The following is a 52,037-nucleotide window of genomic DNA, read 5'->3' as shown; positions in this document are numbered from 1 at the left end:
CGCGCAAACGGGATCCGGCGAAAACCCAGCCGATCCAGATCAATCCAATTCCACAAAAAAAACGCCACGGCGAACCGTGGCGTCTCGTCAATCGAACAGCAACCTCAAGCCAGCCGCTCTTCCGTCTGCGGATCGAACAACACGGCCTTCGACACATCGAACAGCAGCGTCATGTTCGACGTCGGCTGCGGATTCGACGCCGGGTGCACACGCGACACGATGCGCTTCCCGTTCACCTGCGCAAACACGAGCGTGTCCGGCCCGGTCGGCTCGATCACATCGACGCGCACGTCGACCGGTTGCAGGCTCGCATCCGACACATCGTGCGCGCTGCGCGAATCGGTGATGCGCTCGGGGCGCAGACCGAGGATCACGTCCTGACCGACCTTGCCACGCAGGCGGCCCGCGTCGAACGGCAGATTCAACACCTTCTGCGCGACGCCCGTATCGAGCTGCAAACCAACACCCGAGCCCGATTCGACGAGCTTGCCAGCGATGAAATTCATCGGCGGCGCGCCGATGAAGCCCGCGACGAACAGGTTGGAAGGCGAGTCGTAGATTTCCTGCGGCGCGCCGAACTGCTGCACGATGCCGTCTTTCATCACGGCGATGCGGTCGCCGAGCGTCATCGCTTCGATCTGGTCGTGCGTCACGTAGACGATCGTCGTGCCCAGGCGCTGATGCAGCAGCTTGATCTCGGAGCGCATCTCGATACGCAGCTTCGCATCGAGGTTCGAAAGCGGCTCGTCGAACAGGAACATCACGGGGTCGCGCGCGAGCGCACGGCCCATTGCAACGCGCTGGCGCTGACCGCCCGACAACTGCCCCGGCTTGCGATCGAGCAGATGACCGATCTGCAGCGTCTCCGAGACGCGATCGACGATCTTCTTCTGCTCGTCCTTCGGCACCTTGCGGATGTTCAGGCCGAACGAGATGTTGTCGCGCACGCTCATCGAAGGGTAGAGCGCGTAGGACTGGAACACCATCGCGATGTCGCGATCCTTCGGCGAGAGATTGTTGACCGTCTTGCCGTCGATCATGATGTCGCCGCGCGTCACGGTCTCGAGACCCGCGATCATGTTGAGCAAGGTCGATTTGCCGCAGCCCGAGCCGCCGACGAGGATCAGGAACTGACCGTCCTCGATGTCGATGTTGACGCCCTTGAGAACCGGCACCCCGTTCGGGTAGGTCTTGTACACGTCACGGATGGAAAGGCTTGCCATGTGAATCCTCTATATCTCTATCGAACGAAGTCGATTAACCCTTCACCGCGCCGGCCGTCAGCCCGCGCACGAAATAACGTCCCGCGATCATGTAGACGAGAATCGTCGGCAATGCGGCGATGATCGCGCCCGCCATGTCGACGTTGTATTCCTTCACGCCCGTCGACGTGTTCACGAGGTTGTTCAGCGCGACCGTGATCGGCATGGAATCCACACCCGAAAACACGATACCGAACAGGAAGTCGTTCCAGATCTGCGTGAACTGCCAGATCAGGCAGACCATGAAGATCGGCAGCGACACCGGCAGCAGGATCTTCGTGAAGATCGTGAAGAAGCCCGCGCCGTCGATGCGCGCCGCCTTCACGAGCTCGGCCGGAATGCTCACGTAGAAGTTGCGGAAGAACATCGTCGTGAACGCGATGCCGTAGATCACGTGAACCAGCACGAGGCCGGTCGTCGTGTTCGACAGGCCGAGAAAACCCTGCAGGCGCGCCATCGGCAGAAGAATTGCCTGGAAGGGGATGAAGCAGCCGACGAGCAGCATCGTGAAAAGGCCGTCCGCGCCGCGAAAGCGCCAGTGCGTGAGCACATAGCCATTGAACGCGCCGATGAACGACGAGATCAGCACGGCCGGAATCACCATGCGCACGGAGTTCATGAAGAACGGCTCCATGCCGTCGCAACGCACGCCGGTACACGCGCCCGACCACGCCTTGACCCACGGATCGAAGGTGAAGTGCGTGGGCGGCGTGAGCAGGTTGCCCGTGCGAAGCTGGTCGAGATCCTTGAAGGACGTCGACAGCATCACGTAGATCGGGAACAGGAAGTAGAGCGCGAAAAGTATGAGCACCGCGTAGATGACGGCGCGGCTCAGGGTCATCTTAGGCTGCATTGCGAGTGCTCCTCGATTCGAGATACATGAGCGGCACGAGCACCGCGACGACCGTGGCGAGCATCATCATCGACGACGCGGCGCCCACTCCGAGCTGACCACGGTTGAACGAGAACGTGTACATGAAGATCGCCGGCAGCGACGACGACGTGCCCGGCCCGCCCGCCGTCAACGCGACGACGAGGTCGAAGGTCTTGATCGTGATGTGGCAGAGAATCAGCAGCACGGAGAAGAACACCGGCCGCATGCTCGGAATCACGATCTTGCGATAGATGGTCGGCAAACCCGCGCCGTCCATCTGCGCCGCCTTGAAGATTTCACTATCGACGCCGCGCAGGCCGGCGAGGAAGAGCGCCATCACGAAGCCTGTCGATTGCCACACGGCCGCGATCACGACGCAGAAAATCGCCTTGTCCGGGTCGCCCAGCCAGTTGAACGAGAAGCTCGTCCAGCCCCAGTCGTGGAACACTTTCTCCAGACCGAGGCCCGGGTTCAGGATCCACTGCCAGGCGGTGCCCGTCACGATGAACGAGAGCGCCATCGGGTAGAGGAAGATCGCGCGCAATGCGCCTTCGTTGCGGATCTTCTGGTCGAGAAGGATCGCAAGGAAAAGGCCGAGGAACACGCAAATCGCAATGAAAGGAATGCCGAACCAGCCGAGATTGGCGGCGGAAGTCCACCAGACGTCGTTGGCGAAGAGCTGTCGATAGCGGTCCAAGCCCGCGAAATCGTAGCGCGGCATGAGCCGCGATTCGGAGAGTGACAGATACCCGGTGATGGCGATGAAGCCGTAGACGAAAACGAGCGCGATCACGACGCTGGGAGCGAGCACCAGCTTCGGAATCAGGCGATCGGCGAGCGCCGCCGTCGGTGAGACGCGACGGGGCGGATTTTGCGGCTTCTTGTCCGCGGTGATGGAGGCAGTCACGACTCGACTCCTGGAAGATGCGCCGGCGCTTGGGTGCGTTGAGGTGCGTTTAGGTGCACTGAAAGGCGCTTCTGTGGCGAATGCCTGCTGGCGCTGAAAGATGCGACGTTACAGATGCAGTCCTGCTGCGTCTTGCGCCGCCCGGCGCATGCATGGGCACACGCGCCGGGCGGAAACTGCCTTACTTCGTCTTGGCGGCGTTCGCGAGTGCGGCAACCGCGCTCTTCGAATCCTGCGACGAATTCATGAACTTCGTCACGACGTCGGTCATGGCGCCGGCGACTGCATCGCCCTGAGCCATGCCGTGCGCGAGCGACGGAACATAGCCGCCCGATTTGATCGCCGTCTGTTCATCAGAGTAGGACTTCTTCGCGCAGTCGTCGAACTTGTCCATCGGCACGCCGAGACGGACCGGGATCGATCCCTTGTTCAGGCTGAACTGCTCCTGGAACTCCGGCGTCATGATGGTCTTCGCGAGCGCGAGCTGACCCGGCGTCGCGGCCTTCTGGCCCTTCTGCTGGAAGAACACGAACGAGTCGACGTTGAACGTGTAGGCCTTTTCCGTGCCCGGCACCGGCGCGCAGATGTAGTCCGTGCCCGCCTTCTTGTTCGCGCCGGCGAATTCGCCCTTCGCCCAGTCGCCCATGAACTGCATGCCGGCCTTGCCGTTGATGACCATGGCCGTCGCGAGGTTCCAGTCACGGCCCGTGCGGCCGCTGTCGAAGTAGCCCTGAATCTTGCGGACCGTGTCGAACACCTGAACCATCTTGTCCGAGGTCAGCGTTTTCTGGTCGAGATCGACGATCGCCTTCTTGTAGAAGTCCGCGCCCTGCGAAAGCACGACGTCTTCCCACAGCGTCAGGTCCTGCCACGGCTGGCCGCCCATCGCGATCGGCATGATGCCCGCGGCCTTCATCTTGTCGGCGACCTGGAAGAACTCGTTCCAGTTGGTCGGCACCTTGCCGCCGGCCTTGTCCAGCGCGGCCTTGTTGATGTACAGCCAGTTCACGCGGTGCACGGAGAAGGGCGCCGCGACGTAGTGGCCGTCCGCGTGGATGATCTTGTCGATCTCAGGCGGCAGGTTCTTCTTCCAGTCGCCCGCGACGGAATCGATCGGCACGAGCACGCCCTGCTCGGCCCATTCCTGGATCAGCGGACCCTTGATCTGCGCCGCCGACGGCGCGTTGCCCGAGATCACCTGCGTCTTCAGTGCGGTCATCGCGGCCGCGCCCGCGCCGCCCGCGACAGCGAAGTCCTTCCAGGTGTAACCCTGCTTCGTCATGTCGTCCTTCAGCACGCCGACAGCCTTGGATTCGCCGCCGGACGTCCACCAGTGCAGCACGGAAACAGCCTCGGCAGCCTGAACCGCCGACGCCGTTGCGCCGCACAGAAGACCTGCGGCGCACAGCGCGCCCATGAGCTTACGGACTTTCATTGTTTATCTCCTCCAGACACCAGAACAAGAAACGATTGGCTCCCGATGCCGCCAGAAGCATGGGTAAGAAGCGTTGTCAAAAAAACGGCAAAACTGGATGGCCGGAAATCGGCGATGTCGGCGGGGAAGCGGCAGCGCGGGTCACCACGAACGCAGCGTGCCGGGCCGGCAGACCGATTTACGGCCGCACGGCTCTCAAGAGATGAGTGGGTTCAATCGCAACGGCTGTCTCCTCTTTTGATTTTTGCCGGGCCGTTCGAACTTGCCCCGAAAGGCGCGCTCGACGGCGAGGCGCGAGGCCGGGCGCACGGGAGCCGCAAGGGACGCTTCTCTGTGAAAAGCGGCGAGCCGCGGGCTCCGTTAACATGCGCACAGAACGTCTGACCGGAAAAAAGCCGTCACCAGATTTGACTGATTGACATGTCTTATTTTCCGTCGATGACATTTCCTCTTGATTTGGATTGTAGTTAAACTACAATTCAGTGTCAAAAAAAATTTTATCGGACTACGGCGTCATTCGTGGTCTCATTGGGCGGCACGCCCCGATTCGACTCACATCCAGTTCTGGAACCCTCGTTCAGACTCATGCAAAGCGACTCGAACTTCACCTTCGTACTCTTCGGCGGCACCGGCGATCTCTCCATGCGCAAGATTCTTCCCGCGCTCTTCGAGGCCCATCGCGCGGGCATGCTCAATCCGGCGGGCAGGATCGTTTCGGTCGCGCGCGAAGCGATGGAGCAAGCCGAATATCGCGCGTGGGTCGAGAGTCACGTGAAGCCGCACGTATCGAAGGATGGTCTCGACGACGCCGTATGGCGCAGCTTCGTCGATCGCTTCGAGTACGTCGGGCTCGACCTCGGACGCGCGGAAGATTTCGTCCTGCTGCGCGACGTGCTCGCACAGTTCGACGGCACGCGCGTCTTCTATCTCGCGACCGGCCCGAAGCTTTTCGTGCCGATCTGCCGCGCGCTCGCCGCTGTCGGGCTGAACCAGAACTCGCGCATCGTGCTCGAAAAGCCGCTCGGCTACGATCTGAAATCGTCGAACGCGATCAACGACGCCGTCGGCGAAATCTTCCAGGAAGAGCAGATCTACCGGATCGATCACTATCTCGGCAAGGAGCCGGTGCAGAACCTGCTCGCGCTGCGCTTCGGCAACGCGCTGTTCGAGCCGCTGTGGCGCCGCGAATGGGTCGAGAGCATCCAGATCACGATCGCGGAAGAGCTGGGCGTGGAAGCGCGCGGCGACTTCTACGACAATACGGGCGCGCTGCGCGACATGGTGCAGAACCATTTGCTGCAACTGCTCTCCATCGTGACGATGGAGCCGCCGCACTCGATGGATTCCGACTCCGTGCGCGACGAGAAATTGCGCGTGCTGCGGGCGCTCAAGCCCATCGACGAGCGCGACATCAGCCGCGTCGCGGTGCGCGGGCAATATCATGCGGGTGTCGTCCGGGGCACGGCGGTGCCGGCGTACGCGACCGAACCGGGCGTGCGTCCCGACAGCACGACGGAAACCTTCGTCGCGCTGAAAGTGGAGATCGAGAACTGGCGCTGGGCGGGCGTGCCGTTCTTCCTGCGCACGGGCAAGCGGCTTGCGGACCGTGTCGCGGAGATCGTCGTGAACTTCCGCGCGGTGCCGCATTCGGCGCTCGGCGCGAACGCATTGCGCGCGGGCTCGAACCGTCTCGTGATCCGGTTGCAGCCCAATGAGTCCATCCGGCTGTATTGCCTCGCGAAGCAGCCCGGCGAAGGCATGAATCTCGCGAGCGTGCATCTGGATCTCGCGTTCGATCAGTTCTTCAAGGAAGGACAGATGGAGGCGTATCAGCGCCTGCTGCTGGACGTGATTCACGGCCGCCTCGCGCTCTTCGTGCGGCGCGACGAGCAGGAAGCGGCGTGGCGCTGGGTCGAGCCGATCCTGAACGCGTGGGCATCGGGCACCAACAAGCCGAAGCCTTACGCGGCGGGCACGTGGGGGCCGGCGGCGTCGAGCGCGATGCTCGCTCAGGCGGGCACCTGCTGGCTCGAAGAAGAAAACTGATGGCGTGACGCCGACGCGGCCCCGAAGAGGTGCGCGGCGAGCATGGGGAATACAAGAGACCGCTTCGCCCGTCGTTGCGACGGCGCGGGCAGCAAGCGGATCGATAAACCAGAACAAGCAGGAGGAGCAATGATCGAGCTTCGCACTTTCGACGATCCGCGCGCCCACTCGGACGCGCTGGCGAAAGCCGTGAGCGACGCGCTCAAGGCGTCCCTCGCGGCGCGAGGCGCGGCATCGGCCGGCGCCACGGGACAAACCGCTCACGCCACGCTCGCGGTATCGGGCGGCACGAGCCCGAAGCCGTTCTTGCAGACGCTCTCGCGCGAGCCGCTCGACTGGGCGCACATCGACGTGACGCTCGTCGATGACCGCTGGGTGCCCGAGACCGATTCCGCGAGCAACGCACAGCTCGTGCGCGACACGCTCCTGCAGAACGCGGGCGCATCGGCGTACTTCCTGCCGCTCGTCGATACCGGCAAGCCGCTGGAAACGCACATCGCCGAACTGAACGCCGATCCGCGCCGCCGCCTGCCGGATGTCGCCGTGCTCGGCATGGGCGAAGACGGCCATACCGCCTCGATCTTCGCCGATGCGCCCGAATGGGATGTCGCGATCTCGACGCCCGAGCGCTTCATCGCCGTGCATCCGGGCGCGGCGCCGCACGCGCGCGTGAGCCTGTCGATGTCGGCGTTAAAGCAGATCGGACAGTTGTATCTCTTCATCGCCGGCCAGAAGAAACTCGACGTACTCAACGCGGCGCTCGCCGCCCCGCAAAAGAACGCCATCTCGACGCTGGCCCACGCTGAAGGAGTGAAGCTCGATGTCTACTGGTGTGCATAAGGCAGCGGCTCAGCACGCCGACGGACCGCGGCTTCTCGCCGACATCGGCGGCACGAACGCGCGCTTCGCGCTGGAGACCGCGCCTGGCGAAATCGGGCAGATCCGCGTATATCCGGGGGCCGATTACCCCGGCATCGCGGAGGTGATGCAGCAGTATCTGAAGGACACGAAGGTCGGACGCGTCAATCATGCGGCGATCGCGATCGCCAATCCGGTCGACGGCGATCACGTGAAGATGACCAATCACGACTGGAGCTTCTCGATCGAGGCGACGCGCCGCGCGCTCGGCTTCGACACATTGCTCGTCGTGAACGACTTCACCGCGCTCGCGATGGCGCTGCCCGGCCTGACCGACACGCAGCGCGAGCAGGTGGGCGGCGGCTCGCGCCGGCAGAACAGCGTGATCGGCCTGCTCGGACCGGGCACGGGCCTGGGCGTGTCGGGTCTGATTCCGGCGGATGACCGCTGGATCGCGCTCGGCAGCGAAGGCGGCCACGCCACGTTCTCGCCCTTCGACGAGCGCGAAGACCTCGTGACGCGCTATGCGCGCCGCAAGTTTCCGCACGTGTCGTTCGAGCGCGTGTGCGCGGGGCAGGGGCTCGAGCTGATCTATCGGGCGCTGGCCGAGCGCGACAACGTGACGGTCGCCGACGATTTCAACGCCGCCGACGTCACGAACCGCGCGCTGCAAGGCGAAGCGCTCGCGCTCGAAGTCGTGAATTGCTTCTGCGCGATCCTCGGCACGTTCGCGGGCAACATCGCGGTGACGCTGGGCGCGCTGGGCGGCATCTATATCGGCGGCGGCATCGTGCTGAAGCTGGGCGAGCTGTTCCACAAGTCGCCGTTTCGCGAGCGTTTCGAGGCGAAAGGGCGCTTTCAGCAATATCTGTCGGGCATTCCCACGTACATCATCACAGCGGAATATCCGGCGTTTCTCGGCGTCTCCGCGATTCTCTCCGAGCAGTTGTCGAATCGCGCGAACAGCGGTTCGTCGGCGGTGTTCGAGCGGATTCGCCAGATGCGCGATGCGCTGACGCCCGCCGAGAGGCGCGTCGCCGATCTCGCGCTCAATCATCCGCGCTCGATCATCAACGATCCGATCATCGACATCGCGCGCAAGGCCGACGTGAGCCAGCCGACCGTGATCCGCTTTTGCCGCTCGCTCGGATGCCAGGGTCTGTCCGACTTCAAGCTGAAGCTCGCGACCGGCCTGACGGGCACGATTCCGGTGAGCCACAGCCAGGTGCATCTCGGCGACACGGCCACCGATTTCGGCGCGAAGGTGCTGGACAACACGGTCTCCGCGATTCTTCAGTTGCGCGAGCATCTGAACTTCGAGAACGTCGAGCGCGCGATCGATATCCTCAACGGCGCGCGGCGCATCGAGTTCTACGGGCTCGGGAATTCGAACATCGTCGCGCAGGACGCGCACTACAAGTTCTTCCGCTTCGGCATTCCGACCATTGCCTACGGCGATCTGTACATGCAGGCGGCGTCGGCCGCGCTGCTCGGCAAGGGCGATGTGATCGTGGCCGTGTCGAAGTCGGGCAGGGCGCCGGAACTGCTGCGCGTGCTCGAAGTGGCGATGCAACAGGGCGCGACGGTCATCGCGATCACGTCGAGCAACACGCCGCTCGCCAAGCGCGCGACGGTGGCGCTGGAGACGGATCACATCGAAATCCGCGAGTCGCAGCTTTCGATGATCTCGCGCATCCTGCACCTCGTGATCATCGACATTCTCGCGGTCGGCGTGGCGATTCGCCGTGCCGCGCCGAAGCCGGGCGCGAAGATCAGCGAGACGGTCGCGAAGGCGCGTCAGTCGGGCGACGATGACGCCGCCGCCGTGCTCGACTGGCTGAGCCACGGCGCGTCGGGGATGGCGCGGGACTAGCCGTTTCATCGCGTCAACGCAAAAGGCCGCCGATGCAAACATCGGCGGCCTTTTTAATTGCGGCCCGGCGGCGAGGGTTCGTTCAGATCCGTCGATCAGAACGAATGCTGGATGCCTGCGTAGACGCCGCTCTGGCTGTGGCCGGCGAGCGGGTTATCCGTCGCGACCGAGGAGCCGAAACCATTGGCGTTCAGGCCGTAGTTCGCTGTCTTGCTATTGCGCGCCGTCGCGACCTGCAGATCGAGCAGGGTGCGCTTTGACAGGTTGTACGAGCCGCCGACGGTGTAGATGGTCGCGTTGCCCGCGCCGTTGTTGCCGTTGACGTGATAGACCGCGCCGATCAGCGCCGCGGCCGGCGTCATCTGCCACGTCACGCCGCCCCATTCGTGATCGAGCGTGGTCGGCTGGCCGGGCAACTGAGCCGTCATGCCCGACGTGCGGATCGCCTGATAGCCGCCTTGCAGCTTGAACTGACCGAGGAACACGTTGAGCATCGCGGTGTACTCGCGCGAAAACGCGTAAGCGCCATTGCTCGTGGCGTAGTCGCCGCCGAGCGTTCCGTTCGCCGGATTGCGGATTTCGTCGTAGATGCCGCGCACCTGGAAGAGCGGCGCCGTGTACGTGATCTGCGCGCCCGCCTGACGGCCTTGCGCGGTGGTGCCGTTGCCGTTCCAGTTGGTCGCGTTGGAGAGCGCGTACTGGCCGTAGAAGTCGAAGCCCGCGAACTTCGGCGACTGGTACGAAATGTTGTTGCTCGATTGCGGCCAGTTGCGGCCACGCACCAGCGACGCCGACGACCAGTTCGACTGGCCAAACGGATCGAAGTCCCACACGCCGTTCGCGATGAAGAGCTCCCGGCCCAGCAACACGGTGCCGAACTGGTTGTTCGCGATACCGACCGTCGCCCAGCGATTGAACAGGTTGCCTTGCAACTGGCCGTTCATCGCGTTGAAGCCGTTCTCCAGCTGGAACACGGCGCGGTTGCCGCCGCCCAGATCCTCGCTTCCCTTCATGCCCCACAAGCTCGTGCCCCAGTCGCCGCTTTCCGCCCTGAAGCGATGCGAAGTACCGGTGGCCGAGCCGTTCGGACCGGCGCCTGTCGGCACGCCGTTCATATACTCCAGTCCCGCGTCCAGGCGGCCATATAGCGTCACGCCGCTCTGAGCGTGCGACGCTGCGTTGAACGCCAAAAGTGCCGCTGCAGCGAGCAAAACCTTCTTCATCATCTCCTCCAAATCCCTGTCAAAAATTGAACCGATGGCTGCTGTCTGGCCCGATGCGGGTGCATCGAACCGAACATGGTTATCGAGGAAAGACACACGCGAACGTGCGCACGACGAAGCATCGCGACGACGCGATGATCGGGGGCATTCCTCGTTTTTTGGGGGATTTTGAAGCAGAACTACGTTTTATGAGGCGCGGTTCTGTAGTTAAGGTTGTCGATTTGACAAATGTCGTGCAGGGGCCAAAAGAGCTTCCGGATAGATGTTCGTCATGCTAAGCATGGCGCACCCGGCCAACCGCGCGCCCAAATAAAAAACGGTGCGATACCCTTTCGGGCACCGCACCGATACGCGCCTCTCGCAGCAGCGTGAAAACCTTCTAAAAAAGACTCTTTGGTCAGACTCGCCGATTAGAACGAGTGCTGGATACCTGCGTACACGCCCGTCTGGCTGTGGCCGGGGAACGGGTTGTCCGTCGAAGCAGCCGAACCGTAGTTGTTGGCGTTCAGGCCATAGTTCGCGGTCTTGCTGTTCTGCACCGTCGCGACCTGCAGATCGAGCAGGGTGCGCTTGGACAGGTTGTACGAACCGCCGACCGTGTAGATGGTCGCGTTGCCCGCACCGTTGTTGCCGTTCACGTGGTAGACCGCGGCGATCAGCGCTGCCGCCGGCGTCGCTTGCCACGTCACGCCGCCCCATTCGTGATCGAGCGCGGTCGGCTGGCCGGGCAACTGACCCGTCATGCCCGAGCTGCGGATTGCCTGGTAAGCGCCCTGAACCTTGAACTGGCCGAGGAACACGTTGAACATCGCCGTGTACTCACGCGAATACGCGTACGCGCCGTTGCCGCCCGAGCCGCCGTCGATCGGGTTGTACACGCCGCCCAGCGTACCGTTCGCCGGGTTGCGGATTTCGTCGTACATACCGCGGATCTGGAAGAGCGGCGTCGTGTAGGTGACATACGCGCCCGCTTCACGGCCTTGCGGCGTCGTGCCGTTACCGTTCCAGTTCGTTGCGTTGGAGAGCGAGTACTGACCGTAGAAGTCGAGGCCCGCGAACTTCGGCGACTGGTACGAAATGTTGTTGCTCGATTGCGGCCAGTTGCGGCCACGCACCAGCGATGCCGACGACCAGTTCGACTGGCCGAACGGATCGAAGTCCCACACGCCGTTCGCGATGAAGAGCTCACGACCCAGCAACAGGGTACCGAACTGGTTGTTCGCGATACCGACCGTCGCCCAGCGATTGAAGAGACCGCCGCCGCCCGGGCCTTGACCCGTCATGGTGTTGAAGCTGCCTTCCAACTGGAACACGGCGCGGTAGCCGCCGCCCAGATCTTCGACGCCCTTCAAACCCCACAAGCTCGTGCCCCAGTCGCCGCTTTCCGCCTTGAAGCGGTGCGACGAGCCAGTGGCAGGCGCGCCGGCCGGACCGGTCGGCACACCGTTCATATATTCGAGCCCCGCGTCCAGGCGGCCATACAGCGTCACGCTGCTCTGAGCGTGCGCGACCGCGCTGAACGTCAGCAGTGCTGCCGACGCGAGCAAAGCTTTCTTCATCATCTCCTCCAACCCTGTCAAGAAATAGAACCCAAGTGCTGCTGTGTGGTTCGATGCGAGCGCACCCAACCGAAAATTGTTTTCAGAGGAAGGACACGCGCGGGCTGTGGTGCTAGGCGATTCGCGCGTCGTGGGCGCGAACCTGACGCCGACCCGTCGATCGGTGTCGTTCCTCAGTTTCTTTTGGACTTTTGAAGTAAAACTACTTTTTGGGTACTTCGTTTTGGTACTTTGGTTACCAATTTAACAAAATACGGTATAAGCGCCAAAGAAATTTGACGTTATGCGACTGTCTGTGTCAAAAATGCAATGCCCATGTGGTAGACACACTACCCACAGGATGGGAAACACCCCGCAAAGCCTTATGCCATCAGGGCTTTAGCGGCATGTAAGTTTCAGAGTCAGGTTTGTCGCCTATTGACGCGCGGGCGTCGTGGCGCTAGGTCGGAGAAGAGCGCGAAAGAGGTCGATACAACTGCGCCCGGACGCAAAAAAAGCGCCTCTTGGGCGCCTTTTCTGGAGTGGAAGGTTGCGGAAGCCGGCGTGTGCCGGGTGCTTACTTGAGGCTACCCGACAGGAACTGTTTCAGGCGCTCGCTCTTCGTATTGCCGAACACCGCGTCGGGATGGCCTTGCTCCTCGATGCGCCCCTGATGCAGAAACACGACATGATTCGACACGTTGCGCGCGAACGCCATCTCGTGCGTCACGACGATCATCGTGCGGCCTTCCTCGGCGAGCGTCTGCATGACCTTGAGCACTTCGCCCACGAGTTCGGGGTCGAGCGCGGAAGTCGGTTCGTCGAAGAGCATGACGTCGGGATGCATCGCGAGCGCGCGCGCAATCGCAACGCGCTGCTGCTGTCCGCCCGACAGATGCGACGGATACTGCTTCTCCACGCGCGGCGCGAGCCCGACCTTCTCCAGATACGTGCGCGCGCGCTCCTCGGCTTCCTTCTTCGAGAGCCCGAGCACGTTGACGGGCGCTTCGGTCACGTTCTCCAGCACGTTCATGTGCGACCAGAGGTTGAAGTGCTGGAAGACCATCGACAACTTCGAGCGCACTTGCCTCAATTGTTTCTGGTCCGCCGCCTTCAGCGCGCCGGTCTTGTCCTTCATCGTGCGGACTTCGGTACCGTCGACGAAGATGCGCCCCTGGTTCGGCTGCTCCAGAAAATTGATACAGCGCAGCATCGTGCTCTTGCCCGAGCCCGACGAGCCGATGATGCTGATCACGTCGCCGGCCTTCGCCTTGAGCGAAACGCCCTTCAGGACTTCGTTGCTGCCGTACTGCTTGTGAATATCGTCGACGAAAAGCTTGTGCATCTGGGAATTCATGAAGGGTCCTTGGCTGACTCGATGGTCTTATTTGCCTTGCGGTCGCAGGTAAGCGAGCCAGCGATACTCGGCGCGGCGGAACAGCCACACGAGCGCGAACGAAATGCAGAGGTAGAGCAGGGCGGCGATGCCGAACGCCTCGAACGACTGATACGTCGCCGAATTGACGTCGCGCGCGATCTTGAGGATGTCCGGCACGGTCGCCGTGAATGCGACGGTGGTCGCGTGCAGCATCAGAATGACTTCGTTGCTGTAATACGGCAGCGCGCGTCGCAACGCGGACGGCAGAATCACCCGTCGATACAGCGTGAAACCCGACATGCCGTAGGCGCGCGCGGCTTCGATCTCGCCGTAGGGCGTCGCCTTGATCGCGCCCGCGAAAATCTCCGTCGTGTACGCGCAGGTGTTGAGCGTGAACGCGAGCAGCGTGCAGTTCATGCCGCTGCGGAAGAATTCGGCGAGCAGCATGTGGTCGCGCACGACCTGCAGACTGTAGAGACCCGTGTAGCAGAGCAGCAGCTGAACGTAGAGCGGCGTGCCGCGAAAGACGTAGGTATAGAGCCACACCGAGCGCGACAGCAGCTTGTTCTTCGACACCCGCGCGACCGCGAGCGGCACAGAAAGACAAAAGCCTAAGCCGATGGAGATGACGAGCAGCCACATCGTGATCGCGAGACCGGTGATGCGGTAGCCGTCGGTGAAGAGGTAGTTCTTCCAGTATTCCTGGATGATTTGGATCATGATCCCTGCCGCCCTTGAATGGACCGATTAGAGGTCGGCCTTGCGCACGCCGATGGAATAGCGCCGCTCCAGCCAGATCAGCACGAGATTCGAGATCGTGGTGATCGCGAGGTACACCGCGCCCGCGAGTAGCGTGAAGAAGAAGAAGCGCAGCGTGCCCTTGCCGGCATCCTGCGAGGCCTTGACGACATCCGCGAGACCGATGATCGACACGAGCGCCGTCGCCTTGACCATGACCTGCCAGTTATTGCCGATGCCCGGCAGCGCGAAACGCATCATCTGCGGAAACATGATGCGCGAGAAGGCCTGCCACGGCGTCATGCCGTAAGCCGCGCCCGCTTCGAGCTGGCCGCGCGGCACGGAGAGAAATGCGCCGCGGAAGGTTTCGGTGAAGTACGCGCCGTAGATGAAGCCGAGGACCAGGATGCCGGCGAGGAACGGATCGATGTCGATCTGATCCCAGCCCATCGCGTCCGTGAACAGGTTCAGCCAGATCTGGATGCTGTAGAACAGCAGCAGCATCAGCACGAGATCGGGCACGCCGCGGATGAGCGTCGTGTAGACGGTGCCGAATCCCGACGCCACGCGGTTTTTCGACAGCTTCGCCGCCGCGCCGATCAGGCCGATCACAAAGGCGAACACGAGCGACAGCACCGCCAGCTTGACGGTCTGCCAGGTGCCCGCGAGGATCAGCGGACCGTAGCCTTGCAACATGGTGATTCCTTAGTGAGGTGCCTAACGTGCACGGAGTGCGACGGGCGCGGCGCGCGATACGAATGTATTCATCTCTTTTCCCAACCGGCGGCGTACTTCCCGCGCGTTCGGCTGTCCTTCTCCGGCGCGCTCCTGCTTTGCGTCCAGCGGACGGTATTCTATGTGGTCAAAATTGCGGGGTGCCGTAATTGCGAACCGTGCCAACGCGCAATTGTTGCGCGGCGACGGGCTCGCGGCTGCCGGATTTCCGGCGCCCCGGCCGGTGACCGTCCGCCGCCGCCCCGAAAAGCGCGGTATTTTACCCGAAGCCGACGCGGGCGCGGAGGCGAAGCCGGACGAGTCTGATTACATGCATGGGTGGAACGATGTAGTGCCTGCGGGCGCGTTGTTTCGAAGCTCCGCCGCCCTTACATTCTCTCCATCGCAAAACAACGCCTTGGGCGGGAGCAAACATCATGTTCGAGATTCGCCGCAGCAATGAACGCGGTCACGCCAACCACGGCTGGCTCGACTCTTATCACAGCTTCTCCTTTGCCGATTACTACGATCCGGAGCACACGCACTTCGGCGCGCTGCGCGTGATCAACGAAGACCGTGTCGCGGGCGGCCAGGGGTTCGGCGCGCATGGCCATCGCGATATGGAAATCGTGAGCTACGTGCTCGACGGCGCGCTCGCGCACCGCGACAGCATGGGCAACGGCTCGACGATCCGTCCCGGCGACGTGCAGCGCATGAGCGCAGGCACCGGCGTGCGTCATAGCGAGTTCAACGGCTCGCCGACGGACACCGCGCATTTCCTGCAGATCTGGATCATTCCGGATGCGCCGGGCGGCGCGCCGGGCTACGAGGAAAAGCGCTTCGCGGACGATGAAAAGCGCGGCCGGCTGCGCGTGATCGCATCGCCCGAAGGTGTGGACGGTTCGGTCAGGATCGGCGCGGACGCGCGGATCTTCGCGGGCTTCTTCAATGGCGACGAACGCGCGGACTTCGACGTGCCTGCGGGCCGACGTGTGTATGTGCACGTGGCGCGCGGCGCGGTGACGCTGAATGGCGAGACGCTCGGCGCTGGCGACGCCGCGAAGCTCGAGGATGTGTCGAAGGTCACGCTCGAAAAGGGCGATAACGCCGAAGTGCTGTTGTTCGACCTCGCGTAAGTCCCGGTTCGCCGATGCAAAAAAGCCGCGGAGCGTCATGCTCCGCGGCTTTTGTTTTGCCGCACGCCGCTTACGGTTTCGCGGTAGCCGATGCGCCTGCCGCCGCACCCGGCGTGCCGTCCGGGCCGCCGCGCTTGCCCCAGCGCTCATGCATCTTGTGCTCGTGCTCGTGCATCTTCGCGAAGTGCTTCTTGAGCGCCGTGCTGACGGTGGTCTTCTGCTGGTCGTTCAGCGCGTTGTAGAAGTTCAGCCACGCGGTCGTGGTCTGCTCGCGCAGTTGCGCGTTCTGCGCCTCGATCTTCTGGTGCGCCGCGTGCATCGCGTTCAGGTCGAGGATCGGCTGGCTTTCCATCGACTTGAACTGATCGCGCATCTGCTTGTGGCTTTCGCGCATTGCCTGATGATTCTGCTTCATCGTCGTGAGCGCGGTCTGCCACAGCTTTTCCTGATCCGCGTTCAGCTTGAGCTGGCCGTGCAGTTCGTCCAGTTGCTTCTGCATGCGCATTTCCATGCGGTGGCCGCCGGGACCGCCGTGGCCGCCCATCATGGCCGGGCCGCCGGGGGGCGGCGCAGTCGGCGCGTCGCTGGTGGCCGCGTAGGCCGTGCCGAACGTCAGCGCGATTGCGGCAGCGGCGGCGGTGAGGATGCGATATTGCTTGGCCATCTTGATACTCCCTTGATTGTTTTCGATGCCGAAGCCACGAGGCCTTGATCGACGTATCGGTTGGTGTGTCGAGGTCTTGCGCTTGTCGGTGAAACACAGCGTAGGGGTTCGCAGCAGGGCGCGTGTTACGGCAGGGTTCAGGCTTGTTACGCGGGTTTACGCCCCGCTTTCGTCGTAACACCCCGTAACCCTTATGGCAGGGCTGTCATCAATCGAGGTCCGACTCACGCGCTAAACTCCATCTCATGACTACGCAAATACTTGTCGTCGACGACGACGCCGAACTGCGCGACCTTCTGCGCGACTATCTGGTCCGGCAGGGCATCGAGGTATCGGTGCTGCATGACGCCGGTGGACTCGAACGCCGCATCGAACGCGAGCGGCCCGATCTCATCGTGCTCGATCTGATGATGCCGGGCGTCGACGGGCTGACCGCGCTCAAACAGTTGCGCGCATCCGGCGACGACATCCCGGTCATCATGCTCACCGCGCGCGCGGACGACGTGGACCGGATCGTCGGCCTCGAACTGGGCGCGGACGATTACCTCGGCAAGCCGTTCAATCCGCGCGAACTGCTCGCGCGCGTGCAGGCCGTGCTGCGCCGCCGCCGCACGATTCCGTCCGCCGCGCCCGAGCAGCGCGAGCCGTTTTCGTTCGGCCGGTTCCGGCTGGATTTCCAGTCGCGCACGCTGCAACAGGACGACAAGCCGCTCACGCTGTCCGGCAGCGAATTCGCGCTGCTCAAGATCTTCGTGAACAACCCGATGCGCACGCTCACGCGCGAGCGCCTGCTCGAACTGCTGCACGGCCCGGAATACGACGGCACCGATCGCGGCATCGACGTGCAGGTGTGGCGCCTGCGCCGCATCCTCGAGTCCGATCCTTCGGCGCCGCGCTTCATCCAGACGGTGCGGGGGCGCGGCTACGTGTTCGTGCCGGACGGCGAGCAAAATGCGCCGGGCAATTGACACGCTGTTCGGCCGGCTGGTCGTCATCGTCATCGGCATGCTGGTGCTGTCGCATGTCGCGTGGTTCGCGATCATCCGCTTCGAGCGGGACAACGTGCAGACGCGCTTCGCCGTGGAGGAAGCCGTTTTCCTCGTCGAGGCGGTCCGTCAGCACATCGCGAATACGCCGGATCAGCCTTTGCCACCGCGCGTGCGCGTGGTCCCGCTCGCGAGTCCCGACGTGCCCAGGCAGCCCGACGAGAACATGCCGCCGCCGCTGCAGCGTTTCGTCGAGGACCTGAAGGACCGTCTGCCCGATGGCACCGACGTGCGCCTGAGCGAGCCCGGCGGGCCGCCGAGCGTGTGGGTGCATGGCGTGAAGGACACGGGATGGGTTGTCGTGCCGGTGCAGCCGCTGCGCCCGCCGCGCTCGCGCGACCGCATGCTCGTGTGGCTCGCGCTGATTTTCTCGACGGCCGTGCTTGCCGCGCTATTCGGCGCGTGGCAGCTGCAATATCCGCTGCGCTCGCTCGCGCAGGCGGTCGGGCGCTTCGGGCGCGGCCAGCCGACGCCGCCGGTGCCCGAGCGCGGCCCGCGCGAATTGCGGCAGCTGACGCACGGTTTCAATCAGATGGTCCGCGAAGTCTCGCAGACGGAGAGCGACCGCGCCGTGATGCTCGCGGGCGTCGCGCACGATCTGAAGACGCCGCTCGCGCGCCTGCGTCTGCGCGCCGAAATGATGGACGACGCGAAGATGCGCGACGGCGTTGTGCGCGATGTCGATTCGATGGCGCATATCGTCGATCAGTTTCTCGTGTTCGCGCACGACCGACCGGACGGCAGCGAGCCCGTTCCCGTCGACGAGCAGTGTGAGCGTATCGCGCGGGCGTATCGCGCGGTGTCGCCGGGCGCGCAGCCGATTCGCCTGAAACTCGAAGCAGGGCTCGCTTTCGCGCTGCCGGCGGCCACGCTCGACCGGCTGCTTTCGAATTTGCTCGACAACGCGCATGCGTACGGCGCGCCGCCGGTCGTCATCGAGACGCGGCGGGAAGCCAAGGTATGGGTGTTGTCGGTGTCCGATCACGGCAAGGGCATCGCGCCGGACGATCTCATCAAGGCGAGCCGGCCGTTCGTGCGGCTCGATCCGGCGCGTGGCGGCAGCGGGCATAGCGGGCTCGGACTCGCCATCGTCGAGCGGCTTGCGCGTCGCGTGGGCGGTGAGTGCGAGATCGGCAATCGTGCCGATGGCGGATTGCAGGTCGCGATGACCTTTCCGTTCGACATCGCCACGCGGCCGGTGGAAGAGCGCCGCGCCGGCCCGCAGCACGAAGAGCGCGTGTCGTAACGGCGCGCTGAGTGGCAGAAGCGGCGCGGCGTCAGTCGAACAGGGTTTCGAGCGCCGACGCTGCTTCGCTGTCCACCGTGTTGTACGTCACCGTCGACGCCTCGAAGATGTAGTGCGTCGTGTATTTGCCGAGGCGCGAGAGGATCTCATCCTGAATCACTTCGGGCGCGAGATCGATCTTCAGAAACCACGCTGTCGACGAAAGCCGCGTCTGAAACGAGCCGTACTCGGCGAGCAGGTGGTCGAACGTTTCTGCGTCCTGATCCCGGCACACGATGACCAGATTTCCCTTCATGCAAACCTCCCGATTCACGCCAGCGGCATTCGATTTCGAATATCGATGATACCTGCGGGATGCGTGCGCGTCGCGACATGCGCATGACCGTGCGATGCCACGACGCTCATTTGCCCGCGAGCGTGTCTTCCGTGTGCCGCGCGGACGGGCCGGGATCGGCGGGGCGCACTTCGCTGCGGTCGCGCCCACGAGACTTCGCCTCGTAGAGCGCGAGGTCCGCGCGGGAGAGAATCCATTCGAGGGCGTCGTCGAGCGCGAGCTCCGTGATGCCGATGGACACCGACAGCACCGCATCGTCCGGCAGATGCGCGCAGTGCTCGTGATGGAAGCGCTTTCTCAGACGTTCGAGCACGGCTTGCGCATCGGCGAGCGAGGTTTGCGGCAGCAGAATGCCGAATTCCTCGCCGCCGAGCCGACCGATCGCGTCGCTCGGACGAAGCTGCGCGCGGCACACTTCGACGAAATGTTCGAGCGCCCGGTCGCCCGACGCGTGGCCGAAGCGATCGTTGATCTGCTTGAAGTGGTCGAGATCGGCGATCGCGACCGAAAGCGGCGTGCCGACCGAGCGCGCGAGCTCGACTTCGTGCCGCAGCGTGTCGAGGAAATATCGCCGGGAGAGTGCGCCCGTGAGCGCGTCATGGCGCGCTTCGGCCGAAAGCAGCGTATTGGCCGACTGCAACTGCTCGGCGAGATCGCGCGTCGCGCGGTGCAGGCGCCGCTCGCGCGAGTACGAAGTGGCGATCACGATCGCGAGCGTCACGACGCCGAGCATCGTCAGAAATACGAGGAAGCGGTCGCGGCTGTGATTGCGGCTGATCTCCGGCCAGCTCGTGAGCGGATGGACGATATGCGCCGAAAGGCCCGAGTTGAGGCCCGTGCGTTCGTCGTAGAGCGAGGGCACGTTGCTGCCGTTCGCGGCGTAGAAGGTTTGCGCGAGCGCGGGCGCGAGCCAGTGCTCGGACGCGCGCATCTGCTCGCCGATATGCGACACGCGCAGCTCCGGAAACGACTCGCGCCGGTAGTGCTCGATGCGCTCGCGCTCGGTCATGCGCGCGATGGGCGCACTGGGCATCGCCTGGTATTCGAGCCTGCCGTCGTGCGCCATCACGACGACGCCGTTCTCGTCGGTCACGAAGGTGCCGGCGCGCGAGACCCAGTGCCGCAGCCGGTCGATGCTCACCTTCGCGATCACCGCGCCGACCAGAATGCCGTCCTCGTAAGCCGGCGCCGCGATGAAGATGCCCGGCTCGCCGGACAGACGCCCGACGCCATACATCTCGACGAAGCCGCCGAGCAGCGCGCGCGCCACATAACCGCGAGCGCTCATGTCGTAGCCGATGAAGCTGTCGTCGTCGCCCGCGTTGCTCGATGCAATGCAGAAACCCTTTTCGTTGACGAGCCAGATGGAGTCGAGGCCGGAGAAGCCCTGCGCGTCGTGCAGGAAGTGATTGACCTTCGCGAGAGCGGGGCGCGCGGTCCAGTCCTTGCGGCGTTCGAGTTCCGTCCCGGCCGGGTTCGAGGCATAATTCCGCGACTCCGCGAGCGCGCTCTGCGTGAGGTCCATCTGGGCGAGCGTCGCGGGAATGGCGCGCGACATCGCCAGATCGCTCGCGATGATCTGCGCCATGTTGTCGACGATGGACGCCGCCATCTGGCGTTCGGTGCGCACCGTCGCCGTCATCTCCTGTTGTACCATTCGGTCCGACAACAAGCCGGCGGCAATCCAGCACGCGAATGCCAGCGCCGCGAGGCCGAGCGTCGCGATCACACGGTGCAGGATGAGCTTGTTCATCGATCTCGGGCGCAATGGAAGTTCACGCCGTTCGCAGGCTGAACGCGCCGTGCCGCCCGAGCGGTCCGGTCTGCGCGAAGCGGGCAAGGCGGGTGCGCGGATTACGGCGCATCATGTCAACCGCTTTCAGGCTTTCGCTCGCAACGGGGCGGCGAGTGTGGCTCAGGCGGTTTTCCGGCTCGGATCGGGCGTCTCGCATCGCATCGGCGCTCAAATTATTGTTCGTGATAAGCCAAGATTGGACGATGTTTTCCGCCGCCTATCAAGTGCCTTCTGAAGGCGGGCGACGTGCGTCCAACATAACGGACGCGCGTCGCGCGAAAGCGCCGTTCGCCGGGCAATCCGACCTGGGCGCGCCGCAGCCAGACTGAAAGGAAGCGAAAGCACGCGGGCGCGCGGCGCATTCGACGCTGACAGCCCCTTCATTTTGCCCATGCCGTGCCGAAGAGCAACAGAAACATCGCAGGAATGGCGCGCCGGACCGCATGAAGGTTGTGCCTGTCACACGGGTTGGTGTAGTGTCGCTCGGTTCAGCGCGGGGAAACGTCTGACGCGGCGACTGCCCGGCGCCGTCATTCGTGCTGAACGTGTCGTCGTATCGATGGCCGCGTGCGTTGAGCATGAGGCTGTCCCGGGCAAAGGCTTCTTGCCCGCCGGACGGTTCGTTCGCCGTCTCAAGCAACATCCCGCGCACGCGCGGTCGGAACAAAGCCTTACGGGGAGGGCCTTGCATGGAATTTGGTTTCAATCTGAATCGCACGGCGAATGCGTCGGCCTGGCGGATCCTGCCCAACCGCTGGGACTTCATCGCGTTCCCGATGATCATCTGCATCATCGCGCTCGCCGCCGTCGGATTCCACGAGACCCTGGCGCCGATCTCGACATTGCAGACCCAGGCGATCTCGCTCGACCCCGCGAACCTTCCCGAATACGCGTTGCGCACGACCTTGCGCATGCTGCTGGCGATGGTCGCCTCGCTCATCTTCACGCTGGTCTACGGCACGCTCGCGGCGAAGAGCAGGCGTGCGTCGATCGTGCTCGTGCCGATCCTCGACATCCTCCAGTCGGTGCCGGTGCTGGGCTATATCTCGTTTACGGTGACGTTCTTCCTCGCGATGTTCCCGGGGCGCGTGATCGGCGCCGAATGCGCGGCGATCTTCGCGATCTTCACGAGCCAGGCCTGGAACATGACGTTCAGCTTCTACCAGTCGCTGCGCACGGTGCCACGCGATCTGGATGAAGTGTCGCGCGGCTTTCACCTCACCAACTGGCAGCGCTTCTGGAAGCTCGAAGTGCCGTTCTCGATGCCGGGCCTCATCTGGAACATGATGATGTCGATGTCGGGCGGCTGGTTCTTCGTCGTCGCCTCCGAGGCGATCACGGTCGGCAACCGCACGATCGTGCTGCCGGGCGTAGGCGCGTATCTGGCCGCGGCCATCGGCGAGCGCAACCTGAGCGCGATCGGCTGGGTGATCCTCGCGATGACCATCGTCATCCTGGCCTACGACCAGTTGATGTTCCGCCCGCTCGTCGCATGGGCCGACAAGTTCCGCATGGAGAACACGAGCTCGGGCGACGAGCCGTCTTCGTGGCTCCTTGACCTGATCCGCCGCACGCGCCTGATTCACCGTCTGCTCGTGCCGGCGGGCTGGATTCTCGCGAAGGCGGCGCGCGTTCCGATCAGGCTGCCGTCCCTGCAGGGCGCGCTGGAAAACGTCGGCTTGCCGCTGCGCGCGAAGGTGCCGTCCACGCGCGCGGGCGATATCGCGTGGGGCACGGTCGTGGTGCTGATCACGGTGTTCGTCGTGTGGAAGGTCGCGTCGTTCGTCGCGACCGGCGTGAGCTGGGGCGAAGTCGGCCACGTGTTCGTGCTCGGCTTCATCACGCTCTTGCGCGTGGTGGTGCTGATCGCGCTCGCATCGGTGGTGTGGGTGCCTATCGGCGTGTTGATCGGCCTGCGCCCGGCGCTCGCGGAGAAAATCCAGCCGCTCGCGCAGTTCCTCGCCGCGTTCCCGGCGAACCTGCTGTTTCCGGTGTTCGTCGTGGTGATCGTGCGCTTTCATCTGAACCCGGATATCTGGCTGTCGCCGCTCATCGTGCTCGGCACGCAGTGGTATATCCTCTTCAACGTGGTCGCGGGCGCGTCCTCCTATCCGAACGACTATCGCGAGGCCGCGAGCAACTTCCAGATCCGCGGCTGGCAGTGGTGGAAGAAGTGCATGTTGCCGGGCATCTTCCCTTACTACATCACCGGCGCGATCACCGCCTCGGGTGGCGCGTGGAACGCCAGCATCGTCGCGGAAGCCGTGTCGTGGGGGAAGACGGAGGTCGTCGCGCACGGCCTCGGCGCCTACATCGCCCAGACGACCGCCGCGGGCGACTACCCGAAAATCATTCTCGGCATCGCCGTGATGTCGCTGTTCGTCACGCTGTTCAACCGACTGTTGTGGCGCCCGCTATACGCCTACGCCGAAGCAAGGCTTCGGCTGGATTGAGGACGAGTTCCGATGCAGAACCTGAAAAATACGTCGGCGGCGCAGGGCTTCCAGCGCCCGCAAGGCACGCCGCCGCGACTCGGCGCGGAGATCCTGCGCGTGGCGAACGTGAGCCGCGGCTTCAACAAGACGCAAGGCGAATTGCTCGTGCTCGACGATGCGAACCTCTCGCTGCGCGAAGGCGAGATCGTCGGACTGCTCGGGCGTTCGGGATCGGGCAAGTCGACGCTGTTGCGCATCATCGCCGGGCTGATCGAGCCGACGGCCGGCGAAGTGACCTATCTGGACAAGCCCCTGAGCGGACCCGCGAAGGGCGTCGCGATGGTGTTCCAGACGTTCGCGCTGTTTCCGTGGCTGACCGTGCTCCAGAACGTGGAAGCCGGTCTGGAAGCGCAGGGCGTGGGCGCGCGCGAGCGCCGTGAACGTGCGCTGGCCGCGATCGACTTGATCGGTCTCGACGGCTTCGAAAACGCGTATCCGCGCGAACTGTCGGGCGGCATGCGCCAGCGCGTGGGCTTCGCGCGGGCGCTCGTCGTCGATCCGACGCTTCTGCTCATGGACGAGCCGTTCTCCGCGCTCGACGTGCTGACCGCCGAAAACCTGCGCACCGATCTGCTCGATCTCTGGACGCAGGGGCGCATGCCGATCAAGTCGGTGCTGATCGTCACGCACAACATCGAGGAAGCGGTGTTCATGTGCGACCGCATTCTGGTGCTGTCGTCGAATCCCGGTCGCGTGATGGCCGAGATCAAGGTGCCGTTCAAGCATCCGCGCAATCGTCTGGACCCGGCGTTCAGGCGTCTCGTCGACGATATCTACGCGAAAATGACCGCGCGTCAGATGGACGAAGCGAAGAAGAAGGGGCTGGAGCTCGGAAGCTGGCTGCCGTCGGTCTCGACCAACCTGATGGCGGGTCTCATCGAAACGCTCGCGGCCGAACCGTATCATGGCCGCGCGGACATGCCCGAAATCGCGCGCACGCTGCATCTCGAAGTCGACGATCTCTTTCCGATCGCGGAAGTGCTGCAGCACCTCGGTTTCGCCGATGTGCGCGAGGGCGACATCTTCCTCACGCCGCAAGCGCGCGTGTTCGCCGAGTTCGGCACGCAGGAGCGCAAGATGATGTTCGCGGAGCATCTGTTGCGGCACGTGCCGCTGGCCGCGCGGATCAAGAAGGTGCTGAACGAACGGCCGGGACATCGCGCGCCGCGCGTGCGCTTCGAGCAGGAACTGGAGGACTTTCTCTCCGACAAGGCCGCGCAGGAGACGCTCGATGCGGTCATCGACTGGGGACGTTATGGGGAGATTTTCTCGTATAACGACCAGACGGAGATGCTGAGTCTGGAGGATGTGGAGGCTTAAGCGGCTTCGGGTTGGATTGAATCGAAAGCGCGGTTGCCGGTGACGGCACCGCGCTTTTTCATTGGCGTTGGCCGTTCGGCTGAATGTTCGTGCAGCGCGTTGAATCGTAACGTTTTCGTCTTGAAGATCACTCCTGCGTGTGTAAAGCTACACACGCAGCATTCGGAGACGAGATGGATTCATCGCGCTTGATTCGAATGCTGATGGATGACGGCTGGGAGCTCGTGCGCACGCGAGGCAGTCATCACCACTTCAGACACGCAACCAAAATCGGTCGCGTAACCGTGGTTCATCCAAAGAAAGACGTAGCGATCGGAACGGCCAGATCGGTTCTCAAAGGCGCCGGATTGCTCAACCGTCTGTATTCGTCGTAACGGAGCCGGACAATGGAATTTGCCCTCGCCATTCATAAAGATCCTGAAAGCAGCTATGGAGTGACCGTGCCCAACGTGCCGGGCGTTTTTTCAGCCGGAGATACGATCCACGAAGCGATCAAAAATGCGAAGGAAGCCATTTTTTTCCACATCGAGACGATCATCGAGGACGGCACGGAAGTCGCGATCACGTCGCGAAGCATTGAGGAGTTGATCGCTGATCCGGATTTCGCCACGGCCATCTGGGCCTTCGTCGAAGTGGACCTCTCCAAGCTCGATTCCCGCCCGGAGCGCATCAACATCAGCCTGCCGCGATTCGTGCTGCACAAGATCGACAGCTATGTCGAAGCGCGCCACGAGACCCGCAGCGGGTTCCTCGCGCGCGTCGCGCTGGAAGCGATCGCCAACGGCTGAAGTCATGGAAAAAAGCGCGGTGTCCGTGAGGAAACCGCGCTCTTCGGAAGACCAGTCGGGAAACTACTGCAGATTCCCCCACCGCTCGACCGCGGGCTCCGCCGACGCCCATTTCCATCCGCTCGGCTGCTGGCAAGCCGTTGCGACGAACCACTCGGCGGGCGCTTTCGCATCGTCGCCATCGACGACCGAGAACGCGAATTCCTTGCACGTCGCGAGCGCGCTGCCGAACTCGCGCAGCACGCGCACTTCACCGTGACCGTTCTCGACCGGCAAGGTGTGCTTGACCTTCCACGGCCTGGTTTCGCCGACCTGAGAGATGCCCGCCGTCACCGCGATCATGACCTGCTGATCCTGATGCAGCGATTTGGTGACGCGCTTGACGGCCTCATCCGTGGCGGCCTGAACGGCGATGCCCACGCCCAACCCGATGGCCGGATTCGTCGTGAACGCGCCCGTCGCGATGCCGGCCGTCGCGCCAGCCGCGGCGCCGATCGACGCGCAGCCGCTCATCGACACGCACACGGCCGCGCCCGCCGCGACGATGCCGAGACGCAGCGCCAGAGTTACGTCGAGCGACAGCGTCATTGCAGCGAACCCCAGCGCGGCGTAGCGGGCTCGGCCGAGGCCCACTTCCACTTGTCGCCGTCACGGCATACCGACGCGACGTAGAACGCGCTGTCGGCCGCGCGGTCCTTGGTTGCGTCGCGATCGACGGAGAACACGATCTCCTTGCACTCGAGCACGCCGCTGCTGATCGTGCGGCTCACCGTCACGCGGCCTTTCTCGTCTTCTTCGATCGGCACCGAATGCACCGCCTTCCACGGCGCAACCGCACCGACCGCGAGCGGACCGGCGGCCGACGCGATCTGATCCTGCGTGTTGGTATGAGCGACGCGCTGCGTGTACTGCACGCCCGCGCGGGCCGCGGCGACCGCGCCAAGACCGATGCCTGTCGCCACCGCCGCGTTGCTTGTGACGCTGTTCGCCACCGCCGCGCCCGCGATACCGGCGCCTGCCGTCGCGCCTTCGCTATAGAGCGAGTTACATCCACTGAGGCTCATGCAAGCGATGACGCCTGAAATGACCGCGGCGAGCGCGGCGGCGCGCGGGCTGCGCCGATGGACCCTGATCTGCATGTTGCTTTCCTTCGTCTACCGTATCCCGACGCTTGCCAATCGGGGTTCGAGGGCTCGAATCTTCTTGAGGTATCGCCCTCAAGTCGCCGCCCGGCAACGCAAAGTCGGCACGGTGCGCGGGCTTCGCGCATTTTGAAGCATGCTTCTAATTACCGGTTCGGGAAAATTGCAAGAAATTGCAAGCGCACGAAATGTGCCTCGATCTGCGTTTCGTCGCGGACAAAAAAAAGCAAGCGCGGCTGTGCGCGCTCGCTTCTCAAGTCATGTCGATGAAAGCCGGCAGGCGATTCAGTTTTCGCTGCCCGATGCCGCGTCGCCGCCTTCGGTATCCTCGTTTTCGTATGCGCCGAGGCGGTTGTACAAGGTCTTGAGGCTCACGCCGAGCGCCTTTGCCGCGCGCCGCTTGTCGCCGCCGCAATGCTTGAGCGTGCCGAGGATGATCTGCTTCTGCGCATCGGCGAGCGGCGTGCCGACCCAGACGTTCATCGCATCGCCCTGCGTGACGGGCTTCTTCACGCGCGACGCGAGATGCGGATGCGCGATCTCCACCGTCTTCTCCGCGAGGATGAACGCGCGATAGACCGTGTTCTTCAGTTCGCGCACGTTCCCCGGCCATGAGTACGTGCGCAGCACGTCGAGCGCGCGCTTGCTGAAGACCTTGCTCGTGCCTTCCTGCGCGTTCATCTCCGAGAGGAAATGCTGCGCGAGCAGTTCGCGGTCCGAATCGCGCTCGCGCAGCGGCGGCGCGCGCAACGGGAACACCGCGAGCCGATACATCAGATCCTCGCGCAAGCCGTTTTCCTTCACGGCCGTGACGGGATCGCGATTGGTCGCCGCGATCACGCGCACATCCGAGCTGATGAGATCGTTGCCGCCGACGCGAAAGAACGTGCCCGTTTCCAGCGCGCGCAGCAGCTTCACCTGCCGCACCGGCGACATCTCCGTGACTTCGTCGAGAAAGAGCGTGCCGCCGTTCGCGTGCTCGAAATAGCCGATACGCCCCTGCACCGCGCCCGTGAAGCTGCCTTTCTCGTGACCGAAGAGTTCGGCTTCGATGAGGTTGTCGGGAATCGCGCCGCAGTTCACCGCGATGAACGGCGCGTCCTTGCGCGCGCTGTGGTCGTGGATCGTCCGGGCGACGAGCTCCTTGCCGGTGCCCGACTCGCCGATGATGAGCGCCGTCGCATCGGTGGCGGCGACGCGCTCGATTTGCGCATACAGCTCCAGCATCACGGGAGACGAGCCGTAGAGCAGTCCATAGGACTTCAGGCCCGGCACTTCTCCCGTGTTGCGCTTTCTTTGCGCGGGTGTATCTCCGACCGCGGTGGGCGGCGGATCCAGATCGGTTGACGCCATGTGTCCTGATCGTTCCAGTTCTGCGTATGTCGTGGGCGGGCGGCGGCCTGCGCGGGCGCCCCCGGTCGTGCAGCCGGCGGGGCGCGGTTCGGCGCGCGCGAGCGGCGCAACCGTGGGTGACCGCGCGCATCGGCATATGACGCGCCCGTGCGCGTTGCCCGTCGTGCTCACGCTAGCCGTGAGCCGCTCTTCCTCGTAGTGCGTCGGTCCAGGAACGTCTGCATCGGGTATTTCGCAGCGCCGATTGTTTACAGACGAGCCTATCTCATAAACGCTATTTAACCATTCGCAACGACATTGCGGCAATGCGCTGGCCGGCCGGGGGCGCATTTTGTCTGAACCGCGCGGTGAGTGCCGCGCACTTCCGGAAAGGTTCTCCTTTACGCACCGAGAATTTACAAAGGCACAGCGTAATTGTTACCCGATCATCGGCGGCGGGATGTGGCGGGCGAGCGCCAGACTCCGGTTCATCACCACTGGCACGAAAGCTGCATAAGCTCGGTCATCGTGATACTTGTTCGAAAGTCGCCGACGAGCATCGCCCTGAGGCGCACACACGAGAATGGGCGAGAGAGGCAAAAGCATCATGGAAGACTTCTTTATTTTCGACGGGCCCGCACACGAGCGCACCACGCCCACACGGCCGCTTCGCACGCGACGCGCGTACGGTTCGGGCGGTGATCGCCAGGAACTCGTGACGGGCGAGCCGATCGACATCTATCACTGGGCCGCCGTCGCGCTCGTCACCGCGCTGATGTGCGCGGTGCTAGGCTATGCGGCGGGCACGCCAGCGCTCGCGCGCGCCGCGAACGTGACGAGCCTCGTGTTCGGCGCGATGGGCGGCGCGCTGATGGCAAGCGGCGTCGTGCGCAGCCTGCGCGCACGTCTCGAAGCAGGCGGGCGCCTTGCCGTGCCCCGCCTTCCTGTCGCCGAAACGCGCTGATTGTCGCGTCGGCGCGCTCAGACAAACCCAATTAGGCGAGGACTACATCTTATGAGTCAAACGACTGTCCAGCTTGCGTTGGGCAAGCAAAAGATCATCGAAGACATCAAAGTGCTGCTGAACGATTCGGAGGAATTGCTGCGTTTATCGGCGACGCTGCCCGGCGAGGGCGTCGAAGCGCTGCGCACGCGTTTGCGCGATCACGTCGATTCGGCGCGCAGCGCGCTGGAAGATGCGCAGGCGAACGCGCAAAGCCGTTATCGCGCGGGCGTCGATTGCACCGAGAAATACGTGAAGGACAATCCGTGGCAGTCGCTCGGCATTGCGGCGGGCGTCGGCTTTCTGGTGGGGCTTCTGGTTTCCCGCTGATTCGTCGCGCATTCATCTTGAATGCGCGGAGCCGTCGTTTAATCGCGGCGGCGAATTTTATTGATGATGGGAGAGAACACAATGGCACGGCCCTCGATCGGAATTTTCGGCGCGTTGTTCGCAGTTGGCAGCGTTCTCGCGTGGAAGTGGGTGCAGTCGCAGGATCTCGCGGGACGGCGCGCGGCGCGTGACCTGAACCGCTGGGAAGACGAGGGCGGCAAAGTGCTGAGCCCGTCGACCGGCGCAAGCGCGAAGGCCGTGAATGGTCATGGCGTCGTCGGCGGCACTCCGGATGCGTGGCATTTTCCGCGGAGTTGAGCCGGACTGCTATAACCCGCTACCGCTTTTTAATGATGCGACCAAAGAAACGCGCGCTGAATCAGCGTGCGTTTTTTCGCGTGATAAACGCTTATAATCGGTGAAACTCCGGCCATAAGTTGTCTAAATGGAAAAACTTACGCTGGGTTTGAACCAAGCGTGCGGATGATCGGAAATTATTCTATTTTTTGCGCATTTCGCGTCGCGCGATTACCTTTAATCAGCGGCCATCGCGAATCGCACCGGCCCGTCGGCGTCCATGCCGCACGGAGAAGACCATGCCACATCATGGCGTGTGACCTGAAAACGCTTTGGAAGAATTCGAGACGCAATGCCACACGTATTGATTGTCGATGACGATCCCAGTACCCGCGAGGCGCTAGCCGCGATCATCGGCGAAGACGGATTGACGACGGCCACCGCCGGCGATTTGCGCGAGGCACGCATTCAGCTCGTGCGGCAAACGCCGGACGTCGTGTTCACCGATCTCAAGCTGCCCGACGGCACGGGCGTCGATCTTTTCGAGGATCTCGACCCGCGCTCGGGCGTCGAGGTGATCGTGATAACCGGCCACGCGACGGTTGAATCCGCCGTCAGCGCGCTCAAGATGGGCGCGACAGACTACCTCGTCAAACCGATCAACATGCAGCGCGTGAAGGCCATCCTCTCGCGCCTGCCGCGCGCCGGCGACCTGAAAGCGGAAATCGGCACCTTGCGCGGCGAGCTGCGCCGGATGGGCCGCTTCGGTCTGATGCTCGGCAATTCGCCCGCGATGCAAACGGTGTACGACCAGATCGGCCGGGTCGCGCCGACGGCCGCGTCCGTGTTGCTGATCGGCGAATCGGGAACCGGCAAGGAAGTCGCCGCGCAGACGCTGCACGAGCTTAGCCTGCGCCGCAAGCATTCGTTCATCGCGGTGAACTGCGGCGCGATCTCGCCGAACCTGATCGAATCGGAGATGTTCGGCCATGAGCGCGGCTCGTTCACGGGCGCGGATCGGCAGCACAAGGGTTATTTCGAACGCGCGAACGGCGGCACGCTATTCCTCGACGAAATCACCGAAATGCCGATCGAGCTTCAGGTGAAGTTGCTGCGCGTGCTGGAGACGGGCATGTTCATGCGCGTCGGCACGACCAAGGAACTCGAGACGGACGTGCGCCTCATCGCCGCGACCAATCGCGATCCCGAGCAGGCCGTGCTCGAAGGCAAACTGCGCCTCGACCTCTATCACCGGCTGAACGTATTTCCGATCAATCTGCCGCCGTTGCGCGAGCGGGGCAAGGACGTCGAGCTGCTCGGACAAGCATTCCTTGACGAGCTGAACTCCCGCTACAACACGAAAAAAGGCTTCCCGCCGGCCGTGCGCGAGATGCTGGCGTCGTACAACTGGCCGGGCAACGTGCGCGAGCTGAAGAACTACGTGCAGCGTGCGTACATCATGTCGGCGACGGACTCGGACAGCACGGCCACGGTGCCGCTGCAGATTTCGCTGTCGAAACCATCGGCGGGCACAGCGGTGACCATTCCGTTCGGCACCTCGCTCGCGCAGGCGGACCGTCAGCTCATCCTCGCCACGCTCGACCAGTGCGGCGGCGTGAAGACGCGCGCCGCCGAAATCCTCGGCATCAGCCTGAAAACGCTTTATAACCGGCTCGTCGAGTACGGCGAGGACGCGAACAAGGCTGCTGTCGGAGAAGGCGGCGACATGAACGAGGCAGATAGCGAAAATACCTGAACGTCGCTTATCTTTAGACGAAAACAACGCCTGCGGCTTTTAAAGTGCGCAGGCGTTTTTCATTGGCAGGCGCGTTTTCTACGCCGATAATGTGACAGGAGATGCGCAACGGAGACTGATGAGGGGCATGCCCCTTGCTGCCGATCGAATGACATCCGCGCGTGGCGCGCAGGCGCCGACGGATGGCGAAAGTACGATCACAAGACCGCAAGGAGCCCGCCATGCCACACAGCCCGTCCAGTCGCGCTTCCGATGTTCATCGTATCGAAGCACAGACGCCGCAGCCGCCGGACCCGCCGGTAACGCCGCCCGATCAGCCGCCGCCCACGCCGATTCCGCCCGACACGAATCCGGATCCGACGCGCGAGCCGCCCGAGCCGCCGTCGCAGCCGATCGGCGATCCACCGCCGGGACCGGGCGAAACGCCGCACGTGTATTAGCAACGCAGAAGGACGCAGGACTGCAGACGTTGGACAATGCCCAGAATTCGTGCAAGGTTTGAATAAGTTTCCATCCCCAGCGTAGAGATTACAACGGATGGCGCAACAATGACCGGCGACACGTCCTGTCGCCGGTCGCTTTTTCTGAAGCCGCGCTTGCCCAAGCGCAACGGTCCGACGCCGCCGACGTCACTATCGCGACGGCCTTCTTCTCTGGAGGCATCATGAGGCATCCCGCACTCCGACGCTCCGCGCGTCATTCTTCCAAGCGCGAAGCGCGCGCCGAAGCCGCCAAGGCAGCCGGCGCCCAGGGCGCATCGGCGCCGCCCGCCGATCACGATCCTGCCAGCCAGAACCGCCCCGCGCCTGGCGTGCCGCCCGATGGCGAGCACAATCAGGGCGGCGTGCGCCGCGAAGGGATCGACTATCAACGCGACCTGGGCTCCGAGCAGGACTCGTGATTACCGGCCGGCGGACGCACCCGGCACAAGGATAAAAATTTCTACGCGGCGTGCGTTCGCCGCGTATTTTCGTTCGTCCGTAACATCTTCATACAAACTTTCATTTACAAAAACCGACAAAAAGGCACAGCTTTTGCATACCCTTGATCGCCAATTCGAGCATGCAACGACAACTGATGAGGTGATGCTGTAATGAGCAGATTGATCGTGGTATCGAATCGCGTCGCACCGATCCAGGAAGGCAAGCCCAGCGCGGGCGGCCTCGCGATCGGCGTTCTCGATGCGCTCAAGGAGACTGGGGGCGTGTGGTTCGGATGGAGCGGCGAGATCGTCGGCGAGGCGGGCGCTCCGGTCGTTGAGAAAGGCGGCAAAGTGACCTACGCGACGGTCGGACTCACACGCCGCGATTACGACCAGTACTACCGAGGTTTCTCGAACGCCACGCTGTGGCCGACCTTTCACTATCGGAATGATCTCTCGCGCTTCGATCGCGAGGAATATGCGGGTTATATGCGCGTCAACGCCAGCCTCGCCACGAAGCTGAAGACGATGCTCAAGCCCGACGACATCATCTGGGTGCACGACTATCACATGCTCCCGTTCGCGCAGGAGCTGCGAAAGCTCGGCGTCGCGAATCCGATCGGCTTCTTTTTGCACATCCCGTTTCCGGTGCCGGAAATCATGCGCACGGTGCCGCCGCACGAGGAACTGATCGCGGCGATGTGCCAGTACGACGTCGTCGGCTTCCAGACCGACAACGACAAGCAGTCTTTCATCGATTATGTGGAGCGCACGAGCCGCGGCCATTTCAACGAAGACGACGGCATGCTGCAGGCGTTCGGCCGCATGCTGAAAGTGGGCGCGTATCCGATCGGCATCTATCCGGACGCCATCGCGAAGGCCGCCGACCAGTTCGCGAACCGCAAGCAGGTGAAAAGCCTGCGCGACAGCATGCACGGGCGCAAGCTCATCATGAGCGTCGACCGGCTCGACTATTCGAAGGGTCTCGTCGAGCGCTTTCAGGCGTTCGAGCGGCTGTTGCTGAACGCGCCGGGCTGGCATGGCCGCGTGTCGCTCGTGCAGATCGCGCCGCCGACGCGCTCGGACGTGCAGACCTATCAGCGCATCCGCCAGAATCTGGAAGGCGAGGCGGGGCGCATCAACGGGCGTTTCGCCCAGCTCGACTGGACGCCGATCCAGTATCTGAACCGCAAATACGAGCGCAATCTGCTGATGGCGCTGTTCCGTCTCTCGCAGGTCGGCTATGTGACGCCGCTGCGTGACGGCATGAATCTCGTCGCGAAGGAGTATGTCGCGTCACAGGATCCGGCCGATCCGGGCGCGCTCGTCCTGTCGCAGTTCGCGGGCGCGGCGGATCAATTGCCCGGCGCGCTCGTCGTCAATCCGTTCGATCTGTCGCAGATGTCCGAAGCACTGGAGCGCGCGCTGTCGATGCCGCTCGCCGAGCGTCAGGCGCGTCACGCGGACATGATGGCGCCGTTGCGCGAGAACAATCTTTCGGTGTGGCGCGATTCGTTCCTGTCGGACTTGCGCAGCGTCGCGACAGCGACATCGGTGACCGAAAAAACCGTCAATACGGTGAGGCAGGGCGCGACCGGCGCCAAGCGCCCGGCGGCGAAGGCCTGAGCCCGCGCCACACGTCGTCTTTCACATACAGCCCCGCGCCTCGAAAGAAGCGCGGGGTTTTTTCATGCGCCAAGCCGGGAGATCGCGGAACGGGACTTGCGGTTTCATCATCGACACGATCCCAGGAGGTCATGATGAGCGGAAGTACATTGAACCCGCCCGAAGACGACGGCGCGGAGTACGGCAAGGGGCACGGCACCGGGGCGCTCGGCCCGAGCGACTCGTCGGACAGCGGCTCGGACGTGCAGGGCGAAAAGCGCTATCCGGGCGACATCGAAGATGAACTCGACGCGCACGCGCTCGGCCAGTCCAAAGCGGAGTTGAACAGCGATACGGACCGCTTCGGCACCGGCGAGACCGCGTCGGCGGACGGCGACAACAATCTGGAAGCCGACGCCGATATCCTGCCCGACGAGATCGAGGACGAAGCCCGCGGCCTCGCCGACGAGGACGCCGACCCGGCCGACGATCGACCCTGAGACCCTGAGACCCTGATACGCAGCCGGACAACGCAACATGAACGCGGCGCGCTTCCAGCGGAAGCGCGCCGTTTTTTACACACGATTCGCAGCGCGGGGCTAACATCGTCGATTGACACTTCAAGCCGCGCTCACGCTTTCCGCCGATGGATCAGGACGTCTCCGCCACTCAATCCGCGCCTGTCGCTTCGGGCCGCACGTCGCGGTTCGGCTGGTTTTCGTGGATCGTCGATCCGATCATGCAATGGTCGCAGGATCATTGCCTGATGTTCTCGGCGTCGATCGCATTCTTTGCCGCGTTTTCGCTCGCGCCGACGCTCGTCATCGTGATCGCGGTGGCGAGCGTGTTCTTCGGCGCCGATGCCGTGCAAGGGCGGCTCTTCGACGAGATCAGCGGTGTCGTGGGCGTGGACGCGGCTCACACGCTCGAGGCGATCGTCGCGAACGCGTGGCATGCGGACATCGCGCGCAGCACGGCGATTCTGTCGCTCGCGGGCGTGCTGATCGGCGCGTCGGCGACGTTCTCGTCGTTGCATAGCGCGCTCAATGTCATCTGGCCGACGCCCGCCGTGAGCACGCGCGAGAGCATCGTCACGCTGCTGCGCGTGAGGCTGATGTCCTTCGGGCTCGTGGTCGGCTCCGGTTTGCTCGTCGCGATGTTGCTCGTGCTCGATGCGCTCGTCGAAATACTCGGCCATTGGGTGCTCGGCGACGGCAGTCCGTTCATCGTGCTGTCGGGCCTCACGCGGCGCGCGATATCGATCGGCGTGCTGATGGTCGCGTTCACCGTGCTGCTCAAGTTTCTGCCGACGACGCGCATGCGCTGGGCCGATGCCGCGCTCGGAGCGACCGCCGCCGCGCTGCTTTTCGAAGGCGGCAAGCGGCTCTTCGCGTTCTATCTCGCGCACGCGGGCACGGCGAACATGTTCGGCGCAGCGGGGTCGCTTGCGATCATCCTCATGTGGCTTTATTACTCGGCGGCGGTGTTTCTGCTCGGCGCGGAGCTTTCGGCGACGGCCGCGAGAAAGCGCACGCATCGGGCGTCGGGGTGGCGCTGACCGGAGACAAAAAAAGGCCGTCCGCGAATGGACGGCCTGTCACTTACGCTCCTGTCGCTCAGGCGCCTCGCTTGACCGGGTCGTCGCCGAGCGCTTGAGAGCGTGAAATCATCATGCCTGACGGCGCAGTTCCGCGGGCGGCACCTTCATGAGATGCCGATACTTCGCCACCGTGCGCCTGGCGACGATCACGCCCTGATCCGCGAGCATCTTCGCGAGACTCACATCGGATAGCGGATCGCGCGTGTTCTCCTTCGAAATCATTTCCTTGAGCAGCGCGCGCACCGCCGCGGCCGAGCATGTGCCACCGCTTTCCGTGCTCAATTCGCGCGGGAAGAAGTGCTTGAACTCGAAGATGCCGCGCGGCGTGGACATGTACTTGTTGCCCGTCGCGCGCGAGATGGTCGATTCGTGCAGGCCGAGCTCATCGGCGACATCACGCAGCACGAGCGGCTTCAGCGCGATCTCGCCGTAATCGAAGAACGCCTTCTGATGCGAGACGATGCATTCGGCAACGCGCTGGATCGTCGTGAAGCGCTGCTGCGCGTTGCGGATCAGCCAGCGCGCTTCCTGCAATTGCTGCGCGAGCGGCGAGCGGCTCGCGCCGGCCGATTGCGCGAAAAGCTCCGCGTACATGCGATGGATACGCGCGCGCGGCAGCACGGCCGGGTTGATCGTCACGACCCATTGCTTCTTCACCGGACGCACGATCACATCGGGCACCACGTAGTTGTCCTCGCTCTGACCGTAGTTCTCGCCCGGCTTCGGATCGAGGCGACGCACGAGCGCGCACGCGACGCGCAGTTCATCCGCGCTGCAGCCGATCTTCTTTTGCAGTTCGGCCTGTTCGCGCCGCGCAAGACGCTCCAGATGATGCCCGACGATCTCGAGCGCAACCGCGCGGCCCGGCGTGTCCTCTTCGAGCGCTTCGAGCTGCAATGTCAGACATTCGGAGAGATTGCGCGCGCCGACGCCCGGCTTGTCGAGCGACTGCACGAGCTTGAGCGCGATGTTGAGTTCGTCCTCGTGCAGCGCGGGTTCGATCTCGACGACATTCGCGAGCTCGCTCAATTCCTGGCGCAGATAGCCGTCGTCGTCGAGTGCTTCGATGATGAGTTGCGCAATCGCGCGATCGCGCTCATTCAACTGATAGAGCCGCAACGCATCGTGGAGCGTTTCGTGCAGCGACGGCTCGATGCGCACCCAGTCCGCCGGATCGGAGCCTTCGCCGTCGCCGTTGTTGCGCGACGAGCCGCGTCCGAACGGATCGGACGAGAACTCGTTCATGGAGTCGTCGCGCGATTCCGAATCGGCCCTTTGCTCGCTTTCCATGTTCGATTCGGACGCGAGCGGGGCTTCGGCGGTGTTGCTGTCCGTGGTCGACGAGGCCGATTCGCCCATCGAGCTGCCGTTATCGGCGCCGAGGGCGTTGTCGTCGGTCTGCGACTCGTCGTATTCGAGAAAGGGATTCGTGTCGAGCGCGTTGCGCAGTTCTTGCTGGAACTCCAGGGACGAGAGTTGCAGGAGACGCACGGACTGCTGCAGACGCGGCGTAAGCGCGAGGGTTTGTTTCGCGCGGAGTTCGAGTGTAGGCGGCATTGCTTGCTAATCCTCGATTGTTCTAGACGTAGTGGGCTGGTTTGCGGATCAGTAAAGCAACAGCCGTGCCATCGTTCGATAAGCTCGCGCCGCGTCTACGTTTTTTGCAGTCCGCCCGGCGTTTCCGGACTGTTCGCCGCGCGGCTTTCACGCAGTTTTTACACGCGCTCAGACAAAAGCGACGCGCGTAACGGGCGGCGTCGCGTGCGCTGCGGCGGACGATTTTGCAACCGTCGAAGATTTGTTCGCAGACGCACGAACGCCTTGCCGCGCGGCGTTTTCCACGTGTTCTCGCGGCGGCTGCTTAGCGTGTGAGGTCGATCCGGCACGCAAGTTGCGGTACGGAGTTCACGATCCGCGTGCTACGGCGCGGACGTGATCGCAGAGCCGCCTCGCGCACGGAAAAGGCGAACGGGGCGCCAGACCAAAATCGAAAAAATGGGAGTATTGCCATGAAGACGACTCAATTCCTGAAGGCAGCCGGTGGTATCGCGTGTGTCGTGTTCGCGCTCAACGTCGGCGCGCAAACCACTGCGGCGTCGTCGACGAGCGGTTCCGGCACGTCGATGGGCCAGAAGGTCGACGACAGCGCCGTCACCACGAAGGTCAAGGCCGAGTTGCTCGGCGCCAAGAACGTCAAGTCCACGCACATCCACGTGAAGACGCATTCGGGCGTGGTATCGCTGACGGGCACGGTGCCTTCGGCAGAGGACAAGACCGCCGCCGAAGAAGTCGTCTCGAACGTGTCGGGTGTTGCTTCCGTGAAGAACCATCTTAAAATTGCCGCCAAGTAATGGCATAGTTCGTATGCCCGGCTTCGCCACGGCGGGCCGCGGTTGAGTGCCAGCAGTACGGAACCCGCGCGGGGTTCGACGATTCGCCATCAGCGGCGATGAATCGGACGAAGCGCGGGTTCTCGCATGGAGGCTAGGGTTCGCGTCGCATGGCCCGATGCTTCAGTCGCACATTCACGCATGACGCTTCACGCAGTGCGCATCACCTCGCAGCACTTCGAAACTTAGAAACGAGTACGACCGTTCAGGACGGCACTCACACAGGTGGCTCACGAATGCGCAGTAGCCCGGCGTTCAGAGGCCCCGGCAAAAAAGGAGCTCTTCATGAAGACGAAAAAGATGGCATTGATCGGCGCGCTCGCGCTGGCATTCTCGACGGCGGCGTTTGCGCAGGCAGCGTCCGATGCGGCCACGGCAGGCGCGGATGCTGGCGCGCATGCGAAGAAGCAGAAGGGCACCTATCTGCATCAGCAGGACAAGGCGCACAAGCTGAAGGGCGCGTCGGCAGCGGCGGCGGCTTCAGCGCTCGGCACGAACGACAAGGGTCAGCCGCAGTAACCTGACGCTCGACAAACAAACGGCCGCATCGCGCGGCCGTTTGCGTTTATGCGGCCCGATCGTCATCGGGCCGCTTTCGCTTCATTGCTTCAAGACTTCGCGGCTGCGTACTGATCGCGCAGATCGCGGATACGATCGTGATTTTCCAGCACGCCCTGATACTGGCGTTCGACGATCGCGCGAACATCGGCAGGCAGATCCTTGTCCAGCGCCTGACGATAGTTCTTCTTCGCGGCATCCTCGCCACGCTCGCACTCGGCGAGAATCGCGTGATCGCTGTGGCCGCTCACGGCCGACTTCACATCGACCCAGCCGCGGTGCAGCGCGCCGGCCACCGATCCGCCGGTTTCGGGCTTTCCGCCCAGCCGCGCGACCACGTCCTGTAGCTCGCGCGCGCCTTCCGCGCACTTCTGCGCGCGATTCTGGAATAGCAGCTTGAGGCTTGGATCACGCGTATCCTCGGCGGCCTTGAGAAAACCCTTTTCCCCGTCCTTCGAGGTTTCGACGAGATCGTTGAGTACCGATACGACGTTCGTGCTCATATAACACCTCCCATTGGTTTCGACATTGCCACTGCGCAGCCTCCCTGCGGGATGCGGCTCGCCGATTCAATACGCACGCGGCGTGCCCGCATCGCTTGCGGAGGGGCATGCGATTTGCTGCCGACACGGCATTACAGCGCGCATCCGATTCGAGACGCGCGCAGAACACGGCAACAGGAGAACGCAGTGAAATTCTTGAACCGGCTCGCGCATCGCGAGTTTCTGATCCTTGTGGCGATTGCCGCGTCCGCGCTGACATTGCATGTGCGTCAGCACGTCGTCGAAGAGCAACCCGCGCAGGCATCGCACGCGGACTATGGGCGTATCTGCGAAGCGCCCGCCGCAAGCGAAAGCAAGGCGCGTTTGCTGCCCGCCGAATGCCGTCTGCGCGCGAATCTGCCGGCGAATCGAACGCACACGCCCTGGGTCTGACACGCAAGAAAAACAAACGCCCGCGAGAAGCGGGCGTCGTCATTGGGCACAGCGAGAAATCAGGCGCGCGTGTGCGCGAACTCACCCACCGGATGCGGCGGCTGCAGCGGATCGAAATCGCTCCAGCGACCTTGTTTCCATCGTCCCGAAGCACGCTCGATATCGATACCGCCCGCCTCACGCAGCGCCGCGGCCGCCTGATCCTGCGATTCCGGCGATACATGCACCGCGACGAGCACGCCCGCATGTCGCGCGGGCTCCTCGGCGTGCGCGGCGTCCTTCGGCTTCTTCGTATGCGACATCGCGCCGACGAGCGATCCCACATACGCGCCGACGCCCGCCGCGATCACCGAGACGAGCAGCGGCGCATGAAACACCGCGAAGATCGCCGCACCCACCACCGCACCGGCGACCGCGCCGATCGTCACGCCCTTGCCGGCGCCTTTGGGGGCCGCGCTCGCGCCCGCATCGGTGCCGACATCGCCGCCGACGGGATAACGCGCATGCTGGCCGCTCGGATTGACGAAGAAGAGCGTCACGTCTTCTTCCACGAAGCCTTGCGCGAAGAGCTTCTGGGCTGCCGATTCGGCCGCGCGAAAGGTCTGAAATCGGCCCGCAATGATCAGTGACATGTTCCCTCCTTGTTGGCTTGGGTGATTGGATGCGTCGCGCTGCGTGAGCGGCTCAGTCCGGCTCCATGCCGGCGACGCGGAACAATCCGCTTCTCAGCACGGCGGGCTGGCCGCCGTTGTCGTCGAGCACTTCGGCGCACACTGCGCGAATGCGCGCCGTGCCGCGCGCGTATGCATCGAGCAGATCTTCCTCGCGAGCCGACTTCGCGCCGAAATGATCTTCGAGCGCTTCGGCGGTGATCGAACATACGACCGGCTCACCGTCGATGAGCGCGGCAAAGTGAATGGCGAGATCGTCGCCGTCGAAAACGGGGGCTTCGTCTGCAAACGTGATGTGCATGGTCGAGTCCTCATAGGCGGGACGGGAAGCGGAACGGGGAGCGGCCGCGCGTCCGGCGACATACGCGACGCTCATGACGCCGCCTTCGCTTTCGCGAGCTGCTGCGCCATCTCGTAGTGATGGCTGATGACCGGCAACGCCTTGGCTGCCGCCGCCTTCAGCGCGGTGTCGTTACCGCTTTCGCTCTCCTTCCTGAAGAGCGCGACGGCCTTCTGATGTCCGTCCATGGCTACCTTTTCAATATAGGCCTTGTCGAACTCCGCGCCCTGAAGATTTTGCAGACTGCCGATCAGCGATGAATCCGCTGCGGCCGGCGCGGTGATGCCGTGACGTTTCGCGAGCACGTCCAGATTGCGCGCGAGTTTCGTGTGATCGACGATCATTCGCTGTGCGAATTCCCGTACCTGCCGGTCGCTCGCGTGCGTGAGCGCGAGCTTGCTCGCGGCAAGCTCGGTCGCGCCCGCCTGACCCGCATCCTGAAGAAACTGCTGATCGATCGGCGAGAGCTTCTCGCTTTGCGCCTGCGCGACTGGCGCAGACACTGAAATTGCGGCCAGTGACAACGTAAGTGAGATCAATAGTCTCGACATCGGCGTAGCTCCGGTGCGATGGATCAGGCGCGCGCCTTTCCCAGCGCTTCGATCAGCGCCTTGTTGAATGCGGGCAGATCGTCGGGCTTGCGGCTCGTGATGAGATTTCCGTCGATCTGCACTTCCTGATCGACCCACGTGCCGCCCGCGTTGCGAACATCGTCCTGAAGGCTCGGCCAGCTTGTCATCGTGCGGCCCGCGACGATGCCCGCCGAAATCGGCAGCCAGCCGCCGTGGCAGATCACGGCGATTGGCTTCTTCGCCTGATCGGTTTCCTTCACGAAGCTTTGCGCTTTCGCATCGAGACGGATCGCGTCGCTGTTCACGACGCCGCCGGGCAACACGAGTGCGTCGTAGTCGGCGGCGTTGGCGGCGTCGAAAGTGACATCGACGTTCACTTTGTCAGCCTTGTCGACATGTTTGAAACCCTGGATCTGGCCGGGCTTCTGCGACACGACATCCACCTGCGCGCCGGCTTCCTTGAGCGCGCGTTGCGGCTCGACGAGTTCGGCCTGCTCGAAGCCGTCGACGGCGAGAATCGCGACCTTGCAACCGTTGAGGGAATTGCCCATGAACACACTCCTACATTGCTGTTTTCGATGATTCCGCGTGGGCGGAATCCATTTTCGAAGTTTCAGCAAAGGCTGTGCCCAGCGAACGGCGGGGATCGGGAGAGAAGAGGGCGAATCAGGCGGGCTCGATGCTGCGCTTGCCGGTGAGACGCAGCACGCTGACGACGGCGGCGGCCGCCGCGAACGCCGCCGCGACGGCAATCGCGATCACCGGACCCTGCTTCGGCGCGACGCCGAAGATCAGCGCGACGAGCGCCGCGCCCAGCGTCTGCCCCGTGAGGCGCGCGGTGCCGAGCATCCCGCTCGCGCCGCCGCTGCGATGACGCGGCGCGGCGGCGAGCATCTGTCGATTGTTGGGCGACTGGAAGAGGCCGAAGCCGAGCCCGCAGACGGCCATGCGCCACGCGATATCGAACGCGGACGGATGCCCGCCGACGCTCGCGAGCAGCACCAGCCCGACAGTCAGGATCGCGAGCCCGATGCCGCCAAGCAGCCCCGCGGGATAACGATCCGCGAGTACGCCCGCGAGCGGCGCGACGAACACGATGACGAGCGGCCACGGCGTCATCAGAAAACCCGTCTCGACCTGACTCATGCCGAAATTGTTCTGCAGCAGGAACGGCAGCGAAACGAACGCGAGCATCTGCGCGCAGAACGAACACACCGACGCGCCGACCGACAGTGCGAACACCGGAATGCGCATCAGATCGACGGGCAGAAGCGGCGCGCTTTGCGTCAGTTGCCGCTTGACGAAGAAATAGCCGATGACCGCCGTCACGATGATCTCGCCGATCACATACGGACGATGCTCGCCGTGCCCGAAGCCATCGACCGCTACGATCGCGAGGCCGAAGAACAGCGCGTTCATGATCGCGCTGATGTAGTCGTACGGCTGCCGATGTCCCGGCGTGCGCGGCATCGACTTCCAGCCGATCGCGAAGGCCACGACGCCGATCGGCACGTTGATCGCGAAGAGCCACGGCCAGGTCGCGACGGAGAGCACGCCCGAGGCGACCGTCGGCCCGATCACCGACGAGATGGCGACGACCGTCGCATTGATGGACACGCCGCGCCCAAGCTGATCGTGCGGATAGATGATGCGCACGAGCGCCGTGTTCACGCTCATGATCCCCGCCGCGCCGAAGCCCTGCACGACGCGCGCGATGGTGAGCGCGACGAGCGAGCCGGACAGCGCGCACGCGAACGACGACACCGTGAAGAGCGCGAGCCCCGCCATATACACGCGCCGGTAGCCGATGCGGTCGCCGAGCGAGGCGAGCGGCAGGAGCGAGATGGTGATCGTGAGCTGATAGGCGTTGACGACCCAGATGGAGTCGGCGGGAGAAGCGTTCAGATTGCGCGCGATGGTCGGCAGCGCGACATTGGCGATGGCGCCGTCGAGCACCGCGAGCGTGATGCCGAGCGCGACGACGGCAATGGCCCAGTATCGCTGGGGCAGCGGCAGACCTTGGTCGGAATCCATCGATGGGCGGGCAGTGGCGAGCGGCGCATTGTAAGACGCGCCGTTTTCAAATGGCTTGTACGCCGGCGCGGCCGCACGGGTCCGCGCCACGTCCTGATGCTTACTTCAGCTCGTAGAGGCCGGTGTAGGTCGCCGAATCGATCTCGTTGAGGTGAGTCATGAAGCGCGCCACCGCGTTGGTCACGTTCCCGTCGAGCGGCAGGCTTTCCGCGGACAGCGCATGGATGCGGAAGATATAGCGATGCGGCTTGTCGCCACGCGGCGGCGCCGCGCCGCCGAAACCGACCGTGCCGTAGTCGTTGCGAAGCTGTAGCGCGCCTTGCGGCAGCAGACTGCCGTCGGCCTTGCCGGCATTGCGCGGCAGCGAGCGCGCATCGGCCGGAATGTTGACGACGATCCAGTGCCAGAAGCCGCTGCCGGTGGGCGCGTCGGGATCGTAGACGGTGAGCGCGAGACTGCGCGTATCGGCGGGCGGATCTTCCCATTGCAGCGCCGGGGAAATGTTCTCGCCCGAGCCGCCGAAGGCTTGCTGGTCGAATTCCTGGGCATGCGTCATGAAGCCGTTCGCCGGAAATTCGTCGGACCAGATGCGGAAATCAGCCATGAGAGTCGTGCCTCCTTCTTATAGCGATGTGGATGGATGCGGCACAGCGCATCGGACCGCGCGATGTCGCGCGCACATCCGAGCGGTGCAGCAAACGTGCCCGAGACTGCGCGGCATGGAACACGCGTGGAACGCGCGCGCGGCAAGGGCATGGCCAATCGAGTGTAGCATCCGCCCCTGATATCCGGCATGAGCGCGAACGCCACGGCGCGCATGCGCAAACGGGCGATTCGGCCCCGGAAATACGGCGCGCGCTACAATAATGAGATGAATTCAGGCATCAACCAGGGACCATTTTGAGCCGGCGCGAGCCGAAAGGATGACCATGCCAAACGACCCGCGCCGCGCTGCCGGTCAATTCACGCCGGCGAGCGTGCCGGAGGACGATGCCGACATGTTCGACCTCGCGCCCGTGTCGCTCTGGCTCGAGGATTTCAGCGCCGTACGCGAGCAGTTCGAGCGCTGGCGCGCGGCGGGCGTCGCGGACCTGCGCGCGTTTCTCGCCGAGAATCCCGAGCGCATCGCCGAATGCTCGTCGCGCATTCGCGTCGTGAAGGTCAATCAGCGCACGCTCTCGCTCTTCAAAGCAAGCGATGTCGATGATCTCGTGCAGAACCTCGATCGCGTGTTCCGCGACGACATGCTCACCACGCACATCGACGAACTGGAGCAGTTATGGTCCGGCAAGTCGCGCTTCGTGAGCCAGACGGTCAACTACACGCTCGACGGCAAGCGCCTCGACGTGCTGCTCAAGGCGGTCGTTCTGCCGGGCCACGAGGACACGTGGACGCGCGTGCTCGTCACCATCGAGGACATCACCGAACTCGAAGCGATGCGCCGCACGGCCGCCGCGAGCGAGCTCTACGCGCGCGGGCTCTTCGAGCATTCGCCCGTGTCGCTGTGGGTGGAAGACTTCAGTTCCGTGAAGTCGCTGCTGGACGATGTGCGCGAGCGCGGCATCGTCGACTTTCGCACGTTCACCAATGTTCATCCGGAGTTCGTCGAGCGCTCCATGCAGGAGATTCACGTGCTCGACGTGAATCAGCACACGCTGCGCATGTTCGCCGCGCCGACCAAGGCGACGCTGCTCGCGCGCCTGCCCGACGTGTTCCGCGACGACATGCAGCAGCACTTCCAGGAACAGTTGATCGATCTGTGGGACGGCAAGCTCTTCCATCAGCGCGAGGTGCTCAACTATTCACTCGAAGGCAACGAGGTGCACGTGCATCTGCAGTTCTCGGTGTTTCCGGGACATGAGGCGCGCTGGGATCTCGTGCTCGTCGCGCTGACGGACATCACCGCGCGCAAGAAGGCCGAAGCGTATCTGGAATTCCTCGGCAAGCACGACGTGCTCACGAAGCTCAAGAACCGCTCGTTCTATATCGACGAAATCAATCGGCTCGAACGCAAGGGCCCGTTCCCGGTGACGGCGATCGCGGTCGATGTGAATGGGCTGAAGGGCGTCAACGACCAGCTCGGCCACGCCGCCGGCGACGCGCTGTTGCGCCGCGCGGGCGAAGTGCTCGCCAAGGCGGTGGAGAAGCCGTTCCAGGCGGCGCGCATCGGCGGCGACGAGTTCATGATTCTTCTGCCGGGCACCGATGAGCGCGGCGGCGACGCGGTGATCGAGAGCATTCGCCAGTTGCTCGAAGTGAACAACCAGTTCTATTCGGGCAATCCGCTTTCTTTCGCGATGGGCGCGGCCACCGCGCACGAGGGCGAGCGGCTCGAACCGATGCTGCAACGCGCCGACGCCGCCATGTACGCGGAAAAACGCGCGCACTACGACGGCAAGAACGCGTGACTACTGCTGCGTGACTTCGTCGATGCCGCGATTGAGCGCCGGGCACGCCTCGCCGATCTGCTTCTGATACTCCGACGGATTGCTCGTCTTGAGCTTTTCGAAGCGATCGACGGTCGGTTGCGCCTGCGCGAGACCGAGCTTCCATTCGCCATCGAAATCGGGTGCGTCGGGGTAGCTCGTATGGACGACGTCCTTGAAGCGCGCGACCTTCGCGGCATCGATATGACAGACATCCGCCGCGCCGCGCGCGATGTTCGCGCTCGTCATCACGCCTTCCGCGGCCATCAGTTGTTTCGACGACGGATGGCCTGGCGGCATCGCGGTCTGCGCCGTCGCGCAGAGACACCAGGTGGCCAGAATGGCGGGGGCCAGAAAGAGCGAACGCTTGATGCGCATATGATTTTCGGTTTGTCTGCGGGGTGAAAAAATTATAGGTGAAGCCCTCCGTATTGAGCGCCTGTTATGGCGAGGATGCGTCTAAAGCGCGTGCTAGAATCGATTTTCAATGCCGTTCTCAGACAGAAAAATGAAAAAAGGAAGCAAGGCCGCGACTGCTGCGCCCTCGTCGACTACGGAGCAAGGGCGGCGCAAGTACGACCCTGAGGAGACCAAGCGGAACATTCTCGACATCGCCACGCAGGAGTTTTCGGCGATGGGCCTCGCGGGCGCGCGCGTCGACGCCATCGCGGAGCGCACCAACACCACGAAGCGCATGCTGTACTACTACTTCGGCAGCAAGGAAGGCTTGTACGAAGCGGTATTGGAGCAGGTCTACGGCGATATCCGCGCGCTCGAACAGGAATTGCAGCTCGCGGAAATGGAGCCGGAGGAAGCGCTGCGCGAATTCGTCGGCTTCACGTTCGACTATCACGACAAGCATCGCGATTTCGTGCGCCTCGTGACCATCGAAAACATCCACGGCGCGAAGTACATCGAACAATCGAAGACCTTCAAGGCGCGCAATTCGACAGTCGTTAAGACCATCGAGGATCTCATCGCACGCGGCGTCGAGGCGGGCAAGTTTCGCGACGACGTCGATCCGATCGACCTGCATCTGATGATCAGCTCGTTCTGCTTTCACCGCGTGGCGAACCGTCATACGTGGGGCGCGGCGTTCGGGCGCGATCCGTCGGGCACGCGTTCGCGGGCGCGTCATCGCGAGATGATCGTCGATGCGGTGTCGCGCTACATGCGGCGCGACGGCTGAGCTTTTCCTCGCGCGCATGCCAAAACGGCGGCACTCTCGCGAGGCCGCCGTTTTTTCATGGCTATCGGGGTTTCAACCTTCCAGCAAGGTCTGGAAATGCGCGAACATGCGCTCGGCATCCGGCTCGCGGCCGGTGAAGATGCGCAGCGCATCGACCGCCTGGCACACCGCCATGCCGCCGCCGCTCACCGTGCGGCAGCCGAGCGCCTTCGCCGCTTTCAGCAGCTCGGTTTCGAGCGGGAAATAGACGATCTCCGCGACCCACAATTCCTTGTGCAGATACTCCGCCAGCAGCGGCAGGCCGGGCAGCTTCGCCATGCCCGTCGGCGTCGCGTGGATGAGGCCGCTGGCGCTGGCGAGCGTTTCGCGCAGGTCGCCGCCGCTCTTCACGACGCGATCCGGGAAACGCGCCGCGAGTTCGGCGGCGAGCGAGGCGGCGCGTGCCGCGTCGGAATCGAACAGCGTGAGCTCGCGCGTGCCCATCGACAGGGCGGCATGGGCGACCGCCGCGCCCGCGCCGCCCGCGCCGAGCTGCACCACGCGTTCGAGCGGTGCGCCGGGCAGGCCGCGCTGGAACGCGCGCGCGAAGCCCGAGCCGTCCGTGTTGTAGCCGATGCGCTTGCCGTCCTTCAGCACCACCGTGTTCACGGCGCCGAGCGCGCGGGCGTCGGGGTCGAGCTCATCGAGCAACGGGATCACGCTTTGCTTGCAGGGATACGTGATGTTCAGCCCGTCGTAGCCCATGCGCTCGGCAGCGACGAGCAGATCGGGCAGGGCGGACGGCTCCAGCGCGAGCGCCTGAAGGTCGATGCGCCGATACACATAGCTGAGCCCGAGATTGCCGCCCTCCTTTTCGTGCATGGCGGGTGTGAGCGAGCCGGCGATGCCGGAACCGATCAGGCCGATGAGATACGAAGTCTTGTTGATCATGCGAGCGCGCTCCGGCATGGATGAGCACTGCATGCTGCAGTGCGAGATTGATTAGGCCGCAGTGTGAACGCACGCGCGAAGCTTGTCGGTTCGTGTTTTCACTAATTTGTACGGTCTAGTTAGTTTGTTATTATCTCGCAAACTGACATGGATTGCGCGCGTCCGTCATGCGGACGGCCTACACTGGAAGGCACCGCTTTCGATCCATCCCGCGTTCAATGAATTGCAACGAGGAGGCAGCGATGCTGCGTTCAATCCGGACTTCCATCGCAACGGTATCCATCAGCGGCACGCTTCCCGAGAAGTTGCGGGCCATCAAGGCGGCCGGTTTCGATGGCGTCGAGATCTTCGAGAACGATCTGCTGTATTTCGACGGCACGCCCGCCGACGTGCGCCGCATGTGCGCCGATCTCGGCCTCGAGATCTACCTGTTTCAGCCGTTCCGCGATTTCGACGGCGTGAGCCCCGAGCGGCTCGCGAAAAACGTCGAGCGCGCTAAGCGCAAGTTCGAACTGATGCACGAACTCGGCACGGACCGCATTCTCGTGTGCAGCAACGTGTCGCCCGATACGATCCGCGACGACGCGCTGCTCGTCGATCAGCTCGGCGTGCTCGCGAAGATCGCCGCGGACGCCGGCGTGATCGTCGCGTACGAAGCGCTCGCGTGGGGCCGCTACGTGAACTCGTACAAGCACGCGTGGAAGCTCGTCGACGCGGTGAATCATCCGAATCTCGGCCTCGCGCTCGATACGTTCCACACGCTGTCGATCCGCGATTCGGTGGAAGAGATCGCGTCGATTCCGGGCGATCGCATCGCGTTCGTGCAGATCGCCGATGCGCCCGTGCTCGCGATGGACGTTCTCGAATGGAGCCGTCACTATCGCTGCTTTCCGGGGCAGGGCGCGTTCGATGTCGCGGGCTTCACGGCGCGCGTGCTCGAAGCGGGCTACAAGGGTCCGCTGTCGCTCGAAATCTTCAACGATGGCTTTCGTGCCGCGCCGACCGCGATCACCGCGGCGGATGGCTATCGATCGCTGCGTTTTCTCGAAGAGCAGACGCGCAAACTGATGTTCTCGACGGGCAAGGACGTGCCGCCCGAACTCTTCAATCCGCCCGCGCCGCCGGAGCACATCGGCTTTCAGTTCCTCGAATTCGCCGTCGACGACTCCACGCGCGAGCAGCTTTCGCAATGGCTCGGCCGGCTCGGCTTCAGGCTCGCGGGCAAGCATCGTTCGAAGGATGTCGCGTTGTATCGGCACGGCGCGGGGTCGATCGTGCTCAACGCCGAAGCCGATTCGTTCGCGAGCGCGTTCTTTCAGAAGCATGGCTTGTCGCTGTGCGCATCGGCGTTTCACGTCGATGATGCGAAGCAGGCGTTCGAGCGCGCCGCCGCGTACGGCTCGGCGCCGTTCTCGGGGCAAGTCGGCCCGAACGAGCGCGTGGTGCCGGGCGTGCAGTCGCCGGACGGCAGCCTCGACTATTTCGTCGATGAATCGCCCGGCGGCCCGACGCTGTGGGAGTCCGACTTCATTCTGACGGACATCGACGGACCGTACGAAGTGGGCCCGCTTTCGCGCATCGATCACGTGTGCCTGTCGCTGCCCGCCGACGCGCTCGACACATGGGTGCTGTTCTTCAGAAGCGCGTTCGGCTTCGAGACCGAGGCCGCCGTGCTCGTGCCCGATCCGTACGGCCTCGTGCGCAGCCGCGCGGTGCGAAGCCGCGACGGCTCGGTGCGTATCGCGCTGAATGCGTCGGTCGATCGGTATACGGCGGTGTCGGAGTCGTTATCGACGTATCGCGGCTCGGGCCTGAACCATGTCGCGTTCAGCACGCCGGATATCTTCGATGCGATCCCGCGCCTCGAAGCCGACGGCGTCAAATTCCTGCGCATTCCGGGCAACTATTACGACGATCTCGTCGCGCGCTTCGGTCTGCCCGACGATCAGATCGACCAGATGCGCGAGCACAACATCCTCTACGACCGCGACGAGCGCGGCGGCGAGTTCTTCCACGCCTATACGGAGCAGCTCGATCAGCGCTTCTTCCTCGAAGTGATCGAGCGGCGCGGCGGCTACGACGGCTACGGCGCGGCCAACGCGGCGGTGCGGCTCGCGGCGCACGCGCAACAGCAGCAGCGCGCGCGTCAGGCGGCGTGAAGCGGGGCCACGCGTGAACTAAAATCGATACATGGCGCCAGGGAAACGCAGGAGGACGTCATGTGGGATTTTTCGAGCATTTTCGTCGGGCTCGCGTGTCTGGCGACGATCGTCATCGTGCTGCTCGCGCAGGACTGGCGCGATGAACATCGCAGGCGCGTAGCGGCGCGAGACCACGCGCAACGGCATCCGTTGCGCGAGTGGTGGCTGAGGCATCGGCATTGAAGCGCGTTCAGGCGCTTTGAGCTTTTCCGCCGCCGGCCGCGACGGCGGGCGGCTGCTCGTGTTCGCGCTCCGTTGCCTCGAATGCGTCGATATGCAGATACAGCCGATGCACGGTCTGAATCTGCGTGTGAGAGAGATGTGACTGACGCGTGATGGATGCGAGCCGCTCGCGCCAGTACGAAGGCGGCAGCAACGGCCCGCCTAGATCGCACGACAATGAACGACGCAGCACCATTTCGAGGTGCGTCAGGTCCTGGTCGGCCAGCAACGCCGAGAACGCGCCCTGCGGCTTGGTATCGGGGAATGGGTCCATTACTCCGATGGCGGCGCGGCTCAGCGAAACTTGATAGGTGCAAACCCTAGCCGGACGGTTTTTTCCGGCGCGCGCCGCCGCTTTCGAATTTCTTCGCACCGACCCCGATGCCGCCGATAGCGTTTGCTATACTCTGCGCTCGCTTGCCGACGCTGTCGGCGACGCGCGGTCCACTCCCCGTAGTTCAATGGATAGAACGAGTGCCTCCTAAGCGCTAGATGCAGGTTCGATTCCTGCCGGGGGGACCACGATCCCACATGCCGCCCTCGCGGCCTTCTTGCCGCTGCCGCCGCGCTTCTTCTTCAGCCGGTTCACATTGGACCGCGAGCGCTTTCCCACCGATAATGCGACCACTTCGGTCACGCCATCTCGGCTCGCGCGCTCATGACGGAAATCCAGTCCGCGGTGCTCGTCTTCATTCTTCTGCTTGCCAGCACGGGCCTGGGCGCGATCGTGCGGCCGCTGCTTCCCGAAGAGCACAAGGCGCAGGAGACGGTGCAACTCGTGCAATTGCTCGTCGGCATGCTGGTCACGTTCGCGGCGCTCGTGCTCGGCCTTCTGACGGCGTCGGCGAAAACCATCTTCGACACCACGAACAACGACATGCGCAGCTACGCAACCTCGATCATCGAACTCGATCGCGCCATGCGCGATTACGGCGCCGATCTCGATCACGCACGCGAACTCCTGCGCTCGTACACGGCGGGCGCGCTCGCGAGCACGTGGCCGAACGAGCCGCGCCCGCTTGGTGAATATCCGAACGTCGAGCCGTCAAAGAACACCGACAGCCTCGCGAACAACACGCTCGGCGCAATCTTGAGCAAGGCTCAGCGCGAAGTGCGCCTGCTCCGTCCGCACGATGACTATCATCGCCAGCTTGCCGCCGAAGCCGCCGCGCGCTTCGAGCAACTCATCGCGCTGCGCTGGAAGCTGGTGGAGGAGGCGCACGGATCGATTTCGTATCCGTTCGACCGGATACTCGTCTGCTGGCTGCTCATCATCTTCCTGTGCTTCGGGCTGATCGCGCCGCGCAACGCGCTCTCGCTCGTGACGATCATGCTCGGCGCGCTGTCGATCGCATCGGCGGTGCTCGTGATCCTCGATCTCGATACGCCATTCACCGGCCCGATCATGGTCGGCAGCCAGCCGATGCGCGACGCCCTCGCGTACCAGAGCCGCTGATGCTCTACGACGATCCGCGCCTCGTCGCGCTATACGATGTTCTCAATCCGTTCGCGTCCGATACGGCGTTCTATCTTGCGCTGGCCGAGTCGGCGGAACATGTCGTCGATCTGGGCTGCGGCACAGGCCTGCTCGCCTGCGAACTGGCGAAGCGCGGGCATCGCGTGACGGGCATCGATCCGTCGCCGCAGATGCTGCGTGTCGCGCGGGCGCGTCCCGAAGGCGACAAAGTGACGTGGATCGAAGGCGATGCGAGCGCGCTGCCGTTCGTCGGCATGGCGGATCTGCTCGTGATGACGGGCCATGTCGCGCAGATATTTCTCGACGACGCGGCGTTGCTCGCGACGCTTAAGGCTGCGCGTCGCGCGATCCGGCCGGGCGGCGCGATCGCGTTCGAAAGCCGCAATCCGGCGGCGCGGGCGTGGGAAAACTGGACGCGCGAGCGCTCATTGAGCT

55 protein-coding genes and 1 tRNA gene (1 of these 56 running past the window's edge) are annotated in these 52,037 nt (G+C 63.7%); 30 read left to right on the top strand and 26 right to left on the bottom strand.

What is annotated here, in order from left to right:
• Positions 1-104 precede the first annotated feature (104 nt).
• The 4 genes from PQR08_RS12440 to PQR08_RS12425 all read right to left on the bottom strand — a co-directional run bounded on the left by PQR08_RS12440 (position 105) and on the right by PQR08_RS12425 (position 4,478).
• Positions 105-1,223, bottom strand: coding sequence for an ABC transporter ATP-binding protein (locus PQR08_RS12440; RefSeq protein ID WP_035506187.1), 1,119 nt, complete (start codon positions 1,221-1,223; stop codon positions 105-107).
• Between the two features lie 34 nt (positions 1,224-1,257).
• Entirely contained in the window at positions 1,258-2,115 is an 858-nt protein-coding gene (locus tag PQR08_RS12435; RefSeq protein ID WP_238288149.1) for a carbohydrate ABC transporter permease, read from the bottom strand.
• Entirely contained in the window at positions 2,105-3,043 is a 939-nt protein-coding gene (locus PQR08_RS12430; protein WP_035506189.1) for a carbohydrate ABC transporter permease, read from the bottom strand. Before PQR08_RS12430 ends, PQR08_RS12435 begins: the two co-directional genes overlap by 11 nt.
• Before the next feature lie 181 nt (positions 3,044-3,224).
• Positions 3,225-4,478 (bottom strand): ABC transporter substrate-binding protein, encoded by a 1,254-nt coding sequence (locus PQR08_RS12425; protein ID WP_187607192.1) that lies wholly within the window; start codon positions 4,476-4,478, stop codon positions 3,225-3,227.
• A 585-nt stretch (positions 4,479-5,063) separates the two neighbouring features.
• Between PQR08_RS12425 and zwf the strand changes: the two genes are divergently transcribed.
• The 3 genes from zwf (at position 5,064) to PQR08_RS12410 (ending at position 9,255) form a co-directional block, all read left to right on the top strand.
• On the top strand, positions 5,064-6,524 hold the full coding sequence (zwf, locus tag PQR08_RS12420; RefSeq protein ID WP_238210117.1) for a glucose-6-phosphate dehydrogenase: 1,461 nt from the start codon (positions 5,064-5,066) through the stop codon (positions 6,522-6,524).
• Positions 6,525-6,653: 129 nt separating this feature from the next.
• A complete protein-coding gene (gene pgl / locus PQR08_RS12415) occupies positions 6,654-7,364 on the top strand; it encodes a 6-phosphogluconolactonase (RefSeq protein ID WP_187607190.1) in 711 nt (236 codons plus the stop codon).
• Positions 7,345-9,255 (top strand): bifunctional transcriptional regulator/glucokinase, encoded by a 1,911-nt coding sequence (locus PQR08_RS12410; RefSeq protein ID WP_035506193.1) that lies wholly within the window; start codon positions 7,345-7,347, stop codon positions 9,253-9,255. The genes pgl and PQR08_RS12410 overlap by 20 nt, the downstream gene beginning before the upstream one ends.
• A 95-nt stretch (positions 9,256-9,350) precedes the next feature.
• On the opposite strand, the gene PQR08_RS12405 is transcribed toward PQR08_RS12410, so the two are convergent.
• From PQR08_RS12405 to PQR08_RS12385, 5 genes are all read right to left on the bottom strand, one after another.
• Positions 9,351-10,478: a porin gene (locus PQR08_RS12405; protein WP_250483400.1), complete on the bottom strand. Its 1,128-nt coding sequence runs from the start codon at positions 10,476-10,478 to the stop codon at positions 9,351-9,353.
• A gap of 410 nt (positions 10,479-10,888) precedes the next feature.
• Positions 10,889-12,037: a porin gene (locus PQR08_RS12400; RefSeq protein ID WP_187607379.1), complete on the bottom strand. Its 1,149-nt coding sequence runs from the start codon at positions 12,035-12,037 to the stop codon at positions 10,889-10,891.
• A 556-nt stretch (positions 12,038-12,593) separates the two neighbouring features.
• Entirely contained in the window at positions 12,594-13,373 is a 780-nt protein-coding gene (locus PQR08_RS12395; RefSeq protein WP_187607189.1) for an ABC transporter ATP-binding protein, read from the bottom strand.
• Positions 13,374-13,400: 27 nt separating this feature from the next.
• Positions 13,401-14,114: an ABC transporter permease gene (locus PQR08_RS12390; protein WP_187607188.1), complete on the bottom strand. Its 714-nt coding sequence runs from the start codon at positions 14,112-14,114 to the stop codon at positions 13,401-13,403.
• A 27-nt stretch (positions 14,115-14,141) separates the two neighbouring features.
• Positions 14,142-14,828, bottom strand: a complete 687-nt coding sequence (locus PQR08_RS12385; protein WP_187607187.1) for an ABC transporter permease — start codon at positions 14,826-14,828, stop codon at positions 14,142-14,144.
• Between the two features lie 455 nt (positions 14,829-15,283).
• Between PQR08_RS12385 and PQR08_RS12380 the strand changes: the two genes are divergently transcribed.
• Entirely contained in the window at positions 15,284-15,982 is a 699-nt protein-coding gene (locus PQR08_RS12380; RefSeq protein WP_238288147.1) for a pirin family protein, read from the top strand.
• Positions 15,983-16,052: 70 nt separating this feature from the next.
• Here the strand turns inward: PQR08_RS12380 and PQR08_RS12375 are convergent, their stop codons facing one another.
• Positions 16,053-16,646 (bottom strand): Spy/CpxP family protein refolding chaperone, encoded by a 594-nt coding sequence (locus PQR08_RS12375; protein WP_250483252.1) that lies wholly within the window; start codon positions 16,644-16,646, stop codon positions 16,053-16,055.
• 245 nt (positions 16,647-16,891) lie between these two features.
• Here PQR08_RS12375 and PQR08_RS12370 point away from each other — a divergent pair, with 245 nt between their 5' ends.
• Together PQR08_RS12370 and PQR08_RS12365 are read left to right on the top strand one after the other, a co-directional pair.
• Complete coding sequence (locus tag PQR08_RS12370; protein WP_187607184.1) at positions 16,892-17,614, top strand: response regulator; 723 nt, start codon at positions 16,892-16,894, stop codon at positions 17,612-17,614.
• The gene (locus PQR08_RS12365) at positions 17,598-18,938 is read left to right on the top strand and encodes an ATP-binding protein (protein ID WP_250483253.1); all 1,341 of its coding nucleotides are present in this window, start codon (positions 17,598-17,600) and stop codon (positions 18,936-18,938) included. The genes PQR08_RS12370 and PQR08_RS12365 overlap by 17 nt, the downstream gene beginning before the upstream one ends.
• A 31-nt stretch (positions 18,939-18,969) precedes the next feature.
• On the opposite strand, the gene PQR08_RS12360 is transcribed toward PQR08_RS12365, so the two are convergent.
• Entirely contained in the window at positions 18,970-19,233 is a 264-nt protein-coding gene (locus tag PQR08_RS12360; RefSeq protein WP_050328642.1) for a hypothetical protein, read from the bottom strand.
• A 106-nt stretch (positions 19,234-19,339) separates the two neighbouring features.
• A complete protein-coding gene (locus PQR08_RS12355; RefSeq protein ID WP_187607182.1) occupies positions 19,340-21,025 on the bottom strand; it encodes a GGDEF domain-containing protein in 1,686 nt (561 codons plus the stop codon).
• Between PQR08_RS12355 and PQR08_RS12350 the strand changes: the two genes are divergently transcribed.
• The 5 genes from PQR08_RS12350 (at position 21,018) to PQR08_RS12330 (ending at position 25,670) form a co-directional block, all read left to right on the top strand.
• On the top strand, positions 21,018-21,302 hold the full coding sequence (locus PQR08_RS12350) for a hypothetical protein (RefSeq protein ID WP_250483254.1): 285 nt from the start codon (positions 21,018-21,020) through the stop codon (positions 21,300-21,302). The genes PQR08_RS12355 and PQR08_RS12350 overlap by 8 nt on opposite strands.
• Before the next feature lie 454 nt (positions 21,303-21,756).
• A complete protein-coding gene (locus PQR08_RS12345) occupies positions 21,757-23,520 on the top strand; it encodes an ABC transporter permease (RefSeq protein ID WP_238210129.1) in 1,764 nt (587 codons plus the stop codon).
• A 12-nt stretch (positions 23,521-23,532) separates the two neighbouring features.
• Positions 23,533-24,882 carry an ABC transporter ATP-binding protein gene (locus PQR08_RS12340; protein ID WP_035506214.1) on the top strand — a complete coding sequence of 450 codons (1,350 nt, stop codon included), beginning with the start codon at positions 23,533-23,535 and terminating at the stop codon, positions 24,880-24,882.
• A 173-nt stretch (positions 24,883-25,055) separates the two neighbouring features.
• Positions 25,056-25,256, top strand: a complete 201-nt coding sequence (locus tag PQR08_RS12335) for a type II toxin-antitoxin system HicA family toxin (protein ID WP_187607179.1) — start codon at positions 25,056-25,058, stop codon at positions 25,254-25,256.
• 12 nt (positions 25,257-25,268) lie between these two features.
• Complete coding sequence (locus PQR08_RS12330) at positions 25,269-25,670, top strand: type II toxin-antitoxin system HicB family antitoxin (protein WP_250483255.1); 402 nt, start codon at positions 25,269-25,271, stop codon at positions 25,668-25,670.
• Positions 25,671-25,733: 63 nt separating this feature from the next.
• Here the strand turns inward: PQR08_RS12330 and PQR08_RS12325 are convergent, their stop codons facing one another.
• The 3 genes from PQR08_RS12325 to PQR08_RS12315 all read right to left on the bottom strand — a co-directional run bounded on the left by PQR08_RS12325 (position 25,734) and on the right by PQR08_RS12315 (position 28,165).
• Positions 25,734-26,258: a hypothetical protein gene (locus tag PQR08_RS12325; protein WP_238288141.1), complete on the bottom strand. Its 525-nt coding sequence runs from the start codon at positions 26,256-26,258 to the stop codon at positions 25,734-25,736.
• Positions 26,255-26,809 carry a hypothetical protein gene (locus tag PQR08_RS12320; protein WP_035506224.1) on the bottom strand — a complete coding sequence of 185 codons (555 nt, stop codon included), beginning with the start codon at positions 26,807-26,809 and terminating at the stop codon, positions 26,255-26,257. The genes PQR08_RS12325 and PQR08_RS12320 overlap by 4 nt, the downstream gene beginning before the upstream one ends.
• A gap of 288 nt (positions 26,810-27,097) precedes the next feature.
• Positions 27,098-28,165, bottom strand: a complete 1,068-nt coding sequence (locus PQR08_RS12315; protein ID WP_187607176.1) for a sigma-54 interaction domain-containing protein — start codon at positions 28,163-28,165, stop codon at positions 27,098-27,100.
• Positions 28,166-28,751: 586 nt separating this feature from the next.
• Here PQR08_RS12315 and PQR08_RS12310 point away from each other — a divergent pair.
• The 9 genes from PQR08_RS12310 to PQR08_RS12270 all read left to right on the top strand — a co-directional run bounded on the left by PQR08_RS12310 (position 28,752) and on the right by PQR08_RS12270 (position 35,615).
• Positions 28,752-29,108 carry a hypothetical protein gene (locus PQR08_RS12310; protein ID WP_238288140.1) on the top strand — a complete coding sequence of 119 codons (357 nt, stop codon included), beginning with the start codon at positions 28,752-28,754 and terminating at the stop codon, positions 29,106-29,108.
• Positions 29,109-29,159: 51 nt separating this feature from the next.
• Positions 29,160-29,477 (top strand): ElaB/YgaM/YqjD family protein, encoded by a 318-nt coding sequence (locus PQR08_RS12305; RefSeq protein WP_238210135.1) that lies wholly within the window; start codon positions 29,160-29,162, stop codon positions 29,475-29,477.
• A gap of 81 nt (positions 29,478-29,558) precedes the next feature.
• Positions 29,559-29,795, top strand: a complete 237-nt coding sequence (locus PQR08_RS12300; protein ID WP_035506230.1) for a hypothetical protein — start codon at positions 29,559-29,561, stop codon at positions 29,793-29,795.
• 331 nt (positions 29,796-30,126) lie between these two features.
• Positions 30,127-31,530 carry a sigma-54-dependent transcriptional regulator gene (locus PQR08_RS12295; RefSeq protein WP_035506232.1) on the top strand — a complete coding sequence of 468 codons (1,404 nt, stop codon included), beginning with the start codon at positions 30,127-30,129 and terminating at the stop codon, positions 31,528-31,530.
• Positions 31,531-31,751: 221 nt separating this feature from the next.
• Positions 31,752-31,970: a hypothetical protein gene (locus PQR08_RS12290; RefSeq protein WP_187607173.1), complete on the top strand. Its 219-nt coding sequence runs from the start codon at positions 31,752-31,754 to the stop codon at positions 31,968-31,970.
• Positions 31,971-32,194: 224 nt separating this feature from the next.
• Positions 32,195-32,431, top strand: coding sequence for a hypothetical protein (locus tag PQR08_RS12285; RefSeq protein ID WP_250483256.1), 237 nt, complete (start codon positions 32,195-32,197; stop codon positions 32,429-32,431).
• Between the two features lie 192 nt (positions 32,432-32,623).
• Entirely contained in the window at positions 32,624-34,078 is a 1,455-nt protein-coding gene (otsA, locus tag PQR08_RS12280) for an alpha,alpha-trehalose-phosphate synthase (UDP-forming) (RefSeq protein WP_250483257.1), read from the top strand.
• A gap of 131 nt (positions 34,079-34,209) precedes the next feature.
• Positions 34,210-34,557, top strand: a complete 348-nt coding sequence (locus PQR08_RS12275) for a chemotaxis protein (protein WP_187607172.1) — start codon at positions 34,210-34,212, stop codon at positions 34,555-34,557.
• 146 nt (positions 34,558-34,703) lie between these two features.
• Positions 34,704-35,615, top strand: a complete 912-nt coding sequence (locus tag PQR08_RS12270; RefSeq protein WP_238210141.1) for a YihY/virulence factor BrkB family protein — start codon at positions 34,704-34,706, stop codon at positions 35,613-35,615.
• 111 nt (positions 35,616-35,726) lie between these two features.
• On the opposite strand, the gene PQR08_RS12265 is transcribed toward PQR08_RS12270, so the two are convergent.
• Positions 35,727-37,214, bottom strand: coding sequence for an RNA polymerase factor sigma-54 (locus tag PQR08_RS12265; protein WP_187607170.1), 1,488 nt, complete (start codon positions 37,212-37,214; stop codon positions 35,727-35,729).
• Between the two features lie 452 nt (positions 37,215-37,666).
• On the opposite strand from PQR08_RS12265, the gene PQR08_RS12260 reads away from it, so the two are divergent.
• Positions 37,667-38,008: a BON domain-containing protein gene (locus tag PQR08_RS12260; protein WP_187607169.1), complete on the top strand. Its 342-nt coding sequence runs from the start codon at positions 37,667-37,669 to the stop codon at positions 38,006-38,008.
• 324 nt (positions 38,009-38,332) lie between these two features.
• Positions 38,333-38,566, top strand: coding sequence for a hypothetical protein (locus PQR08_RS12255; protein WP_035506251.1), 234 nt, complete (start codon positions 38,333-38,335; stop codon positions 38,564-38,566).
• Positions 38,567-38,655: 89 nt separating this feature from the next.
• On the opposite strand, the gene PQR08_RS12250 is transcribed toward PQR08_RS12255, so the two are convergent.
• Entirely contained in the window at positions 38,656-39,108 is a 453-nt protein-coding gene (locus PQR08_RS12250; RefSeq protein ID WP_035506253.1) for a PA2169 family four-helix-bundle protein, read from the bottom strand.
• Positions 39,109-39,294: 186 nt separating this feature from the next.
• On the opposite strand from PQR08_RS12250, the gene PQR08_RS12245 reads away from it, so the two are divergent.
• Entirely contained in the window at positions 39,295-39,540 is a 246-nt protein-coding gene (locus tag PQR08_RS12245; protein ID WP_250483258.1) for a hypothetical protein, read from the top strand.
• A gap of 59 nt (positions 39,541-39,599) precedes the next feature.
• Here the strand turns inward: PQR08_RS12245 and PQR08_RS12240 are convergent, their stop codons facing one another.
• The 6 genes from PQR08_RS12240 to PQR08_RS12215 form a co-directional block, all read right to left on the bottom strand.
• The gene (locus PQR08_RS12240) at positions 39,600-40,172 is read right to left on the bottom strand and encodes a glycine zipper domain-containing protein (RefSeq protein WP_250483259.1); all 573 of its coding nucleotides are present in this window, start codon (positions 40,170-40,172) and stop codon (positions 39,600-39,602) included.
• Positions 40,173-40,224: 52 nt separating this feature from the next.
• A complete protein-coding gene (locus tag PQR08_RS12235; RefSeq protein WP_250483260.1) occupies positions 40,225-40,587 on the bottom strand; it encodes a DUF1488 family protein in 363 nt (120 codons plus the stop codon).
• Positions 40,584-41,054, bottom strand: coding sequence for a DUF4142 domain-containing protein (locus PQR08_RS12230; RefSeq protein ID WP_250483261.1), 471 nt, complete (start codon positions 41,052-41,054; stop codon positions 40,584-40,586). The genes PQR08_RS12235 and PQR08_RS12230 overlap by 4 nt, the downstream gene beginning before the upstream one ends.
• Positions 41,055-41,125: 71 nt before the next feature.
• A complete protein-coding gene (locus tag PQR08_RS12225; protein WP_250483262.1) occupies positions 41,126-41,674 on the bottom strand; it encodes a type 1 glutamine amidotransferase domain-containing protein in 549 nt (182 codons plus the stop codon).
• Positions 41,675-41,789: 115 nt separating this feature from the next.
• On the bottom strand, positions 41,790-43,157 hold the full coding sequence (locus tag PQR08_RS12220) for an MFS transporter (protein WP_250483263.1): 1,368 nt from the start codon (positions 43,155-43,157) through the stop codon (positions 41,790-41,792).
• Positions 43,158-43,257: 100 nt separating this feature from the next.
• Positions 43,258-43,761, bottom strand: a complete 504-nt coding sequence (locus tag PQR08_RS12215; RefSeq protein WP_238210150.1) for a YbhB/YbcL family Raf kinase inhibitor-like protein — start codon at positions 43,759-43,761, stop codon at positions 43,258-43,260.
• A gap of 325 nt (positions 43,762-44,086) precedes the next feature.
• On the opposite strand from PQR08_RS12215, the gene PQR08_RS12210 reads away from it, so the two are divergent.
• Positions 44,087-45,565, top strand: coding sequence for a sensor domain-containing diguanylate cyclase (locus PQR08_RS12210; RefSeq protein ID WP_250483264.1), 1,479 nt, complete (start codon positions 44,087-44,089; stop codon positions 45,563-45,565).
• On the opposite strand, the gene PQR08_RS12205 is transcribed toward PQR08_RS12210, so the two are convergent.
• Complete coding sequence (locus PQR08_RS12205) at positions 45,566-45,961, bottom strand: hypothetical protein (protein ID WP_238210153.1); 396 nt, start codon at positions 45,959-45,961, stop codon at positions 45,566-45,568.
• Between the two features lie 109 nt (positions 45,962-46,070).
• Between PQR08_RS12205 and PQR08_RS12200 the strand changes: the two genes are divergently transcribed.
• Positions 46,071-46,772: a TetR/AcrR family transcriptional regulator gene (locus PQR08_RS12200; RefSeq protein WP_375336538.1), complete on the top strand. Its 702-nt coding sequence runs from the start codon at positions 46,071-46,073 to the stop codon at positions 46,770-46,772.
• Positions 46,773-46,844: 72 nt separating this feature from the next.
• On the opposite strand, the gene PQR08_RS12195 is transcribed toward PQR08_RS12200, so the two are convergent.
• Positions 46,845-47,702, bottom strand: a complete 858-nt coding sequence (locus PQR08_RS12195; RefSeq protein WP_250483265.1) for a shikimate dehydrogenase — start codon at positions 47,700-47,702, stop codon at positions 46,845-46,847.
• A 254-nt stretch (positions 47,703-47,956) separates the two neighbouring features.
• On the opposite strand from PQR08_RS12195, the gene PQR08_RS12190 reads away from it, so the two are divergent.
• Both PQR08_RS12190 and PQR08_RS12185 read left to right on the top strand, forming a co-directional pair.
• Complete coding sequence (locus PQR08_RS12190; protein ID WP_250483401.1) at positions 47,957-49,861, top strand: bifunctional sugar phosphate isomerase/epimerase/4-hydroxyphenylpyruvate dioxygenase family protein; 1,905 nt, start codon at positions 47,957-47,959, stop codon at positions 49,859-49,861.
• A 60-nt stretch (positions 49,862-49,921) separates the two neighbouring features.
• The gene (locus tag PQR08_RS12185; protein ID WP_238210157.1) at positions 49,922-50,086 is read left to right on the top strand and encodes a hypothetical protein; all 165 of its coding nucleotides are present in this window, start codon (positions 49,922-49,924) and stop codon (positions 50,084-50,086) included.
• Positions 50,087-50,093: 7 nt separating this feature from the next.
• On the opposite strand, the gene PQR08_RS12180 is transcribed toward PQR08_RS12185, so the two are convergent.
• A complete protein-coding gene (locus PQR08_RS12180) occupies positions 50,094-50,399 on the bottom strand; it encodes a hypothetical protein (protein ID WP_238210160.1) in 306 nt (101 codons plus the stop codon).
• Between the two features lie 173 nt (positions 50,400-50,572).
• Between PQR08_RS12180 and PQR08_RS12175 the strand changes: the two genes are divergently transcribed.
• The 3 genes from PQR08_RS12175 to PQR08_RS12165 all read left to right on the top strand — a co-directional run.
• Positions 50,573-50,647 (top strand) — tRNA-Arg (locus tag PQR08_RS12175).
• Positions 50,648-50,783: 136 nt separating this feature from the next.
• Positions 50,784-51,581, top strand: coding sequence for a bestrophin-like domain (locus PQR08_RS12170; RefSeq protein WP_187607158.1), 798 nt, complete (start codon positions 50,784-50,786; stop codon positions 51,579-51,581).
• On the top strand, positions 51,581-52,037 hold the 5' portion of the coding sequence (locus PQR08_RS12165) for a class I SAM-dependent methyltransferase (protein WP_250483320.1). The gene runs 281 nt beyond the window's last position; the window shows 457 of its 738 coding nt (coding positions 1-457); it begins with the start codon at positions 51,581-51,583; its stop codon lies off the right edge, out of view. The genes PQR08_RS12170 and PQR08_RS12165 overlap by 1 nt, the downstream gene beginning before the upstream one ends.

This window comes from Caballeronia jiangsuensis (assembly GCF_046030135.1).
GTDB lineage: Bacteria > Pseudomonadota > Gammaproteobacteria > Burkholderiales > Burkholderiaceae > Caballeronia > Caballeronia jiangsuensis.
The sequence above is the reverse complement of the archived record's forward strand: the minus strand, read 5'-3'. Positions and strand labels throughout refer to the sequence as shown.

Excerpts from the sequence above, each read along its gene's own strand:
- PQR08_RS12440 (WP_035506187.1), bottom strand. The coding sequence starts at position 1,223 with ATGGCAAGCCTTTCCATCCGTGACGTGTACAAGACCTACCCGAACGGG.
- PQR08_RS12435 (WP_238288149.1), bottom strand. The coding sequence starts at position 2,115 with ATGCAGCCTAAGATGACCCTGAGCCGCGCCGTCATCTACGCGGTGCTC.
- PQR08_RS12425 (WP_187607192.1), bottom strand. The coding sequence starts at position 4,478 with ATGAAAGTCCGTAAGCTCATGGGCGCGCTGTGCGCCGCAGGTCTTCTG.
- zwf (WP_238210117.1), top strand. The coding sequence starts at position 5,064 with ATGCAAAGCGACTCGAACTTCACCTTCGTACTCTTCGGCGGCACCGGC.
- pgl (WP_187607190.1), top strand. The coding sequence starts at position 6,654 with ATGATCGAGCTTCGCACTTTCGACGATCCGCGCGCCCACTCGGACGCG.
- PQR08_RS12410 (WP_035506193.1), top strand. The coding sequence starts at position 7,345 with ATGTCTACTGGTGTGCATAAGGCAGCGGCTCAGCACGCCGACGGACCG.
- PQR08_RS12405 (WP_250483400.1), bottom strand. The coding sequence starts at position 10,478 with ATGAAGAAGGTTTTGCTCGCTGCAGCGGCACTTTTGGCGTTCAACGCA.
- PQR08_RS12400 (WP_187607379.1), bottom strand. The coding sequence starts at position 12,037 with ATGAAGAAAGCTTTGCTCGCGTCGGCAGCACTGCTGACGTTCAGCGCG.
- PQR08_RS12395 (WP_187607189.1), bottom strand. The coding sequence starts at position 13,373 with ATGAATTCCCAGATGCACAAGCTTTTCGTCGACGATATTCACAAGCAG.
- PQR08_RS12390 (WP_187607188.1), bottom strand. The coding sequence starts at position 14,114 with ATGATCCAAATCATCCAGGAATACTGGAAGAACTACCTCTTCACCGAC.
- PQR08_RS12385 (WP_187607187.1), bottom strand. The coding sequence starts at position 14,828 with ATGTTGCAAGGCTACGGTCCGCTGATCCTCGCGGGCACCTGGCAGACC.
- PQR08_RS12380 (WP_238288147.1), top strand. The coding sequence starts at position 15,284 with ATGTTCGAGATTCGCCGCAGCAATGAACGCGGTCACGCCAACCACGGC.
- PQR08_RS12375 (WP_250483252.1), bottom strand. The coding sequence starts at position 16,646 with ATGGCCAAGCAATATCGCATCCTCACCGCCGCCGCTGCCGCAATCGCG.
- PQR08_RS12370 (WP_187607184.1), top strand. The coding sequence starts at position 16,892 with ATGACTACGCAAATACTTGTCGTCGACGACGACGCCGAACTGCGCGAC.
- PQR08_RS12365 (WP_250483253.1), top strand. The coding sequence starts at position 17,598 with ATGCGCCGGGCAATTGACACGCTGTTCGGCCGGCTGGTCGTCATCGTC.
- PQR08_RS12360 (WP_050328642.1), bottom strand. The coding sequence starts at position 19,233 with ATGAAGGGAAATCTGGTCATCGTGTGCCGGGATCAGGACGCAGAAACG.
- PQR08_RS12355 (WP_187607182.1), bottom strand. The coding sequence starts at position 21,025 with ATGAACAAGCTCATCCTGCACCGTGTGATCGCGACGCTCGGCCTCGCG.
- PQR08_RS12345 (WP_238210129.1), top strand. The coding sequence starts at position 21,757 with ATGGAATTTGGTTTCAATCTGAATCGCACGGCGAATGCGTCGGCCTGG.
- PQR08_RS12340 (WP_035506214.1), top strand. The coding sequence starts at position 23,533 with ATGCAGAACCTGAAAAATACGTCGGCGGCGCAGGGCTTCCAGCGCCCG.
- PQR08_RS12335 (WP_187607179.1), top strand. The coding sequence starts at position 25,056 with ATGGATTCATCGCGCTTGATTCGAATGCTGATGGATGACGGCTGGGAG.
- PQR08_RS12330 (WP_250483255.1), top strand. The coding sequence starts at position 25,269 with ATGGAATTTGCCCTCGCCATTCATAAAGATCCTGAAAGCAGCTATGGA.
- PQR08_RS12325 (WP_238288141.1), bottom strand. The coding sequence starts at position 26,258 with ATGACGCTGTCGCTCGACGTAACTCTGGCGCTGCGTCTCGGCATCGTC.
- PQR08_RS12320 (WP_035506224.1), bottom strand. The coding sequence starts at position 26,809 with ATGCAGATCAGGGTCCATCGGCGCAGCCCGCGCGCCGCCGCGCTCGCC.
- PQR08_RS12315 (WP_187607176.1), bottom strand. The coding sequence starts at position 28,165 with ATGGCGTCAACCGATCTGGATCCGCCGCCCACCGCGGTCGGAGATACA.
- PQR08_RS12310 (WP_238288140.1), top strand. The coding sequence starts at position 28,752 with ATGGAAGACTTCTTTATTTTCGACGGGCCCGCACACGAGCGCACCACG.
- PQR08_RS12305 (WP_238210135.1), top strand. The coding sequence starts at position 29,160 with ATGAGTCAAACGACTGTCCAGCTTGCGTTGGGCAAGCAAAAGATCATC.
- PQR08_RS12300 (WP_035506230.1), top strand. The coding sequence starts at position 29,559 with ATGGCACGGCCCTCGATCGGAATTTTCGGCGCGTTGTTCGCAGTTGGC.
- PQR08_RS12295 (WP_035506232.1), top strand. The coding sequence starts at position 30,127 with ATGCCACACGTATTGATTGTCGATGACGATCCCAGTACCCGCGAGGCG.
- PQR08_RS12290 (WP_187607173.1), top strand. The coding sequence starts at position 31,752 with ATGCCACACAGCCCGTCCAGTCGCGCTTCCGATGTTCATCGTATCGAA.
- PQR08_RS12285 (WP_250483256.1), top strand. The coding sequence starts at position 32,195 with ATGAGGCATCCCGCACTCCGACGCTCCGCGCGTCATTCTTCCAAGCGC.
- otsA (WP_250483257.1), top strand. The coding sequence starts at position 32,624 with ATGAGCAGATTGATCGTGGTATCGAATCGCGTCGCACCGATCCAGGAA.
- PQR08_RS12275 (WP_187607172.1), top strand. The coding sequence starts at position 34,210 with ATGATGAGCGGAAGTACATTGAACCCGCCCGAAGACGACGGCGCGGAG.
- PQR08_RS12270 (WP_238210141.1), top strand. The coding sequence starts at position 34,704 with ATGGATCAGGACGTCTCCGCCACTCAATCCGCGCCTGTCGCTTCGGGC.
- PQR08_RS12265 (WP_187607170.1), bottom strand. The coding sequence starts at position 37,214 with ATGCCGCCTACACTCGAACTCCGCGCGAAACAAACCCTCGCGCTTACG.
- PQR08_RS12260 (WP_187607169.1), top strand. The coding sequence starts at position 37,667 with ATGAAGACGACTCAATTCCTGAAGGCAGCCGGTGGTATCGCGTGTGTC.
- PQR08_RS12255 (WP_035506251.1), top strand. The coding sequence starts at position 38,333 with ATGAAGACGAAAAAGATGGCATTGATCGGCGCGCTCGCGCTGGCATTC.
- PQR08_RS12250 (WP_035506253.1), bottom strand. The coding sequence starts at position 39,108 with ATGAGCACGAACGTCGTATCGGTACTCAACGATCTCGTCGAAACCTCG.
- PQR08_RS12240 (WP_250483259.1), bottom strand. The coding sequence starts at position 40,172 with ATGTCACTGATCATTGCGGGCCGATTTCAGACCTTTCGCGCGGCCGAA.
- PQR08_RS12235 (WP_250483260.1), bottom strand. The coding sequence starts at position 40,587 with ATGAGCGTCGCGTATGTCGCCGGACGCGCGGCCGCTCCCCGTTCCGCT.
- PQR08_RS12225 (WP_250483262.1), bottom strand. The coding sequence starts at position 41,674 with ATGGGCAATTCCCTCAACGGTTGCAAGGTCGCGATTCTCGCCGTCGAC.
- PQR08_RS12220 (WP_250483263.1), bottom strand. The coding sequence starts at position 43,157 with ATGGATTCCGACCAAGGTCTGCCGCTGCCCCAGCGATACTGGGCCATT.
- PQR08_RS12215 (WP_238210150.1), bottom strand. The coding sequence starts at position 43,761 with ATGGCTGATTTCCGCATCTGGTCCGACGAATTTCCGGCGAACGGCTTC.
- PQR08_RS12210 (WP_250483264.1), top strand. The coding sequence starts at position 44,087 with ATGCCAAACGACCCGCGCCGCGCTGCCGGTCAATTCACGCCGGCGAGC.
- PQR08_RS12205 (WP_238210153.1), bottom strand. The coding sequence starts at position 45,961 with ATGCGCATCAAGCGTTCGCTCTTTCTGGCCCCCGCCATTCTGGCCACC.
- PQR08_RS12200 (WP_375336538.1), top strand. The coding sequence starts at position 46,071 with ATGCCGTTCTCAGACAGAAAAATGAAAAAAGGAAGCAAGGCCGCGACT.
- PQR08_RS12195 (WP_250483265.1), bottom strand. The coding sequence starts at position 47,702 with ATGATCAACAAGACTTCGTATCTCATCGGCCTGATCGGTTCCGGCATC.
- PQR08_RS12185 (WP_238210157.1), top strand. The coding sequence starts at position 49,922 with ATGTGGGATTTTTCGAGCATTTTCGTCGGGCTCGCGTGTCTGGCGACG.
- PQR08_RS12180 (WP_238210160.1), bottom strand. The coding sequence starts at position 50,399 with ATGGACCCATTCCCCGATACCAAGCCGCAGGGCGCGTTCTCGGCGTTG.
- PQR08_RS12170 (WP_187607158.1), top strand. The coding sequence starts at position 50,784 with ATGACGGAAATCCAGTCCGCGGTGCTCGTCTTCATTCTTCTGCTTGCC.